Genomic DNA, 55,656 nt, shown 5'->3' with positions numbered 1-55,656 from the left:
CGACTGCTGCTGCGGGGCGTCGAGCCCGGCCGTTATCCGCGCGGCGGCAGCGTCCATCTGCGTCTGTGGACCGCCGAGCGGCTCGCCGAGTTCAGCGGGGCGACCTCACTGACCGGCTCCTGGCTGGAGCGGTATGCGCGGGCGCTGGGCGCCAAGGTCGGCCAGGACGTCGACCTGCACTCGCTGCCGCCGGTCACCGGCCTGCTGAAACTGGGCCGGGGCGCGGCCGTGGAGTCCGAGGTCGACCTGTCCGGCTGGTGGCTGGACGGCGACCGCCTGGAGATCGGCCAGGTCAAGGTGGGTGCACACGCCACCGTCGGCACCCGCAGCATCCTCTTCCCGGGCGCCCGCGTCGGCAAGCGGGCCGAGGTGGCGCCGGGCTCGGCCGTCACCGGCCAGATCCCGACCGGTCAGCGCTGGGCCGGTGCGCCCGCCGTCAAGCTCGGCAAGGCCAAGCGGAACTGGCCCAAGGAGCGCCCGCAGCGCGGCACGTACTGGCGCGTGATGTACGGCCTGACCGGCCTCGTGCTCTCCGCGCTGCCACTGCTGGCGGGCGGCGCCGCGTTCCTCGTGGCGTACGCCTTCATCGACGCCCAGACACCCCTGCGCGGTGCCGCGCTCGCCCTCGTCCCCGCCACGCTGGCGTTCGGGCTGGCGTACGCCCTGCTGATCCTCGTCGCCGTGCGGCTGCTGAGCCTGGGCCTGCGCGAGGGCACGCACCCCACGCACAGCAGAATCGGCTGGCAGGCCTGGACGGTCACACAGCTCATGGACCGCTCCCGGGAGACGCTGTTCCCGCTGTACGCCGGGCTGGTCACGCCGGTGTGGCTGCGGCTGCTCGGGATGCGCATCGGGCGGGGCGCCGAGGTGTCCACCGTGCTGGCCCTGCCCAGCCTCACGACCGTCGGCGAGGGCGCGTTCCTGGCCGACGACACCCTGACCGCGCCGTACGAGCTCGGTGGCGGCTGGATGCGGATCGGGCGCGCGGAGATCGGGCGGCGGGCCTTCCTCGGGAACTCCGGGATGACCGCGCCGGGCCGGAGCGTGCCGGACGGCGGGCTGGTCGGCGTGCTGTCGGCCACTCCGAAGAAGGCGAAGAAGGGCAGCTCCTACCTGGGGCTGCCGCCGGTGAAGCTGCCGCGGAACGCCGAGACGGGCGACCAGAGCCGCACCTACGACCCGCCGGCGCGGCTGCTGTGGGCGCGTGGCCTGGTGGAGCTGTGCCGGATCGTGCCGGTGTTCTGCTCGGCGGCGCTGGCGATCCTTACGGTGGCGGCGCTGTGCCTGCTCGGGCCCTGGGCTCCTGTGCTGTCGGGCCTGGTGCTGCTCACCACGGGCGCCGCGGCCGCCGTGGTGTCGTTCGTCGCCAAGTGGCTGCTCGTGGGGCGGCACCGGACCGGTGAGCACCCGCTGTGGAGCGGCTTCGTGTGGCGCAACGAGCTGGCGGACACGTTCGTCGAGGTCGTGGCGGTGCCCTGGCTGGCCGGTTCGGTGCCCGGTACGCCGCTGATGACCGCATGGCTGCGCGGCCTCGGCGCCAAGATCGGCAAGGGTGTCTGGGTCGAGAGCTACTGGCTGCCCGAGACCGACCTGGTGACCCTGGAGGACGCGGCCACCGTGAACCGCGGCTGCGTCCTGCAGACGCACCTCTTCCACGACCGGATCTTGCGGACGGATACTGTTGTACTCCGTGAGGGCGCCACGCTGGGCCCTGGCGGGATCGTGCTGCCCGGCAGCACGATCGGGGCCCGCACCACCCTGGGTCCCGCGTCGCTCGTCATGGCCGCGGAGTCCGTCCCGGACGACACCCGCTGGCTCGGCAACCCGATCGAGGCATGGCGTCCCTGAGCGCGGGCCACTCGGAGTCGGTGAGCGGTGTACCGGCGGACCGGAGTGGCACGACGGCGCAGGGAGCAGAAGCGGCAGTGGCAGTTCAGCAGTCGGCGGGGGCGGACCCGTACTTCCCGGAACACGGTGACCCCCGTTACCGGGTGCACCGGTACGAGCTCACGCTGGACTACCGCCCGGGCCCGAACCGGCTGGCGGGCGCGGCCCGGATCAACGCCATCGCGGGCCGCTCGCCGCTGGCCGAATTCACCCTCAACCTCTCCGACTTCAAGATCGGCCGGGTCCGGGTCGACGGCCGCCAGCCGCACTACACCCACCGCGGCGGCCGCCTGCGCGTCCGCCCCGCCAAGCCGGTCCGGCCCGGTGCCGCCTTCACCGTCGAGGTGCACTGGTCGGGCAATCCCAAGCCGGTCCCCAGCCCCTGGGGCGGGCTCGGCTGGGAGGAGCTGGAGGACGGGGCGCTGGTGGCGAGCCAGCCGATCGGGGCACCGTCCTGGTACCCGTGCAACGACCGGCCCGCCGACAAGGCCGCGTACCAGATCTCGATCACCACGCCGTCCGCGTACGCGGTGGTGGCGGGCGGCCGGCTGCTGACCCGTACCACGAAGGCCTCCACGACGACCTGGGTGTACGAGCAGTCGGCGCCCACGTCGAGCTATCTGGTGGGCCTCGCGATCGGCAAGTACCAGACGGTGCTGCTGGGCGACCCGGGGCCGGGCGGAGTGCCGCAGCACGGGCACATCCCGGCGCATCTGCTGCCGGAGTTCTCACGGGACTTCGCGCGGCAGCCGCAGATGATGGACCTGTTCCAGGAGCTGTTCGGGCCCTACCCGTTCGACGAGTACGCGGTCGTCGTGACCGACGAGGAACTCGATGTCCCCGTCGAGGCACAGGGGTTGTCGCTGTTCGGCGCCAACCATGTGGACGGGGCGCGGGGTTCGGAGCGGCTGGTCGCGCACGAGCTGGCGCACCAGTGGTTCGGCAACAGCGTGTCCATCGCGGACTGGCGGCACATATGGCTGAACGAGGGCTTCGCCAAGTACGCCGAGTGGCTGTGGTCGGAGCGCTCGGGCGGGCGCAGCGCCCAGCAACTCGCCGCCGCCGCACACCGGTTGCTGTCCGGGCAACCGCAGGACCTCCGACTGGCCGACCCCGGCCGCAAGTCGATGTTCGACGACCGGCTCTACGAACGCGGCGGCCTGACCGTGCACGCGGTGCGCTGCGCGATGGGCGACGACGCCTTCTTCCGGATGCTGCGCGGCTGGGCCGGGCTGCACCGCGGCGGGGCGGTGACGACCACGACGTTCACGGCCCATGTCGGCCGGTTCGCGGACGAGCCGCTGGACGACCTGTTCGAGGCCTGGGTGTACGGCACTGCGCTGCCGCCCCTGCCCACGCAGATCCCGGCGCGTCCGGCACACCCGCCCACCAACGCCGAGTCGGCGTAGGCGGACGGGTCACTGCTTCCGGCGAACTCACGGTCCGGGCCGCGCCCGGGATGCCCGCAGAATGGACCCATGTCCCGACGTACCTCGCAATCCCGGCGGCAGCACGGCTCCGCCCCAGTCCACAAGTCCCCCTGCCCCTGCGGTCTCGTGGAGACGTACGAAAGATGCTGTGGCCGATTCCTCCGGGGTGAGGCCGCGGCGCCGACCGCCGAAGCACTGATGCGTTCGCGCTACAGCGCCTTCGTGAAACGCGACGAGGCCTACCTGTTGCGGACCTGGCATCCGCGAACGCGCCCCGCGCGGGTCGACTTCGACCCGGGCATGCGCTGGACGGGTCTGGAGATCCTGGAGACGACCGACGGGACGGCCTTCCACACCACCGGCACGGTGACCTTCCGCGCCTCCTTCAAGGGCGGCTCGCTGCTGGAGCGCAGCCGCTTCGAGCGGGTCGACGGGGCGTGGGTGTACGTCGACGGGGACTTCCCCGCGGCCTAACGCGCAGGATCAGGGCGCGAGGATGTCCAGCTCCTGCAGCGCCCCCACGGTGATCTCCCGGGTCAGCTTCTCCGCGCGGGCCGCGTCGCCCTCGCGGACCGCCTCGGCGACCTGGACGTGCAGGGTGACGGCGGCCGGGTCGGGGTCCTCGAACATCACCTCGTGATGGGTGCGGCCCGCGAGGACCTCGGCCACGACGTCACCGAGCCGGGCGAACATCTCGTTGCCGGACGCCACCAGGATCACCCGGTGGAAGGCCATGTCGTGGACGAGGTACTCCTCCAGCTTGTGGCCGCGGGAGTTGGCGACCATGCCGATCGCGCACTCGGTGAGTTCGGCGCACTGCTCGGCGGAGGCGTTCCTGGCGGCGAGGCCCGCGGCTACCGGCTCGACGGCCGAGCGCAGCACGGTCAGCGAGCGCAGCTGGTGGGGGCGGTCGGCGCCGGCCAGCCGCCAGCGGATGACCTGCGGGTCGTAGACGTTCCACTCGGACTTCGGGCGCACGGTGACACCGACCCGCCGGCGCGACTCGACCAGATGCATGGATTCCAGCACCCGGACCGCCTCGCGCATCACCGAGCGTGACACGTCGAAGCGCTGGGCGAGCTCGTCGGTGCGCAGAACGCTGCCCGGCGGGTACTCGCCCGCAGTGATCGCGGGGCCGAGGGAGTCCAGTACATGGCCGTGCAGACCCCGGCCCGGAGTGGTCATGCACTCAGCGTACGGGGCGGGTCACGGGAACAAAAAGTCAGACTTATTTGTCACAGGGTCTTGAATTCGTCGTACCTAATCGGTTTCAGTGTCGTCGGCGTCGGTTGAACGGCCGGCGTCCAGATGTCGAAGAAGACAGTGAGAGCACCATGCAGCAGCTGCGCACCCCCCATGTCGTCGTGGTCATGGGCGTGGCGGGCACCGGCAAGACCACCATCGGTCCCCTCCTCGCGGCCCGGCTCGGCGTTCCGTACGCCGAGGGCGACGACTTCCACCCGCAGGCCAACATCGCCAAGATGTCGGCCGGCGTCCCGCTCGACGACGAGGACCGGTGGCCCTGGCTCGACGCCATCGGTGCCTGGGCGCACGGGCGGGCCGGGCTCGGCGGTGTGGTCAGCAGCTCGGCGCTGAAGCGGTCGTACCGCGACCGGCTCAGGGCCGCCGCCCCCGGTGTCGTCTTCGTGCACCTGACGGGCGACCGGGCCCTCATCGAGGACCGGATGGCGCACCGGCAGGGTCACTTCATGCCCACGGCGCTGCTCGACTCCCAGTTCGCCACGCTCCAGCCGCTCCAGCCGGACGAGGCGGGGGTCGCGGTGGACGTCGCCGGGAGCCCCGAGGAGATCACCGCCCGGGCCGTGAAGGCACTGGACGCCCTGCCCCACCCGGCCGCGTAGCACCCACCCCCCGCACTCCCTCCCCCATCCCCGTACCTGCAAGGGAACTCCCGTGACCAGACTCAGCGTTGAGATGCTGGCAGCGGACGCACCCGCGCCGATCACCTCGGCCGGCCACGCTCAGCTGGGCATCGCCGTACTGGCGGGCATCGCCGTCATCGTCCTGCTCATCACCCAGTTCAAGCTGCATGCCTTCCTGTCCCTAACCATCGGCTCGCTGGCGCTCGGCGCGATCGCCGGGGCGCCGCTCGACAAGGTGCTCACCAGCTTCACCACCGGTCTCGGCGCCACGGTCGCCGGCGTGGGAGTGCTGATCGCGCTCGGTGCGATCCTCGGCAAGATGCTCGCCGACTCCGGCGGTGCGGACCAGATCGTCGACACGATCCTCGCGAAGGCGGGCGGCCGGGCGATGCCCTGGGCGATGGTGCTGATCGCCTCGGTGATCGGGCTGCCGCTGTTCTTCGAGGTCGGCGTCGTGCTGCTGATCCCGGTCGTGCTGATGGTCGCCAAGCGCGGCAACTACTCCCTGATGCGCATCGGCATACCGGCCCTCGCGGGCCTCTCGGTGATGCACGGCCTGGTCCCGCCGCACCCCGGCCCGCTGGTCGCGATCGACGCGGTCAAGGCCAACCTGGGTGTCACGCTGGCCCTCGGCGTCCTGGTCGCCATCCCGACGGTGATCATCGCCGGCCCGCTGTTCTCCCGGTACGCGGCCCGCTGGGTGGACGTCCCCGCCCCGGACCGGATGATTCCGCAGCGCGCCTCGGAGGAGCTGGAGAACCGTCCCGGCTTCGGCGCGACGCTGGCCACGATCCTCCTCCCCGTCGTCCTGATGCTCTCCAAGGCGTTGGTCGACATCCTCATCGACGACCCCACGAACCTCACCCAGCGCGTCTTCGACGTCATCGGCTCCCCGCTGATCGCCCTGCTCGCCGCCGTGCTGGTCGGCATCTTCACGCTGCTGCGGCCGGCCGGCTTCGGCAGGGAGCGGCTGACTCCGCTGGTCGAGAAGGGCCTCGCGCCCATCGCCGGCATCCTGCTGATCGTCGGCGCGGGCGGCGGCTTCAAGCAGACGCTGATCGACACCGGTGTGGGCCGGATGATCCTGGACATCTCCAAGGACTGGTCGATCCCGGCGCTGCTGCTGGCCTGGCTGATCGCGGTGGGCATCCGCCTCGCGACCGGTTCGGCGACCGTGGCGACCGTCTCGGCGGCCGGCCTGGTGGCCCCGCTCGCGGCCGACATGTCGACCACGCACACGGCCCTGCTGGTCCTCGCCATCGGCGCGGGCTCGCTCTTCTTCAGCCATGTCAACGACGCCGGGTTCTGGCTGGTGAAGGAGTACTTCGGCCTGAGCGTCGGCCAGACCATCAAGACCTGGTCCGTCATGGAGACGATCATCTCGGTGGTCGCCGGCGGTCTGGTCCTCCTCCTCTCGCTGGTCATCTAGGGGTACGGGAATGAGTCACCCGCTCTTCGACATCACCGGCCGCACGGCCCTGGTCACCGGTTCCAGTCGCGGCATCGGGCTCGCCCTGGCCCGGGGCCTCGTGGAGGCCGGCTGCACGGTGGTCCTCAACGGCCGCGACGCGGACCGCCTCACCAAGGCGGCCGCGGAGCTGCCCGGCGACGTCCACACGGCCGCCTTCGACGTGACCGACGGCCCGTCGGTGGCCGCCGGGATGGCGGATGTCGAGGAGCGGGTCGGCCCGCTCGACATCCTGGTCAACAACGCCGGGATGCAACTGCGTGCCCCGCTCCTGCAGTTCACGGACAGCGACTGGCACCGCATCCTGAACACCAACCTCACCAGCGCGTTCCTGGTCGGCCGCGAGGCGGCCCGCCGGATGACGGAACGCGGCCACGGCAAGATCGTGAACATCTGCTCGCTGCAGAGCGAGGTGGTCCGCCCCGGCATCGCGCCCTACGCGGCCACCAAGGGCGCCCTGAAGATGCTCACCAAGGGCATGTGCGCCGACTGGGGCCCGTACGGCGTGCAGGTCAACGGCCTCGGCCCCGGCTACATCGAGACCGAGCTCACCCAGCCCCTCGTCGAGGACGAGGAGTTCAGCGCGTGGGTGCGCAGCCGTACCCCGGCCGGCCGCTGGGGCCGCACCGAGGACCTGGTGGGTGGCGTGCTGTTCCTCGCCTCGCCCGCCGCGGACTTCGTCAGCGGGCAGGTGCTGTACGTCGACGGCGGAATGACGAGCGTGCTGTGAAAGGGGCTGTCCCCATGCTCGGTTGTGTGATCCACGGCCAGGACGACCTGCGGGTCGACGAGCTGCCGGCCCCCGAACCCGGCCCCGGCCAGGCGCTGGTCGCCGTCCGCTACGGCGGAGTCTGCGGCTCCGACCTGCACTACTGGAAGCACGGCGGGGTCGGCGACTTCCGGCTGAAGGAGCCGATGCTGCTGGGGCACGAGGTGGTCGGCACGGTCGTCGCATACGGCTCCCCCGACGCGTCCGGCCCGGCCGTGGGTACGGCGGTTGCGGTGCACCCGGCGACGCCGTGCGACATGTGCCCGGAGTGCGTGGAGGGACGCCGCAACGTCTGCCGGGACACCCGCTACCTGGGCAGCGCGGCCCGCTTCCCGCACGTACAGGGCGGCTTCGCGGCCCAAGTCGCCGTACCGGCCGAGCAGTTGAGGGCGCTGCCGGAGGGTCTCGACCTGCGCCGGGCAGCTCTCGCCGAGCCGCTCTCCGTCGCCCTGCACGCGGTCCGCCGGGCCGAAGACGTGCGCGGCAGGCATGTCCTGGTCACCGGCGCCGGGCCCATCGGCTGCCTCGTGGTCGCGGCGGCGAAGGCGGCGGGCGCCGCACGGGTGACGGTCACCGACCTCCTCCCGGCGGCCCTGGAGTACGCACGTGCCGCGGGCGCCGACACCCTCGTACGGGCCGACGATCCGGAGGATGCCGGTTGGCCGTCCGAGGTGGACGTGGCGGTGGAGGCGTCCGGGGTGGCCGCGGGTCTCGACACCTGTCTGCGTCTGGTGCGGCGCGGCGGGGTCGTCGTGCAGTTGGGGATGCTGCCGCCGGGGCCCAGCCCCTTCGCGGGGAATCTGGTGGTGAGCCGGGAGATCGAGCTGCGGGGAGCGTTCCGCTTCGACACGGAGTTCGACGAGGCGCTGCGGCTGCTCGCCGCCGAGCCGGCCTTCGACGGGCTGGTCAGCGCGGTGGTTCCGGTCCTGGAGGCGGAGTCGGCGTTCGCTCTGGCCGCGGACCGCAGCCGTTCCTGCAAGGTGCTGCTCGACTTCGCATCCTGAATTTTCCCCAAGGATCAACCCAAGGCGGCTTCCCCGCCGCCGGGGCCGGCCCGATGATGAGGGGACCCCTGGACACAGCCTCCGGGGGCACTGGGGGTCGGGGGGCGGCATGGCGGTTTCCCTCGGGACGCGTATCTCGGGGCTGCTCGTGGTCGGCGCGGTGGCGGTGGCCGTCGCAGCCTTCACCGGTGACGGGAGGGGCACGCCGGACAGCCGGGGCGGGGGCAGCTCGATCGTGACCGCGGGGCCGTCGAGCGGCGCCACACAGGTCTCCCCCACACCTCGGCAGTCACCCGCCGGAGAAGCGAGCAGCACCGCACTGCCGAGCGGCCGGGGCCCCACCCGTACGCCCCCTCCGTCGCCGAGTCACGCCTCCCCGAGCGACAGGCCTCTCCTGAGCCCCACTTGGCTCCCGCCGGGCCCCGTCTCGCCCAACGCCGACACCGCACCGGACCCGTCGAGCGCCTACGACCGCCTCCGCGACCCCGGCCAGTGCCGGGCCGCCCTCAAGGTGATCCCCGTGGCCTCCACGGACCCGCAGTGGCGCCTGCTGCACGCCCTCGCGACCGCATGCCTGGCCGTCCAGGGCGAGGGCGGCGACTGGGCCACGGTGACCAAGGAGTACGCCGCCCTGGCGGGCAAGCCGGACACCTGCAAGGGCCACGCGGCCTACGCGGTGCTCGGCGGCCTGCTGGACTTCCACCGGCAGCACCCGCACACCACCGTGCAGTTGAAGCCCTCCTCGGACGGCACCCCCGCCTGCGCCTACCGGATCGCAGCCGTGGACACGGGTGGCGACGGCAAGGCCCAGCCGGGCGACACGATCACCATCGACCTCCGGGGCACCTTCTTCGACCCCGCCGAACTCCTGCGCTTCGGGACCGTGTTCATCGGCGGGCAGCAGACGGCCGGAGCACCCGCACTGCGCTCACAGACCGGCGACGAGCTGGTGCTGTCCGCCGTAGTGCCGTCCCTGTGCGATCCGGCAGCGCCCCAAAGGGGCGCGGGGCCGTATCGATTTGCGGCATCGCCGCCGCCGCGCGCGCCGCGGGGCGCGACCAGCCACGACGACGCCTCAGACGTCTGCACGGCAGACGTGATCGTCCGCTACGGAAACACGGAGGCAAGCCTCAAGAACGCCCTCACGGTGGTGACCCCCACCGCAGTCTCCTCACCACCGCCGGAGGCACCCTCAGGGACGCCACAGGGGATGCTCCCGCTCGGCCCACTCCCGGCTCACCCGGCCGGTCCGTAGGCCGCCCCGCGCCTCCGGATCCCCGATCGCCATTCCGATGTGTCCGGCGAGCACGATCCCGATCGTCAGGGCCAGCCAGTCATGGACGAACGTCGCGCTGGTACGCCACATCAGCGGGGTGAGATGGGTGAACCACATGATCAGCCCGGTGCCCAGCATCACCAGCGTGGCCCCGGCGATCCACGCCGCGTAGATCTTCTGCCCGGCGTTGAACTTCGCCGCCGGACGCGACGACCGCCGCTTGTCCCGGCGCAGAGCCGCCCGCAGCCAGATCCTGTCGTGCGGTCCGAAGCGGTTCAGATGCCCCAGGTCGGCACGGAAGTGCCGAGAGAGAAGACCGACCAGGACGGGCACCGGCAGGGCGAGCCCCGCGCACTCATGGACGCGGACCACCAGCTCCCGGCGGCCGACGAGTTCGGCGAACTGCGGGATGTAGAGGAAGGCCGCGGTCACCACGCACACACCCATCAGTGCCGCCGTCGTGCGGTGCACCCAGCGCTGCACGGGGCCGAACCGGCGGACTCCGGTGACCGGCGGTGTGTGCGCCTCAGCTCGTAGGCTCATCGTCCCGCCCGTTCGAGTGGCCGACCCAGGCGTCGACGTCGTAGCCGCGGTCCTCCCAGTATCCCGGCTTCACGTCCTCGGTGACGGTGATGCCGGACAGCCACTTGGCGGACTTGTAGAAGTACATGGGCGCCACGTAGAGGCGGACCGGGCCGCCGTGGTCGTGGCCGATGTTCTTGTCCTGCATGCGCAGCGCGACCAGGACGTCGGAGCGGCGGGCCTGGTCGAGGGTGAGGCTCTCGGTGTAAGTGCCGTCGAAGCAGGTGAACCGGACCGCCCCGGCCGTGGAGCGCACTCCCGCGGCGTCCAGCAGCCGGGACAGCCGCACCCCCTCGAAGGGCGTGCCCGGAACCCGCCAGCCGGTGACGCACTGGACGTCCTTGACCAGCCGGGTCTGCGGCAGGGCGCGCAGATCGTCGAGGGTGTAGGTCTTCGGGCGGTCGACGAGGCCGTCGACGGTGAGGCGGTAGTTCGTGGCGTTCCTGTGCGGTACGGAGGAGGCGACCGAGTAGTAGCGGAAGCCGCCGCCGTTGGGCAGCAGGCCGGTCAGGCCGGTGGGGTCCTTCTCGGCGGCCGCGCCCAGGAACCCCTCCAGGGCGTGCTGCAGCGCGGGCGCGGCGACCACGCCGAGGGCGCCCAGGCCGATGGTGCCGAGCAGGACACGGCGGCCGACCGGAGTGCCGCGCTCCGGCGGTGGCTGCGGTGTGCCCGGCTCCTCGGGTTGTTCGGAGTTCACGTATCCATTCGAACACCCGCGGCCCCGGCGGGACCAGGAAACGCGGGTGCTCGTCAGGGTTCCGTAATCACTTCTTACGGGCTTCTCAGAAAGCCACCCCGTACGGGAGGCGTCACGACGCGTCCCGCGCCGCCTTGTCCAGCTGGAACGCCTCGTTGCCGAGCCCGATGCGGGCGTGCGCCTCGGGCGAGCGGGAGCGCAGCAGCAGGCCCTGGACCAGGCCGACGACCAGGGCCAGGCCGATGATGCCGGGCAGCGCCCAGCTCAGGGCCGAGTCCGGGCCGGCGCCGACCAGGACGTCGAAGTCCTTGACCGTGTAGCCGGCGATCACCAGCAGGGCGACGGCCGCAAGGGCGGAGGTGACCAGCCGCCAGGCCTGGGCGCCCGCCGCGCCGCGCCGGGCGAAGAAGACGATCACCGATACGGAGGCCGCCGCCATCAGCAGGATCACGCCGAGCGCGCCGATGTTGCCGAGCCAGGTGAACAGGTGCAGCACGGGTGCGGTCGGGTCGCCGGTCGGCTTGTCGTCGGCGACCGCGAAGGCGATCACGACGAGGGCGGAGACGACGGTCTGCAGCAGGGAGCCGGTGCCGGGCGCGCCGCTCGTGCCCGTCGTACGGCCGAAGGTGCGCGGCAGCAGTCCCTCGCGGCCCATGGCGAAGGCGTACCGGGCGACGACGTTGTGGAAGCTGAGCAGGGCGGCGAACATGCCGGTCACGAACAGCACGTGCAGGACGTCGGTGAAGGTGGAGCCGAGCCGGGACTCGGTGAGGGAGAACAGCAGTCCGGCGCTCTCCTTCTGCGCGGCGCCGACGATCGCGGAGGGGCCGGTGGCGACGGTGTACGCCCAGGAGCTGACCGCGAAGAAGACGGTGACGAAGCCGACCGCGAGCAGCATCACGCGCGGGACGAGGAGGTGCGGCCTGCTGGTCTCCTCCGCGTACACCGGTGCCTGCTCGAAGCCGGTGAAGGCCGCGATGCAGAAGCAGAGCGCCGTGCCGACCCCGGCGCCGGTGAGGGTGTCCGGGTTGAAGGCGTGCAGCGACAGGCCCTGCTTGGCCGGGTCGGCGATCGAGGCGACGTCGAAGATGACGACGAGGATCACCTCGACGACCAGCAGAACGCCCAGCACGCGCGCGTTGACGTCGATCTTCAGCCAGCCCAGCAGCCCGACGACGGCCACGGCCGCCAGCGCCGGTATCCACCACGCCACCTGGACGTCGGCATAGGTGGCGAACAGGTTGGAGACCTCGAAGCCGAAGATGCCGTAGATGCCGACCTGGAGCGCGCTGTAGGCGGCGACGGCGACGAGGGCCGCGCTCGCTCCGGCGGTGCCGCCCAGGCCGCGGGAGATGTAGGCGTAGAAGGCGCCCGCGTTGTGGACGTGCCGGCTCATCTCGGCGTAGCCGACGCTGAAGAGGACCAGGACCACGCCGAGGACGACGAAGAGCAGGGGCTGTCCGACGATGCCCATCACCGCGAATGTGGTGGGCATGACACCCGCGACCACCATGAGGGGGGCGGTCGCGGCGAGCACGGAGAGCAGCAGGCCGCCCGCGCCCAGGCGGTCGGCGCGCAGGGCGCGCTCCTGCCCCAGATAGGTGCTGATGCCGCCCGCGGCGGCTCTGCTCGCGTTGGAACTGCCCGTGGTCATGGAGGGACCGTCCTTCTGTCTGTCGGGGTCGGGAGTGTCAGGCCGTGCCGAGCGCGGTGGCGCGCGCGGCACGGAAGGCGGAGTGCGGATCGCGGTCCGGGTACGACCAGGGGGCGGGGGTGGCGTGCTCGCCGATGCGGTGGAACAGGGCGGCGGCCTCGGCGCCGCGGCCCTCGCAGACCTTGGCGTGGGCGAGGAAGTTGAGGTCGACCAGGCGGCGCGGGTGACCTTCGTGCTCCCATTCCAGCCACCAGTCGAAAGCGGCCTTCATGACCTGCCGGGCCCGGCGTCCGCTCCAGTGGCCGGAGGCGGCGGCGTCCGCGGGCTCGTGTCCGGCGGCGGCCAGTACGCGGTAGCGCTCGGCGTGGGCGACGACCGGGAGGATCGCGAGGGGGGAGTCGGCGGGGGCGTGCAGGGCGGACCGGTTGGCGAAGTCGTAGACCTCGTGCAGCGGGTCCTGGCCGGCGTCGGCGTGCCGCTCGGCGAGGCGGGCGACCATCAGGTGGTGGGCGTGGTGGTGGTCGGCGTACCGCCCGCGGATCTCGGCGAAGAGCCGCTCACAGTCCGGGCCCGGGCCGCGCTCCAGCATGAGCAGGCCGAGCCACGGGGTGGGGTCGGCGGGTACGAGCGCGGCGGCGTCCCGGCAGGCCTCGCGGGCGCGCTCCGGTTTCTCCTTGCCCCGTAAGGCACGCTGGACGAGGGCGAGCGCGAGCAGCACGGCGGCGTCGGCGGAGTCGGGCTCGGCCAGCAGCCAGTCCCGCGCCCAGGCGGCGCTGTACGGCTCCAGCGCGAGCACGGTGACCCGGTGCCCGCGCAGATCCCAGTCGTCCCCCGTCTGAACGAGCAACGACCGCGCGGCCTGCCACCGGCCCTGCGCCAACGCGGCCCGGGCGGCGACGAGTTCGGCGTCGTCGAGGGCCGCGTCGAGGGTCTGGGCCGCGCGCTTGCGGCCCCGGCCGAAGGGGGGCGGGGGTGGGGACACCGCGGGATCTTCCTCACGCGACGCGGCTCGACGTCTGGTATCGGTCCGGCCTGATGTCGGTTTGCCGTCAGCTGGTCACGCACAGCAAACCCGCCGCCAATGCTTTGCGTCAAGGGAGTGGCCACTGTTACACGCGTCAACTTCCGTTACCAGTGGGGTATTTGTGAGCAGGTCGGCGGGTTGCGTTCCGCCGCACCACACCATGTGTGGCGCACGCCATGGCGCGGCCCGCGACGGCACCCCACCATGGCGGGACGACGCGGCACCCCTCTTGATCGTCGGGGAGACGTGACCGAGTCGACGGCCCGATCCGGGCACTCCCAGGGGCAAGCCGGGCCCTGGGACGCTACAGTCACCCACTACGCACCCCGTGGCCCGGCCCATCTGACTCGAGGTACGCAGCGTGTCCCTTCTGGTTCTGATTCTCGCCGTGAGCGCTGCCTGCTGCCTGGGCTTCGGATTCGTGCTCCAGCAGAACGCGGCCCAGCGGGCACCCCTGAGTGACTTCCTCTCGCCGCGCCTGCTGCTCGACCTGATGCAGGTGCCGCGCTGGTTGGGCGGCATCGCGCTGATGGTGGCCGGCATGGTCCTCGGTGCGATCGCGCTGAGCCAGGGCGAGATCTCCCTGGTCGAACCGCTCCTCGCCACCAACCTCCTGTTCGCCCTGGCCCTCTCCCGCAAGCAGACCAGACAGCCACTGGGCCGCCAGGGCTGGACCGGCCTCGCCCTGCTCGCAGGCGGCGTCACCGCCTTCATCGTCGCGGGCGAGCCACGCGGCGGCACCGCGGTCGCCAACCCCTTCCGGCACTGGCTGATCATCGGCGCCATGATCGGCCTGGCTCTTCTGCTGACGACGTACGCGAAGCGTTCCCGGCTGAGCGCCGCCCCCGTCCTCCTCGCCCTCGCCGCCGGCCTCCTCTACGGCGTCCAGGACGCCCTCACCCGGGTCAGCGGCGAGCGTTTCACCCAGGGCGGCCTCACCGAGCTGGTGACGGGCTGGCAGCCGTACGGCGTGGCGGCGCTGGGGGTCGCCGGCCTGATCCTGGTCCAGAGCGCCTTCGAGACCGCGCCCCTGCGGATGTCGCTGCCCGCCCTCACCGCCGCCCAGCCGCTGGCCGGCATCCTGTGCGGAGTGGGGTTCCTGGGCGACCGGCTGCGCACCGACACGGGCGCCCTCGCCTGGGAGGCGGCGGGCCTCGCGGCGATCGTCGGAGGCATCGTCCTGCTCGGTCTGCACCCCTGCATGCCGAGCGGCACGACGAAGCCGGAGCGGGCCCAGGCCCTGCAGCGCAGCTGACGCCCTCCTGCTTGGATGGCGGCATGACGAGCCCCGCAGACGAAATCCTCGACATCGTCGACGAGAACGACCAGGTCATCGGCCAGTCCCCCCGCGGCGAGGCCTACGCCAAGGGCCTGCGCCACCGCTGCGTCTTCATCCAGGCCCGGGACGCCGAGGGCCGCCTCTTCGTCCACCGCCGCACCCCCACCAAGCTGGTCTTCCCCTCCCTCTACGACATGTGGGTCGGCGGAGTGGTCGGCGCGGGCGAGTCCTACGACGAGGCCGCACTGCGCGAGGCCGAGGAGGAACTCGGCGTCTCCGGCCTCCCGAGCCCACGCTTCCTCTTCAAGTTCCTGTACGACGACGGCGCAGGCCGGACCTGGTGGTCGGCGGTCTACGAGGTCCGCTGCGAGCTGCCGGTGAGCCCACAGGTCGAGGAGGTGGCCTGGCACGCCTTCCTGCCGGAGGCGGAGGTGCGGCAGCGGCTGAGCGAGTGGGAGTGGGTGCCGGACGGTTTGGCGGCGTATCAGCGGCTCGTTTCAGCCCGTCCGGCGTTTGAGGACGAGGCCCCTTGAGGGCCGAAGCGGGGGTCCGGGGGCGGCAGCCCCCAGCGGACGGCGCCGACGGAAGCTGGATAGAGTCGTAAGCGTGATCGAATTCGGACGGAACGTCCGGCTCTGGTTCGCCCCGGAACAGGTCCGGAGCGAGGGCGGAACGCCGGACTACCGCTTCTCGCTGGCGAACGAACGCACCTTCCTGGCCTGGCTGCGCACCGCCCTCGCCCTGATCGGCGGCGGCTTCGCGGTGGACCAGTTCCTGCCGGACCTGCGCTGGGCCTGGCGCGTGGGCCTGGCGCTGGCGCTGCTCGGCGCGGGCGTGCTGTGCTCGCTGCGCGCCGTCAACCACTGGATGCGCTGCGAGCGGGCCATGCGCCGCGGCGAGGATCTGCCGGTCTCCCGGTTCCCGGCGCTGCTGAGCATCGTCGTCGCCGTCGTGGCCGTGGCGATGGTCGTCGTCGTACTCGTCGGGTGGGAGGGATGAGCTCCGACGCGGGCCACGAGCGCGACCCCGGCCTCCAGCCGGAGCGGACCCGGCTCGCCTGGCGGCGGACCACGCTGGCGAGCACCGTGGCGGCCGTCCTCGCCACGAAGACCGCGCTGCACGGCAGCCTCTCCGCGGCCGGGATCATCGCCTGCGCCCTGTGCTGCGTCCTCTGGCTGGGCTTCCTCTTCGTCGCCCACCGCCGCATCAGCGCCCTGGCATCGTCCGACAGCCCCCGGGCCCTGGCCCCGCGGCACGCCACCGCGGCGGTCCTGTGCACGGTGGCCCTGGCGGCGTGCGGGGCGGCCCTGGTCCTCTGACCAGGTCTTTCGCATCGGAGTGCGCTAACCGGCCGGTTCCACGTCCCACTCCACCGTCACCACGAGCTTCCCCCGCGTCCGCCCCTCCTGGTTGAGCCGGTGGGCGTCCGCCGCGCGCTCCAGCGGGAATGTCTCCGACACATGCACGGACACCGCCCCTTCCTCCACCAGTTCGGTCAGCCGCAGCAGGTCCTCGGCGTCCGGGCGCGCCCAGCAGTGGCGGCCGCCGTAGTCGACGACGTCGCCGTCGGCGATCGACGCGAGGCGCCCCTCGGGGGCCAGCAGATTGGCCGAAACCTTGAGGGTCTCGCCGCCGACGGTGTCGAACACGGCGTCCACGCCCTCGGGTACCAGCCCGCGCACCCGCTCGCCCAGCCCTTCGCCGTACTCCACGGGCTCGCCGCCAAGACTGCGGACGAAGTCGTGGTTGTGCTCGCTCGCCGTACCGATCACGCGGGCGCCGAGATGCCGGGCGAGCTGCACGGCGATGGACCCGACACCACCCGCCGCCGCGTGCACCAGGACGGTCTCGCCGCGTTTGACCTGGAGCGCCTTGACGAGCACCTGGTAGGCGGTGAGGCCCGCGAGGGGCAGCCCGGCCGCCTCCTCGAAGGAGAGGTTGCGCGGTTTGCGGGCGAGGGTGCGCACGGGAGCGGCGACGTACTCGGCGAAGGTGCCGCGCGACAGGAAGTCCTCCCGGACATACCCGATGACCTCGTCCCCGGCGGTGAACTCCGTGACGGACACGCCCGGTTGGACCACGACACCGGAGACGTCCCAGCCGGGCACCACCGGGAAGACGGCATCGAGCATTCCGTCGAGGCGGCCCTCGCGGCACTTCCAGTCGACGGGGTTGACGGCGGCCGCACGGACCTTGACGAGGACCGCGTCGGGGCCGATCTTCGGGTCGGGCAGCTCGCCGTACTCGAGCACCTCGGGTCCGCCGTACCGTGCGTAGCTGATGGCCTTCATGGGCTCGACCCTCCGGTGTACGCGAACGCCACGCAAGCCGAATGGTCCGATATGCGCCGTTCGCGTGGCACCCTGTCCGACGTCATCACCACCACTCCCCCGAAGGCGAACCCCCATGACCACCCTTCACCTGGAACACGCGTCCCACACCCACGCCCACGGCCCCGACTGCGGACACACACAGGTGCCGCACGGGGATCACGTCGACTACGCCCACGACGGACATCTGCACCGCGAGCACGGCGGCCACTGGGACGAGTGCGAGCCCGACGGGCACGCACCGCACGAGGACCACGAGCACCGGCACGGCGAGGGCTGCGGACACGAAAGCGTCCTGCACGGCGACCACGTCGACTATCTGCACGACGGCCATCGGCACGCCCCGCACGAAGGCCACTGGGACGACCACTGAAACCGGCCGGAACCGGTCGGCCGACAGCTCCCCGCGCCACCGCGCCGGGAGCTGTCGGCCTATCGTGGCTCAGATCACGTTCGGCGCACACACTGGACGACATACCGACCGGTCGGCATCATGGTGGGGAACCTTTCTGACGCTTCTGAAGGAGCACCGATGAGCCCCGACCACCCGCCAGGTCTCGATCTCGACCGGCTGCGCGGCCTGCTCGACCAGGAGCGGCCCGGCCTGGTGCACGGCCCCCTGACCGGCCGGCTGATCGAGGGCGGACGGTCGAACCTCACCTATGCGGTCTCGGACGGCACCTCGAAGTGGGTCGTACGCCGGCCCCCGCTCGGCCATGTCCTGGCCACCGCGCACGACATGAAGCGCGAGCACCGGGTGATCAGCGCCCTGCACCCGACGAACGTACCGGTCCCGCGCCCCGTGCTCCTGTGCGAGGACGAGCAGGTGCTCGGGTCGCCTTTCTACGTCATGGAGTTCGTGGAGGGCACCCCGTACCGCACGGCCGACCAGCTCGCCCCGCTCGGCCCGGACCGCACCCGGCGCGCGGTGCTGTCCCTGGTGGACACGCTCGTCGAGCTGCACGCGGTGGAGCCCGCCGAGGTGGGCCTCGCCGACTTCGGCCGCCCCGAGGGCTTCCTGGACCGGCAGCTGCGCCGCTGGGGCAAGCAGCTGGACGCCTCCCGCAACCGCGAGCTGGCCGGCATCGACGAGCTGCACGCCTCGCTGGGCCGGCAGCTGCCCACCTCCCCCGCACCGGCCGTGGTCCACGGTGACTACCGGCTCGACAACGTGCTCATCGGTGAGGACGACCGCATCAAGGCGATCCTCGACTGGGAGATGTCCACGCTCGGCGACCCGCTCACCGACCTGGGCCTGCTGGTGATGTACAGCATGCCGCTGGGCATGCCCGACTCCCCGGTCTCCACGACCGCCGAGGCTCCCGGCCATCCCTCCCCCGCCGAGCTGATCGAGCGATACGCGGCCCGCTCGGGACGGGACGTCTCCTCGGTCTCCTGGTACACGGCGTTCGCCTGGTTCAAGCTCGCCGTGATCCTCGAGGGCATCCACTACCGCTACACGCTGGGCCAGACGGTCGGCCGCGGCTTCGACCGCATCGGCGACCTGGTGCCCGTGTTCATCGAGCACGGCCTGACCACTCTTCAGGAAGGCTGACAGACCATGGACTTCGCGTTCGACGCGCGCACCGAGGAACTGCGCGCCAAGCTGCTCGCCTTCATGGACGAGTACGTCTACCCGGCCGAGGTGGTGGCGGAGGAGCAGCGGGCCGCGCTGGCCTCCCCCTGGGACACCCCGGCGGTGGTCGAGGAGCTGAAGGCGGAGGCGCGCAGGCAGGGCCTGTGGAACCTCTTCCTGCCGGACGCCGAGCACGGCGCCGGTCTGACCAACCTCCAGTACGCGCCGCTGGCCGAGATCACCGGCCGCAGCCCGCAGTTGGCGCCGACGGCCACGAACTGCGCGGCTCCCGACACCGGCAACATGGAGGTGCTCGCGCAGTTCGGCGACGAGCAGCAGAAGAAGCAGTGGCTGGAGCCGCTGCTGGCGGGCGAGATCCGCTCGGCGTTCGCGATGACCGAGCCGGAGGTGGCCTCGTCCGACGCCACCAACATCACCACGCACATCGAGCGGGACGGCGACGACTACGTCATCACGGGCCGCAAGTGGTACATCTCCGGGGCGATGAACCCGGACTGCAAGATCTTCATCGTGATGGGCAAGACGAACCCGGACGGCGCGGACATCCGCCGCCAGCAGTCCATGGTCCTGGTCCCCCGCGACACCCCGGGCGTCACCGTCAAGCGGGCGATGCAGGTCTTCGGCTACGAGGACCACTACCACGGCGGCCACGCCGAGGTGATCTTCGACCACGCGCGCGTGCCGGTGACCAACCTGATCGGCGAGGAGGGCGGCGGCTTCGCCATCGCCCAGGCCCGCCTGGGCCCCGGCCGTATCCACCACTGCATGCGACTGATCGGCATGGCGGAGCGGGCGATCGAGCTGATGTGCCGCCGGGCGGTGTCCCGTACGGCCTTCGGCAAGGCGCTGGCCCAGCAGGGCGTGGTCCACAACTGGATCGCCGACGCGCGCGTGACCGTCGAGCAGCTGCGACTGCTGGTGCTGAAGACGGCCTGGCTGATGGACACCGTGGGCAACAGGGGGGCCCACGCGGAGATCCAGGCCATCAAGATCGCCACACCCCGCGCGGTCGTCGACGTCATCGACCGGGCGATCCAGCTGCACGGCGCGGGCGGAGTCAGCCAGGACTTCCCGCTGGCCGAGCTGTACGCCGGAGCCCGGACGCTGATGATCGCTGACGGCCCCGACGAGGTGCACCAGCGCTCGCTGGCGCGCCGGGAGCTGAAGAAGTACCTGTGACACCAGGTAGGTAAGGGGCGGCCGCAACAGCGGCCGCCCCTTACGCATGTTCGTTCCACGGGCTACGGGCGCAGCGCCCGCAGCAGCAGGTCGGCCAGATGGTCGGCGACCTCCTGCGGGCTCATCGGCCCGTCCGGGCGGTACCACGTCGACAGGTGGTGCACCGAGCCGAAGTGGTAGTCCACCACCAGGTCGGCAGGCGTCGCCTTCGAGAAGACACCCGCCTGCTGCCCCTCCTCCACCAGCGCCCGGAAGCGCTCGTGGTACTTCCGCCGCTCGGCGCGCACCTGCTTGTTCTTCTCCGGGCTCAGGTGGTGCATCGACCGGAAGAAGATCATCGCGTCGTCGAGGTTCTCGATCGTCGTGACGACGACATCGGCCGCCGCGCCCCGCAGGCGCTTCTCGATCGGCTCGTCCGCGTCCGCGAACGCATCGAGGCGCTCCTGCTGGAGCCGCAGCACGCGCGAGTACACCTCGTGCAGAAGGTCGTCCTTGGAGCCGAAGTAGTGGTACAGCGCCCCCTTGGTGACGCCGGCCGCCTCGACGATCTCCTGCACGGAGGTGCGGTCGTAGCCCTGCTCGGCGAAGAGCCGAGTGGCGGCGGCCAACAGCCGCTGCGGGACGGGAGTACCGTCACCGTCCGTCGTTCTGGGCACTGTGCCGCCACCTGCCTTCCAAGCTCTCTGCCTGCGTCTGTTCGCTGTTTATTCGCTGTCCTGCGGCCGGGAACGAAGCTCCCGACGGAGGATCTTCCCACTCGCCGTCTTCGGCAAGTCGGGCAGGATCTCCACCTGCCGCGGGTACTTGTAGGCGGCCAGTCTCTCCTTGCAGTACATCGCGAGTTCACCCGGGTCCGTGTCGGCGCCCGGACGCAGGCTGATGTACGCCTTGACGGTCTCGCCACGATATCCGTCGGGCACCCCGACGACCGCCGCCTCACGGACCGCGGGATGCGTGTACAGGACGTCCTCGACCTCGCGCGGCCACACCTTGAAACCGGACGCGTTGATCATGTCCTTCTTGCGGTCGACGACGTACAGCCAGCCCTGCTCGTCCATGAAGCCGATGTCGCCGGTGCGCAGCTCACCGTCCGGGAAGGTCTCGGCGGTCGCCTCCGGCCGCCGCCAGTAGCCGGGCACGACCTGCGGCCCGCGGACGACGATCTCGCCCTGCTCGCCGAAGGGCACCTCCTTGCCCTGGTCGTCGACGATGCGTACGACGGTGTCCGGACCCGGCAGGCCCACGGCCAGCGTGCCGGAGGCCGGGTCGACGGGCGCCTCGAGTCCCGGCGGGACGGAGGCGCAGGGCGCGGTGCACTCGGTCAGCCCGTAGCCGTTGCGGATGTACGGCCCGAAGCCCGCCCGGAACTTCTCCACCAGGGCGGGCGGCACGGGCGCACCGCCACTGGAGATGTTCACGAACGACGAGAAGTGGTCCCGGGTGGCGTCCGGGTGGGCGCCCAGCGCCATGAAGGCGGTCGACGGGCCGACCGTGTAGTGCGGCCGGTGTTCGGCGAACGCCTCCAGCACGACACCCGGCTCGAAGCGGTACGTCAGCACGAGCGTGCCCGCGCTGTTCAGACAGGCGCCGAGCTGGCAGACCATCCCGGTGATGTGGAACAGGGGCGCCAGCGCGTAGTACACGGGTGCGTCGGGCAGGGCGAGCCCCGTGCGCTGCCGCTCGGCGTTGTACATGATGTTGCCGTGCGTGTTGGTGGCGCCCTTGGGAGTGCCGCTGGTGCCCGAGGTGTAGCTGATCAACGCGATGTCGGACGGCCTGAGCCGGCGGCCCTCGGGCGCCTCGTACCCGGCGCGGGCCACGGTCGTCAGGTCGGCGGCGTCCGCGGCCTGCGGCAGCCGCTCGAAGCCGAGCACCCGCGCGTCGCCACGCGTCTGGAAGTCCAGCTCGCAGGCGGTCAGCACGATCTGCACGGGCGAGTCGGCGGCCGTGTCCCGCAGATACGTCTCCCAGGCGCGGTCGGAGCAGATCAGCGCCGTGACCTCGCCGTCCCGCAGGACGTGCCCGACCTCCCCCGACTTGTACATGGGGTTGACGGGCACGACGATAGCCCCCGCCTTCCAGGCGCCCAGCAGCGCCAGCACGAAGAGCGGGGAGTTCTGCAGCAGGATCGCCACCCGGTCGCCGCGCTCCAGGCCGCGGGCGGCCAGATGCCCGGCGACCGAGTCGCTCAGCTCGTCGACCTCGCGGTAGCTCAGCCGCCCGTCGAAGTAGGTGAGGAAGGTGCGGTCCGGGGCCGCGGCGACGGACCGGCGCAGCGCGTGGACCAGGGAGTCGGCGGGTTCCACGGGGCCGCGCTGGGCCTCGTTCAGCAGGGCCACCCAGGGCCGGGCGGCGTAACGGGAGTCGGTCACCGTGCCTCCTCCCACTTCTGCTGCAGGTGGTTCATGTTCGTCAGCCAGCGGTCGGGGTGGGTGGCCCTGGCCTGGTAGTACTGGGCGACCTCGGGGTGCGGCAGGATCAGGAACCGGTCCTCCTCGATCCCCTTGAACAGGGCGTCGGCGACGTCTGCCGGCTCGATCGCGGTGGGCTGCAGCACCAGGTCGCCCGCGGTGCCGGTGGCGGCCAGCATGTCGGTGCGCACTCCCTGCGGACAGATGGCATGCACCTTGAGCCCCCGGTGCCGGTACGTGAGCGACAGCCACTCGGCGAAGGCGTAGGCACCGTGCTTGGTGACGCTGTACGAAGGCGCCCCGATCATGGTCAGCAGCCCGGCTGCGGACACGGTGGACACGAAACGACCGCCACCCCGCTCCAGCCACTCGGGAAGCAGCTCATGGGCGGCCCGGACATGAGCCATCAGATTGACGTCCCAGGACACGGCCCAGGCCTTCTCGTCGAGCGGCTCCCCCGGGCCCGCGTCCTCGAAGGCGACACCGGCGTTGGCGCAGTAGACGTCGATGCTCCCCCCGAGCGCGTCCCGGGCATCACCGACGATCCCGGAGGCATCACCGGGCACGGCAATACCGCCGATCTCGTCGGCCACCGCCTTGGCCCGCTCGCCATCCAGGTCATTCACGACGACCCGGGCCCCTTCGGCGGCGAACCGCCGGGCCAGCGCGGCCCCGATCCCACCCCCGGCCCCCGTGACAACCACACCAGCACCCTGAACGGCTTCCACCATCGGTCTCCTTCGACTGCGGCTCTGCTGTCCGCCAGACTAACCGGTCGGTATGTAACTGGAAAGGGTTGACCGCACCCCCTCAGGGACGCGGGCTGAATCGATGTGCGGCTCCGCCGCGTGGGCGCGAGCAAACACAAACCAGCCGCACCTTCCCCACAGCCTGCGGCAGCAATACCGTGCACCCCATGCGCCTATCCAGACGAGCCCTGCTCGCAGCGACGACGGCAGCAACATCCTTCTCCGCGGCACCGTCGGCCACCGCAGCCACCCCGCAAAAAAGACTCCGCACCGGCTTCGAACGCCTCTCCGCCGAAGGCTACGCACTCCTCGACGGCGACCGAGTCGGAATCGTCACCAACCCCACCGGGGTGACCCGAGACGTCCACCACATCGTCGACGTGATGCACGCCGACGACAAAGTGAACCTGGTGGCCGTCTTCGGCCCCGAACACGGCTTCCGCGGCACCGCCCAGGCAGGCGGCTCCGAGGGCCGCTACGACGACCCCGCCACCGGCCTCCCCGTCTACGACACATACCTCAAGAGCGGCCGCCCCCTCGCCGACGTCTTCACGGCGTCCGGCGTCGACACCGTCGTCTTCGACATCCAGGACGTCGGCGCCCGCTTCTACACGTACATCTGGACGCTGTACGACTGCATGGAGGCCGCCCAGCTCGCCGGCAAACGCTTCGTCGTCCTCGACCGGCCCAACCCGGTGACAGGCCGCGCGGCCCAGGGCCCGGTCCTGCACAAGGAGTTCGCGACCTTCGTCGGACGGCAGCCGATCTCCCAGGCGCACGGCATGACGGTCGCCGAGCTGGCCCACCTGTTCAACGAGGAGTTCCTGACCACCCCCGTGCCCCTGCAGACCGTCCTGATGACGGGATGGAAACGCTCGGAGTTCTACGACGCCTGGTCGCTGCCCTGGGTGCCGCCGAGCCCGAACATGCCGACGCCCGACACGGCGCTCGTGTACTCGGGGACGTGCCTGTTCGAGGGCACCAACCTGTCGGAGGGCCGCGGCACCACCCGCCCCTTCGAGCTGCTCGGCGCGGAGGGCATCGACGGAAGGTGGGCAGCCGCGGCGAACGAACTCGGGCTGCCCGGCGTCCACTTCCGGGAGGCCTACTTCGCGCCGACCTTCTCCAAGTTCCAGGGCAGGACCATCGGCGGCGTACAGATCCACGTACACGACCGGGCCGCGTACGACCCGGTCCGTACCGGGATCGCGCTGCTGGTGACCGCCAAGAAGGTGTGGAGCGGCTTCGGCTGGCGCTCGGACGACTGGATCGACAAGCTCACGGGCTCCACGAGCGTGCGTACGGCGATCGACGCGGGCGCGAGCACCGACGAGGTGGTGGCGGGCTGGCAGGAGGAACTGGAGGCGTTCCGGCGGATTCGAAAGGAATACCTCCTCTACAAGTGAGTCGGGACGTATGGCCATCCTCGGCCGGTAGCAGGACGATGCGCCCACATCGCACCGCTCCGGGGGACGAGGGGGCCTGTCATGGCACAGCCGGCAATGAGTGTGACTCCTTACTGGGAGCTGACCTTCGACGCGGACGGGGACGTCGACGGGCAGGAGCGGGACCGGCTGCTCGCCGAGGTCGCGAAGGGCGGAGTCCGTGACCTGATCGTCTTCGCACACGGCTGGAACAACGACCGTTCGGGCGCGACCGCCCTCTACAGCAGTTTCTTCGCGCCGATCCCGGAGCTCGCGGCCCAGGCGAAGATCGGGTACGTGGGCGTCATCTGGCCGTCGATGCGGTTCTGCGACGAGCCGATCCCCGACTTCCCGAGGTCCGTGGTGGCCATGGAGGCGGAGGCGTCCCCGGCGCCCGCGCTGGACAAGGACACCCGGCACGCGCTGCTGGAGACGTTCCCCGGGCGGGCCACCGTGATCGACCAGATCGCACGGATGCTGGACCAGCGGCCCGAGAACGAACTGGAGGAGTTCGGACGGCTGGTCCGGCTGCTGGTGGAGCTCGTACCGGGCGGTCCGCAGCCGCTGTTCGCGGCGGACACCCTCGCGGAGGGTGTCCCGCAGAGCGAGCCGGTGCTGTTCACCGAGGACACGGCGACGCTCTGCGACGAGTTCGCGCAGGCACTGGCCGACGTACGCTCCGGTGGCGACCCGGAGGGCTTCTCGTTGCCGAACCCCTGGGACGGCGCGAAGGAACTGCTGCGGCAGGCGACGTACTACGCGATGAAGCGGCGCGCGGGCACGGTCGGCGAGCGCGGGCTCGGCCCTCTCGTCGGGCAGCTCGCCGCCTCCGCTCCCGGCGTGCGTGTGCACCTCGTGGGGCACAGCTTCGGCGGCCGGCTGGTGTCGTTCGCGCTGCGCGGGCTGCCCGAGGGTGTGCACACGGTGAAGTCGGTGACGCTGCTGCAAGGGGCGTTCTCGCACTACGCGTTCGCGGCGCGGCTGCCGTACGACGCGCATGCGGGGGGTGTGCTGCAGGGCCAGCAGAACCGTGTCGACGGCCCTCTGGTGTGCTGCTACTCCCATTTCGACTCGGCGCTCGGCGCGATCTACCCGCTCGCCTCGCGCATGGCGGACGACGCACAGGGCGTCGTCGAGGGGGCCGCCGAGGGCTTCGGCATCGGGGATTTGCTGGGCGCCAAGTGGGGCGCGATGGGGCACGACGGTGTGCAGGCGGTGCCGGGCACGCGCGCGTACACGCTCGCGGAGGCCCTCACGAGCACCCTTCCGACCTCGGGTTGCGTCAACATCGACGCGGCGGCCGTGGTGAAGAACGGCGGGCCGCCCGCCGGCGCACACAGCGACATCGTGCACCGGGAGCTGGCCCAGGTGGTGCTGGCGGCGGGCCGCATCCGCTGACCCGCCGCCGCTGGTCCGTCACCGGTGCGAGGTGTACTCCACCACCTGCTGGAAGGTGGGCCGGTTCTGCCAGCTGATGTTGTAGTGCTTGATGCCGCCGAGCGTCCGCTGGACGATCGAGTCGGCGCACCACTGGTCGCCCGCCGAGCACAGGGAGTCGCCGGGGTAGACGGTCGACGCGGACGTGCCCGCCGCCGTCTTCAGGGTGCTGATCAGGATGTCCCGGCAGGAACTGAGGCTGCCGCCGCCGCAGTACTTCTCCGCCAGCGGCCCCTGCACCGTCTCACCGAGCACCGCCCGGATGTCCTTGTCGACGTAGCTCCACCAGCCGTACTGGAAGGAGCTGCCGGCGTGTGAGCCGGTCGGTCCGTGTGCGGCCGACGGGGACTCGTCGACGGGCAGGTTGTTGCTGAAGGCGGTGTACAGATCGCTGCCGAGGCCCGGTTGGAACTCGGCCTTCACCAGCAGCGGCCACCAGGCGTCCAGGATGCGGATCGCGTCGGCGTCGGCGTAGGTCTTCGAACCCGCCGAGGTCTCCGTGCGCTTGGCGCCCGCGGTCACCCAGGCCTGCAGCTTGCCGACCGCGGCCGCGGCCGTGGAGTCGGTCACCGTGCTGCTGTTGATGACCTTGAGCAGCTTCGGCAGCACGTCCTCGGCCCGGAGGTCCTCCAATGCGGCGTCCGCCATGGCCCGCACCAGCTTGGTACGGGTCACCCCGCCGGCCGCGACGAGCTTCTTCACCCGGTCCTCCAGCAGGTTGCCGCGGTGCACGGACCCGTCGCCCCAGGGCGCGGTCGTGTAGTCCTTGGCCTGCTTGTTGTTCCAGGAGATGTAGTAGTCCTGGTCGATGGAGTTGGGGTGCGCGGAGGCCGGCGTGTAGTCGGCGGTGTTGGTCGTCGGATCCCAGTTCTTCCACTCGTACGCCGCCTGCCCCCACACCGGGAACTCGGCGTCGACGCCGCTCGCCCGCACCGGGTTGTTGCCGCTGTTGTAGTACGCGGTGTGCTGGGAGTCGGCGTAGAACCAGTTGAAGGTGTAGTTGATGTGCTGCGCCGCGCTCTGGAAGTCCTGCGGGCCCTTGACGTAGTCGGGGTCGTTCAGCATCTGGAAGCCGATGATCGAGTCGGCCTCGTGCATGTAGGACGAGCGCAGGGTGGTGTAGGCGACCTTCTTGCCGCCGACGGTGGCCCGGTACTCGACCGGCCCGTACTTGGTCTTCCAGACTCTCATCGTGTACGACCCCGCCGCCGTGCCGTCGGCCGTGGTCGGCTTCCAGGAGTTGGTCTGCTCGACCTTGTCCATGGCCGTGCAGGTGCCGTGGTACAGGTAGTGGTAGTCGTCCTGGCACAGTTCGACGGCGTAGGTGTCGATGATGTCCTGGCCGGAGGTGGTCGCGCTCCAGGAGTAGTCCTGACCGCGGCCGAGTTCGACGTACATGCTCAAGCCGGCGAAGGAGGCGCCGCGGGCGCTGATGCCCGGGCCCTGGATCTCCTGGAGCATGAGCAGTTGGGGGGCGAAGTAGCCGGTCTGCGGGCCGAAGACGGCGATCGGATGCCCGCTGGCGGTGTACTTGCCGCTCACCACCAGGGCGTTGGACATGCCGCGCCTCGCCGAGCTGAGGGCCGTCGCCGTCGCCGTCCTGGAGGCGGCGGTGGCGCTCTGGCTCGCCCCGGTGCCGGTGGCGTCGTAGACCAGCGGTTCGGTCGTCACCGAGCCGGCGTCGGGCAGCGCCTCGCCCTGGGCGGTGTCGGGCCTGGTGGCGTACGGGAAGCTCTCGCCGTTGTGGACGGTGAGCACGGCCTCGGGGTCGTTGCGCTCCCGGAAGGACTCCCAGACCTTGGTGCCCTCCGTCACGCCGTACTTGGACTGGGCGGCCAGGAGTGAGATCGCGTTGTTGACCTCGCCGCCACCGCCGGCGCCGAACAGGGAGCCGACGACGGAGCCGAGCGCCACCAGGTCGGTGATCTTGAAGTGGTCGATGGTGCCGGCGTTGGTGATCGAGTCCTTGTGCCCGGTGAGGACGTACTCGCCGGGGAAGTAGCGGCCCGAGTCGGAGGCGTCGATGTAGGCGTTGATGCCGGCCAGGTAGGCGTTGGCGTCGGCGAGGGCCTGCTGGCCGCGGGCGCCGTTGTTGGCGACGGCGTTGTCGATCTGGGCCTGCAGATCGGCCTCGGAGTAGGGGGCGTTGCGGTAGAACTCCTGCTCTAGGCCCTGGTTGGAGGCCGCGCCGCCCGCGAACGACGTCAGCTGGCCGCGTCCCACGTGCCGGAAGACGTCCATCAGCCACAGCCGGTCCTCAGCCGCGGCATACCCGGCGCCGAACTCCGTGCCGTATCTGGTGGTACCGGTGATGTGCGGAATGCCCGCCTTCTTGTCGCGGACGATCGTCACGTCGGTGCGGCCCGCAGGCTTCTCGGTGGAGGCGACTTGATCGGAGGAGACCCCGAACGACGCGTCGTTGAAGAAGGTGTTGATCGTCGAGTCGGTGAGCGAGGAGTACCCCTTGGCCAGGTTTGCGTACGGGCCGAGCTGGTCCTCCGCATGGTCGGGCTGGGTGCCGAACGCCTGGTTGAGGAGGATCTGCGCGAGGGTCGCGTTGCCGTTCTCACCCGGCGGCAGGATGTCGGAACACTGGCCGCCGCAGTAGTCGTTCGAGGCGGCGGCCGCCGCCGTCGCCTGGGTGAGCGGGGACAAAAGACCAGCAACCAGGACGCATATGGATGCGGTCTTCAGGAACCCGGCGAGTCTGCCGGGAGTTCTCAGTCTGACTGGGGCGCTACGAGAGGTACGCCAGGGCATGGCAGCTCCTACCGACGGGGGTGAGCCGGGACGTTACCGCCGGTATCCCCGGGAGTGAAGATGAACATGCGTCAAGTTTTGGAGTGGGCGGGACGGCTTATGGAGGGCATCGGAAATCGGATGGAGCCGAATCGCTTGTCGATACGTCTATTCGGCGACGTCCGTACGACGACGCCGAAGTGACCGAAGTACAGGTGCAGGTGTGACGGAGGTGCAGGGCGATGGCCGGTTTTCGGAGTCTGGCGAGACAGGTCCGCGACCCGCGGTGCGATCTGGCACTGCGGCGCTACTCACTGCGCAAGTGCCTTGAGAGGTTTGCTCCTTACGGGCACAGGGCGACCTGGGACCATTTGTGCTCCCGGGCAGGGTTCGGTCCCGAGGATCGCTCTCCCGACCCGGCGCGGCTCGTGGCCGCACTGGAGGAGTTGGAGGAAGCGCGCTCGGTCTGGCTGGCCTACGAGGTCGAGTTCGCCGAGCGGCGCAAGAAGGAGAAGCACGACGGGCTGCGCCGGCCGGGCACGGTGGACGACTGGCATCGGCTCACCTGGGGCGGTTTCGGTGTCGCCTGGTGCGACGACCCGAGGGTGCACCCCCGCGAACCGCTTGCGGAGGTGCTGCGCCGGCTGATCTCCGGCCTGGAGCGCGAGCCGGGCTCCGGTTGCCCGGTGTGCGGCGCGGAGCGCCTGATCTGGAAGTACGACCTGGACCACGAACCGTCTGCGGGTCCGGTCTGCACTCACTGTGGAATTCTCGTGCCAAGGCCCGTACTCAGCCCCGAGGCCCTGGCGGACGCAAGGCGCGGAAGGCTGCTGGTGTCGGCCTAGCAAGGCGGGGGTGCGCCGGGGATGCCGCACCCCCTGTATGTCCCTCTTTGTCGGCTTGTTCTCTTTGTCAGTGGTGGCTCCTCGTTGTCGGTGGTGGCTGGCACCATCGAGACATGATGCAGGTGTGTCTCAACGGGCCCCGCGGGACCGCCGACGGTGCGATGGTGCCGCTGACTCCAAAAGCGATGGCCGAGTCCGCGGCGCAAGCAGTCGCGGCCGGGGCCACGGACGTCCATGTCCACCCCAAGACACCCTGCGGGCGCGACTCGTTGTCGCCCCGCGTGATCGGCCCGGTGCTCGAGGCGATACGGGCGCGCGTGTCGGTCCCGGTCGGTGTCACCACGGGCGTCTGGGCGGAACCGGATCCTGCGGCACGGCTGGAGAGGGTCCGGAGCTGGGCCACGCTCTCCGAACTTCCCGACCACGCCTCGGTCAACTGGCATGAGGAGGGAGCCGAGGAGATCGCCGGCGTGCTGCTCGACCTGGGCGTGGAGGTCGAGGCCGGTATCTGGTCCGGGACGGACGCGGCGATACGGTTCGCGGCCTCACCGCTGGCCCCGAGAGTGCTCCGCGTACTCGCCGAGGTGACGGACGCCTCGCCGGACACCGCGGAGGAGTCCGCGCGTGCGCTGCTGACCGGCCTGGGCCCGGCGCCCGGCCGCCCCGTGCTGCTGCACGGCGAGGACGGCGGGGCCTGGCCGGTGCTGCGGCTGGCGGGCCGGCTCGGGCTCGCGACCCGGGTGGGCCTGGAGGACACCTTGTTCCTGCCGGACGGGGAACGGGCCTTGTCCAACGCTCAGTTGGTCGCCGAAGCACTGGCCCAGTACGGGTGTGCCCAACGCTCGTCATAGGGCAGGGCGAGGAGCTCGGCACGGACCGCCAGGTCGGGCTCACCCTGGGCCCGTAGACGGACGGCGCCGGGACCGGCCAGCCAACTGCGCAGATCGGCGAGGCCGGCGTCCTCGCTGTCGTCCTGCCACCAGGAGAAGGGGGAGCGGTCGGACAGCAGGTCGTAGAGCCAGCCGTCGGTGCAGTGGACGAGGTGTGCGTCGGCGGCGGGGCTGCGGCCCCAGCCGTCCAGGAACGGGGTCACGGTTCTGGCGATCGTGGCGCAGGTGTCGAAGATCTCGTCGATGCCGTAGGGCGGATCGGGCCGGGTGAGGGCGTCCTGCCACCAGGCGTGCAGGAACGCCTCGATCGCGGCGGCCTGCTCGGCGGGCCAGGAGCGCCAGTCCACCCGGCTCAGCCCATGGGCGCCGCAGCCGATCGCGTCGAGGGAGCCGTCGGCCATCGCACGTGCGGCCTGCGGAAGCAGGCGCCGCATGGCGGCCGGATGGTCGTCGAAGTGGTCTGGTACCTCGAAGAGGTAGTACTGCACCACGTCCAGCGGTATCCGCACATGCGGCGTGCGCAGATATGCGGTCTCCTCGGGCACGTGGCAGAAGCCGCAGCCGGTCTCGTCCAAGCTGGCGAAGCCGTCGAAGACGGTGTCGATGTCCGCGAGGGCGGCGTCAAGTGCTGCTGAAAATATGGGAGTTGATCCCGTCAGGACTCCGTGCGCGACATCTCGGCCAGCCGAAGATCGTGACGTTACCAGCCGCTAATCCACTCGCTCCACTCCTTTCCCGTCCGGACAGTTGGGAGGTGATGAAACCGAGCTGAGCGACCCCAGGAAACCGAGGAGTCCCATGTCGACGCTGCGCGTCACCGCCGAAGTGCTGACCGTCCACGAGCATCCGAACGCCGATGCGCTCGAACTGGCCCAGGTGGGCCTGTACCGGGCCGTCGTCGCCAAGGGCGCGTACCGCACCGGCGACGTCGCCGTGTACATCCCCGAGCAGTCCGTCCTGCCCACCGGGCTGATCGAGGAGCTGGGGCTGACCGGGCGGCTGGCGGGGAGCAACTCGGACCGGGTCAAGGCGGTACGGCTGCGCGGTGAGCTGTCGCAGGGCATCGTGTGCCGGCCGAAGGCGCTGGCCGGCGTCGACCTGGCACGGGCGGCGCTGGACGGGACGGACTTCGCTCAGCGGCTCGGCATCACCAAGTGGGTGCCGCCGATCCCGCCCACGATGGACGGCGAGGTCGAGTCCGCGCCGGAACTGCTGCCCTGGGTCGACATCGAGAACATCCAGCGGTTTCCGGACATCTTCACACCGGGCGAGGCTGTGGTCCTGACCGAGAAGCTGCACGGCTCGGCCTGCCTGCTGACCTATCTCGCGGACGAGGAGCGCGTGCACGTCTCCTCCAAGGGCTTCGGCGCCAAGTCCTTGGCCCTGAAGCAGGATCCGCGCAACCTGTACTGGCGGGCCGTGCACGGCCACGGCGTCGCCGAGGTCGCCGCCCGGCTCGCGGAACGGCTGGGGGCGCGCCGGGTCGGGATCTTCGGCGAGGTGTACGGCGCGGGGGTCCAGGACCTGACGTACGGCGCGGACGGGCGGCGCGAGAGCCTCGGGTACGCCGTGTTCGACGTCTCCGCGGAGATCGACGGAGCGGTGCGGTGGCTGGACGCGGCCGAACTGCTGGGCGGCGAGCTGCCGTTGGTGCCGCGGCTGTACGAGGGGGCGTACGACATCGAGCGGGTGCTGGAGGTTGCCGACGGGCGGGAGACCGTGTCGGGGCGGGGGCTGCATCTGCGGGAGGGGGTCGTGATCCGGCCTGCGGTGGAGCGGTACAGCCCCGTGACCGGGGGGCGGGCGATCGCGAAAGCGGTGAGCCCGGCGTATCTGACGCGGAAGGGCGGGACCGAGTACGAGTGAGCGGGGGGCCGGTGCAGGCCCGGGGGGGGTCGCCTGCCCGCGCTTGTGGCGCGGGCAGCGCGGGCAGCGCGGGCGGCGCGCCGCAGACTAAGCCCGCTTCCCCCGGCGTTCCACCATCAGCCGCGACCCCGTCAGTCGTTCGCCGAACACGTCGTCCGGGTTGGACAGGACGCAGCCGTCCAGCGAGAGGCAGCCACAGCCGATGCAGTCGGTCAGGTGGTCGCGGAGGCGGTTGAGCTGGCTGATGCGTTCGTCGAGTTCGGAACGCCAGGCCTCGGAGAGCCGGGCCCAGTCCTCCCGAGTGGGGGTGCGTTCCTCGGGGAGTTCGGCGAGCGCCTCGCGGATGGTGGCCAGGGGGATGCCGACGCGCTGCGCGGCGCGTACGAAGGCGACCCGGCGCAGGGTGTCGCGGTGGTAGCGGCGCTGGTTGCCCGTGGTCCGCCGACTGCTGATCAGGCCCTTGGACTCGTAGAAGTGCAAGGCGGAGACGGCGGCGCCGCTGCGCGCGGCGAGCTGGCCGACCGTGAGCTCGTGGATCTTCTCTGGAATCTGGGGCACCCCTCGGAGCCTACCCATCCGTACCCGGCCGTTGTCCGTTGACATTGGTTTCCCGGAGGACCATGCTAAGCAGTTGCTTAGACATAGTGTTCACGATGTTCAGGACATGAGCGAGGCATGGGAGGCCGGGACATGGCAGAGCCGAGGATCTTCACATCCGCCGACGAGCTGAAGGCGGCGGTGGGCGAGCAGCTGGGGTACACCGACTGGCTGGAGATCGACCAGAAGCGCATCGATCTCTTCGCGGAGGCCACCGGCGACCACCAGTGGATCCACGTCGACCCGGAGAAGGCCGCCACGGGGCCCTTCAAGACGACGATCGCGCACGGCTATCTCACCCTGTCGCTGCTGCCGCTCTTCGGCCCTCAGCTGATCAGCGTCGAGGGCGTGAAGATGGGCGTCAACTACGGCACCAACAAGGTCCGTTTCCCGGCCCCCGTGCCGGTCGGCTCACGCCTGCGCGCCACCGGGAGGATCAGCAGCGTCGAGGACGTCCCGGGCGGGGTCCAGCTGGCCGTCGCCTACACCGTGGAGCGCGAGGGCGGGGACAAGCCGGTCTGCGTGGCCGAGTCGGTGGCCCGCTTCTACGTCTGAGCCGTGGCCCGACGGGCTACTTGACCCCCACCATGCGCAGCACGAGGTCGGCGTCGAGCGCGCCGACCTCGTCGGGCGTCCAGGGGCCGTCGACGTTGAACCAGCGGGCGACGTCGATGCAGAGCGACATGACGGCGAGGGTGGTGCCCTTGACGTCCAGCACGTCGAACTCGCCGGAGGCGATGCCGTCCTCGATGATCCCGCGCACCTCGGCGTCGCACTGCCGGCGCAGCGCGAGGATCTCCTCGCGGGCGTCCGGACCGAGCGAGTCCAGCTCGTACTGCACGACCCGGGCGGTGGTGCGGCCGCCCGCGTGCCAGCGGACGAAGGAGCTCACCGCGTCGGCGAGCCGCTCAGCCGCGGTGCCCTCGCGCCGGGCCGCCGTCTGCAGGATCTCCAGGGCCTTCTCGTGACCGATCCGGCTGATCCGGTGGAGCAGCTCTTCCTTGGTCTTGTAGTGGATGTAGAGCGCGGCGGGGCTCATGCCCGCACGGCCCGCGATGTCACGGGTCGTCGTGGCGTGGTACCCGCGCTCGGCGAAGGCCTCCACCGCGGCGATCAGCAGCCGTCGGGCCGCGTCGGGCGTGACCTCGCCCCACGCGGACGTCTCGCCACCGGCCGTCTCCTTCGCCGTACTCATCGCTCGCTCGCCCCTCTCGCAGACAGACACCCCACCATACCGCCGAAGGTGAGCGAGCGCTTAGCGTCCCCGCTCAGAGCTTTCAGGAGGGCTCAGAGCTTCTCGAAGGGGTGGTACGCGCGCTCCGCCGCCTCCTGCCGGTCACGGATCACCTTGGCGAGGGTGAAGGCGGAGGTGACGAGGTACAGGACCGCGATCCCGAGGAACGCCCGCACCCAGGCGTCGGCGTTCAGCCGGAAGATGCCGATGGCGGTCGCGGCCATGGCGATCGCGAAGGAGGCGACGGCCTGGCCGTAGAAGGCGGCGGTGTTCTGCTGCTTGCCGGATGTGTCACTCATGGGGACAAGCGTCGGCGGATGTGGCCGGCACCACATCCGCCGAGCTACTCAGCTCGGGTACTCAGAACGCCGAAACCCCCGTCAGGGCACGCCCGATGAGCAGTTTCTGGATCTGGCTGGTGCCCTCGTAGAGGGTCATCACGCGGGCGTCGCGCAGCAGCTTGCCCGCCGGGTACTCGTCGATGTAGCCGTAGCCGCCGAAGACCTGGAGGGCGTTGTTGGCGGCGCGGACGGCGGCCTCCGAGGCGAAGAGCTTGGCCTTGGAGGACTCGACGGCGAAGGGCTGCCCGCGGTCGATCAGGTCGGCGACCCGCCAGGCCAGCAGGCGGGCCGCGTCCACGTCCACGGCGATGTCGCTGATCAGCTCCTGTACGAGCTGGTGGTGCGCGATGGACCTGCCGAACTGCTCGCGCTCGCCCGCGTACCTCACCGCCGCGTCCAACGCGGCCTGGGCTATGCCCACACAGCCCGCCGCGACCGACATCCGCCCCTTGGCCAGGGCCGACATGGCGACCGAGAAGCCCTTGCCCTCCTCCCCCAGCATCGCGGAGGCGGGCACGCGGACGTCCTCCAGGGCCAGCTCGGCGGTCGCCTGGCCGCGCAGGCCGAGCTTGCCGTGGATGGTGCGGCGGGTGAGGCCGGGAGTGTCGGCCGGGACGAGGAAGGCGGAGACGCCCTTGTGGCCGGGGGCGTCGGTGGAGCGGGCGAACAGCAGCACCACATCGGCCCAGGTGCCGTTGGTGATGAACATCTTGGCGCCGTTGATGACGTAGTCGTCGCCGTCGCGCACTGCGCGCGTGGCGAGGTTGCCGGCGTCGGAGCCGGTGCCGGGCTCGGTGAGGCCGAAGCAGCCGACGTACTCGCCGGAGGTGAGCCCGGGCAGCCACTGCCGCTTCTGGTCCTCGCTCCCCCAGGCGGCGATCGTCTTGGCGACCAGCCCGAGCGATACGGACACGATGCCGCGCACGGAGGAGTCGCCGCGCCCGAGCTCCTCCGTGACCAGGCAGTACGCGAGGTGGTCGCCGCCGGAGCCGCCGTACTCCTCGTCGACGGTCAGACCGAGGAAGCCGACCTCGCCGAGCTTCTTCACGATCGACCGGTCGACGTCCTCGGCCCGGTCCCAAGCGATGACGTTCGGGGCGATCTCGCGGTCGACGAAGTCCTTGGCGAGCCGCCGGACGGCTTCCTGCTCGTCACTGAGCCCCAGATTCATGACCGGTCACCCCACTCGAGATCCTGCACATTTAAATTAGCACTGCTAGTTTCGGTTCCGCAGCCCTACTATGTGCGCCATGGCCCGACCGCGCAAGCCCTTGCTCAGCACCGACCGCATCGTCGAGACGGCCCGTGCGCTGGTGGACGCGGAGGGCCTCGCGGCCGTCTCCACGCGTCGGCTCGCCGCGGAACTGGGGGTGAGCGGGCCCTCCCTCTACAACCACTTCCGCACCAAGGACGAGATCCTGGAGGCGGTCGCCGACTCGGTGAGCGCGCAGGTCGACCTGTCGATGTTCGAGGACGGCCGCGAGTGGCGGACCGCGCTGCACGACTGGGCCGTCTCCTACCGGGCCGCACTGCGCGACCACCCCAACATCGTCCCGGTACTCGCCCAGGGGCCGGGGCGCCGACCGGCCGGACTGCGCCTCGCGGACGCCGTCTACGGCGCGATGGTCGACGCGGGCTGGCCGCCCGCCCAGGCCACGTCCATCGGCGCGCTGATGCGGTACTTCATCATGGGCTCCGCGCTCGGCTCCTTCGCCGGGGGTTTCGTGGACGACCAGAGCGCGTACGACCCCGCCGACTATCCACACCTGGGCCAGGCCCACCTGCTCGCCGAGCAGCAGGAGAAGATCGACGAGCGGGCCTTCGAGACGGGGCTCACGGCGCTGCTGGACGGTCTTGTGCAGCAGTTCGAGCAGGTCAAGCGGACTGTTTAGCAACCGTTCGGCGGCCGCCGAAGTGTCCGTGTCCCATGCTGGGGTGCATGACCACCAGGGAACCCCAGGCACCGCGGCTGGCCCGGCTCGCCGGGCTGATCGCCGACGAGACGCGGGCCACGTGTCTGCTGGCGCTGCTGGACGGGCGGGCCTGGACCGCAAGTGAGCTGGCGCGACATGCGGGAGTCGCCGCGTCGACGCTGAGCGAGCATCTGGGCAAGCTCGTCGCGGGCGGCCTGCTCGCCGAGGAACGGCAGGGACGGCACCGGTACGTGCGGCTCGCCGACGCGGCGGTTGCGCAGCTGGTGGAGGATCTGGCCGCGCAGGTGGGGCCGGGGGATGCCGTACGGCCTCGGGGGCTGCGGGAGTCGAGTGCCGGGTCGGCGATGGCACGGGGACGGACCTGTTACGACCACCTTGCTGGGCGGCTCGGGATCGCGGTCACGGATGCGATGACTCTGCGGGGGCTTTTGCGGCAGGACACGGGGTTTGCTCTGACCGACGCGGGGGTTCGGTGGTTCGACGCGACGGGGATCGCCCTCGACCGCAAGGGCCGACGTCCACTGGCCCGGGCATGCCTCGACTGGACCGAACGGCGACCTCATCTCGCGGGAGTGGCAGGAGCGGCCCTGTGCCGGCATGCCCTCGCGGCCGGCTGGTGCGTACGCATCGGCTCCGAGCGGGCGGTGAAGGTGACGACGGCAGGTCAAAAGGCGCTGGCCGAACATCTGGGAATTGACACAACGGCGTTGCGCTGAGCGCCCCTTCAGGGGCGCGGAGCTGTATCCGGCGCATCCGCACGTACACCGTCCGAAACCCGCGAGCTTTCACCCCTCCCCCTGCCTAACCTCGGGACCATGATGAACCTCCGCCGTACCGACCTGCTCGCCCCCGCTGCCGCAGCGGTCACCGTGGTGTTGTGGGCCTCCGCCTTCGTTGCGATCCGCAGTGCGGGTGCCGCGTACTCGCCCGGGGCACTGGCGCTCGGTCGGTTGCTGTCCGGGGCGCTGGTGCTCGGGGTGATGCTGGTCGTGCGCGGGGAAGGGTTGCCGCCGAGAGGCGCCTGGCGGGGGATCGCGATATCCGGCGCCCTGTGGTTCGGGTTCTACATGGTCGTCCTGAACTGGGGGGAGCAGCAGGTCGACGCCGGCACGGCCGCGCTGGTGGTGAACATCGGACCCATCCTGATCGCCCTGCTCGGTGCGCGGCTGCTCGGGGATCCGATGCCGCCGCGGCTGCTGGCGGGGATGGCGGTGTCGTTCGCGGGGGCGGTGGCCGTCGGGCTGTCGATGTCGGGGGGCGGCGGGTCGTCGGTGCTCGGGGTGGTGCTGTGTCTGCTCGCGGCGGTCGGCTACGCGGGGGGAGTCGTCGCGCAGAAGCCCGCTCTGGCGAAGGCCAGTGCGCTGCAGGTGACGACGTTCGGGTGTCTCATCGGCGCGGCGGGGTGTCTGCCGTTCGCCGGGCAACTGGTGAGCGAGGCGGCCCACGCGCCGGTGTCGTCGACGCTCAACATGGTGTACCTGGGAGTGTTTCCGACCGCGCTCGCCTTCACCACCTGGGCGTACGCCCTGGCCCGTACGACCGCCAGCCGGATGGGGGCGACCACGTACGCGGTGCCCGCGCTGGTCGTGCTGATGTCGTGGCTGGCGCTCGGTGAGGTGCCGGGGCTGCTCACGCTGGGCGGCGGGGCGCTGTGCCTGGCGGGTGTGGCGGTGTCGCGGTCGCGGCCGCGGGCTGCGGCCGTGCCGGCTGCGGCGCCGGAGAGCACTCCGGAGCCGCAGCCCGAGGGCGCCTAGAAGACCACGAGCGCCCGGCCGCCCTTGCCCGCCAGCATGTTCTCGAAGGCCGCCGGGATGCCGTCCAGGCCGATCCGTTCCGTCACCAGCGCGCCCAGGTCCAGGCGGCCCGCCCGTACGTGTTCGGCCAGTACGGGGAGGTCCTTCGCCGGGTCCGAGTTGCCGTACACGCAGCCCGCCAGCGTCCTGCCCCAGTGAAAGATCTCCAGGGCGTTGAAGGTGACCTGCTGGTCCTTGCCGCCGATGCCGACGACCGTCGTGCGGCCGCCGCGGCGGGTGGAGTCCCAGGCCGTGCGGATCGTCGACGCGCGGCCCACGCATTCGATCGCCACGTCCACGCCCTGCTTGTCCGTCAGTCCGCGGATCTCGCGGGCCGTCGCGTCGGAGGCGATGACGTAGTCCGTGGCGCCCGCACCGCGGGCCAGCTCCTCCTTCTCGGGGGAGACGTCGACGGCGACGATGCGTGCGGCGCCCGCGATCCGGGCCGCCTGAAGCGCGGCCAGGCCCACTCCCCCGACGCCGTACACAGCCACCGTCTCGCCCTCCCGGACCTGCGCCGAGTGGTGGACCGCGCCGTATCCGGTGAGGACCGCGCAGCCCAGGAGGGCCGCGTCCGTGAGGGGGATGCCCTCCGGGAGGGGCAGGACACAGCCGGCCGAGACGACCGTCTCCTCGGCGAACGCGGCGACGTTCAGTCCGGGGTGGAGGTCGGAGCCGTCGCAGGAGCGGTGGGCGTAGACGTCCGCGGCGCCGTTCAGGGCGTTGGCGCACAGCCACACCTCCCCGAGCGTGCAGGCGTGGCAACCGCCGCAGGACGGAGCCCAGTTGAGGACGACCTGATCGCCCGGCGAGACGTGCGTGACGCCTTCACCGACGGCGACGACCGTGCCGGCGCCCTCGTGGCCGAGGACCGCGGGGACCGGCACCCGCATGGTGCCGTTGGACAGGGACAGGTCGGAGTGGCACACCCCGGCGGCGGCGAGACGGACGCGGACCTGGCCGGGGCCGGGCTCCGGGAGGTCGATGCCGGTGATCTCCAGGGGGGCGCCCACGGCGGGAAGGACTGCTGCGCGAACCATGGATGCGCTCCTCAGAACTGCAGGGACTTGGTCTGGAGGTACTCGGCGAGACCGTGCGTGCCGAGTTCGCGGCCGACGCCCGACTGCTTGTAACCGCCGAAGGGGGCAAGGGGGTTGAAGCGGCCGCCGTTGATGTCGACCTGGCCGGTCTCCAGGCGGCGCGCGAAGGCGACCGCCTCGCCCTCGTCGCCCGCCCAGACGGCGCCCGCGAGGCCGTAGACCGTGCCGTTGGCGATGCGCAGGGCGTCCTCCTCGTCCTCGTAGCGGAGGATGGACAGGACCGGGCCGAAGATCTCCTCCTGCGCGATCGTCATCTCGGGGGTGACATCGGCGAAGACCGTCGGGGAGACGAAGTAGCCCTGCTCACGCGGGGGTTCGGCGCCTCCGGCGACCAGCCGCGCGCCCTCCGCCACGCCCTTCTCGATGTAACCGCGCACCCGCGCCTGCTGCTTGGCGTTGACCACCGGGCCGATGCGGTCGCCGTATTTGGCGGCGGCAGTGGCGGCGAGCCCGACCGCCTCCTCGTACTGGTCCCGGTGGACGAGCATGCGCGTCCAGGCGCTGCAGGTCTGGCCTGAGTTGGACATGACGTTGGCGACGCCGACGTTGACCGCCTTGGCGAGGTCGGCGCTCGGCAGGATGACGTTGGCGGACTTACCGCCCAGCTCCAGGGCGACCTTCTTGACCGCGGCGCCCGCCGTCGCGCCGATCTGCCGGCCGACGGCGGTGGAGCCGGTGAAGGAGACCAGGTCGACGCCCGGGTGTTCGGCGAGCGCCTGGCCCGCGACCGGGCCGCGGCCGGTGACCAGGTTGAAGACGCCCGCGGGGACGCCCGCCTCGTGGACCGCCTCCGCGAAGAGCTGGGCGGTGAGCGGGGTGTCCTCGGCGGGCTTCAGGACCACCGTGCAGCCCGCCGCGAGGGCCGGGGCGACCTTGGCCACGATCTGGTGCAGGGGGTAGTTCCAGGGCGTGATCGCGCCGACCACGCCGACCGGCTCCAGATAGACGGTCGAGTTCCCGGCCTTCTCCTCGAAGGCGTACGTCGCCGCCAGCTCGGCGTACGAGCCCGCGACCGCGATCGGCACGGCCGCGTGCACATTCTGCGAGAACGGCAGCGGCGAACCCAGCTCGGCGGTCACCGTCTCGGCGATCTCGTCCTTGCGGGCCACGAGGACGTCCCTCAACGCCCCCAGCCGTGCGGCCCGCTCGGCGGGCGGGGTCGCGGCCCAGGCGGGGAAGGCGGCACGGGCGGCCCGTACGGCGGTGTCCACGTCCACTACCGTCCCCGCGGGGACCCGGCCGATGACCTGCTCGTCGACGGGATTCACGACATCGATCACGTCCTGACCTGCGGCGGGCCGCCAGGCGCCGTCGATGTACAGGCCGTCGTGTGCCTTCATGGTGCTCCTCCGGGGCGGGGTGCGTCGTCCGCGTCAAAACCTACCGACAGGAACACAAACTAGCGGCGATAGTTTTCCGGTGCCAGAGACTCCCGGTGGAGCAGCGCCCCTATGGGGGCGCGGGGCTGTATCGATATGCGGCTCCGCCGCGGGGGCGCGACCAGCCACAACGACGCCGCAGACTCCGAACAACCGAACCCGGCACCCCCTACGGAGCCTCAGTTCTCCAAATCCGGCAACCGCGCCGGCGCCGGACAAATCCGCTCCCCATGCTGGTCGAACACAAACAGATGGGCGATGTCGACGAGCAGCGGCACCTGCATCCCGTGCCGCAGCTCGATGTCGGGCGTGGTGCGGACCACCAGGTCACCGGGGAGGCGAGCCTCGGCGAACGAGGGTTCGGCGGGGTCGGCGTCCGCCGGGTCGTCCATGACCACCACCGGCCCGGCGCGCAAGGCCTCCGCCCGCTCCCGCAACCGCCCCAGCACCGTGCCGCCGCCCTCCCTGCGCCGCCGCCTGGAAGGCCTTGAGGGCCGCGGCGCCTCCAGATCCGGCACGACGGCGGGCTGGGAGCCGGTGTTGAAGTGCACGAGGATCTCGTGGCCCTGGAACTCCACATGCTCCACCAGGCCGGTGAGCGGCACCTCGCCCGGCCGGGCGGAGGAGTGCTTGGCGATCCGTACGGCCTCCGAGCGCAGCCCGACGATCACCTCCCGGCCCTGTTGCACCCGCAGCAACTGGTGGTCCTGACAGAGCGGTTCGGGCAGCCGCAGATACTGCTTGCCGAGGCTGATGGTCATCGCGCCGTCGAGCGGGGCGCGGACCAGGCCGCGCAGCAGGTTGATGCGCGGGGTGCCGATGAAGGCGGCGACGAAGACGTTGCGGGGCAGGGCGTACACCATGCGCGGGGTGTCCAGCTGCTGGAGCACTCCGCCGCGCAGTACGGCGACCCGGTCGCCGAGCGACATGGCCTCGGCCTGGTCGTGGGTGACGTAGACCGTGGTGACGCCCAGCTCCCGGGTGAGCTTGGAGATCTCGGCCCGCAGGTGGTTGCGGAGCTTGGCGTCGAGGTTGGACAGCGGCTCGTCCATCAGGAAGGCCGAGGGGTGGCGGGCGATGGCGCGGCCCATGGCGACGCGCTGGCGTTCGCCGCCGGAGAGCTGGCTGGGGAAGCGGTCGAGGAGGTCCTCGATGCCGAGCATCCGGGCGGTGGCGTCGACGCGCGGGCGGGGGTCCTCGCCGGGGTTCTCGACGCGCAGCGGGAAGCCGATGTTGCCGCGGCTGGTCATGTTCGGGTACAGGGCGAAGTTCTGGAACACCATCGCCATGTTCCGCTCGGACGGGAGGAGTTCGTTGGCGTGCTCGCCGTCCAGCAGCAGCCGGCCCTCCGTGATCTCCTCCAGCCCGGCGATCATGCGGAGCACGGTGGACTTGCCGCAGCCGGACGGCCCGAGCAGCACGAGGAATTCACCGGGGCGGATGTCCAGCGACAGCCGGTCCACCACCCGAACGCCTCGCGTATAGGTCTTGCTCACGTCGTGCAGAGAGATGGCGCGTGTCATGGCACTGCCCCCGAGGGCGTACTGAGCGAGTCCTGAGGCTCCGCGGTCGAACGGCCCGTACGGGTCGCACGGGCTGTGAGTCACGGAAGTTAACGGACCGTACGCGCTCCAGGGAAGACACCTGACGGAATCCGGTGCTTCGTTCCGCCCAGTGAGAAAGCGGTCGCAGCGGTGCGCAGGGCGCCCTCCCGGGTCAGCGGGTCGCCGTCAGATGCGCGAACACGACGACGTTGCTGCTGTAGCCGGTCCTGCGGGTGAACAGGCCGCCGCAGGTCAGCACCCGCAGCTCGGGGCGTGAACTCGGGCCGTACACCTCCTTGTCGGGGAAGCGGTCCTTGTCGAAGATCCGGACGCGGTCCACGGCGTAGACGGCGATACGGCCGTCGACGCGCCGGACCTCGATCCGGGCCCCGGGGCGCACCTGCGCGAGGGCGGCGAAGACCGCGGCGCCGGTCCTCGTGTCGCGGTGGCCGACGGCGATGGCGGTGCCGGTCTCGCCCGGTGAGGGCCCGTCCTGGTACCAGCCGACGAGCCGGGGCCGGTCGAGCGGCGGAGTCTCCAGCTGCCGGTCGGCGCCCACCCGCACCCCGATGACCGGCGCGTCGATGCCCAGGGACGGTACGCGCAGGGCGGCCGCCGGTGACCGGGGCAGCGGCGGAGGGGGTGTGGCGGGTCGTGCGGGCGCGGCCGGCTCGGAGACCCGGGGGCGCCCGTCGGCGGGACCTGGGGCCGGTGCGGCGGGCGCCTCGGCGGGCGCCGGGGCGCCGGCCCGGACGGACTCGGTGGGGTGGTGGTGATGCCCCCCGCACCGGAAGACCGTCACCAGGGCGGCCACGATCATGGCCGTCCTGGTGAGGCGGTAGGCGCGGGTCCGGTGCCAGGGCCTGCGTCGCCTGCGCGTGGGAGCCGCCCGGCGGACCGTGCCGGCGCCGTGTGGTCTGGCACGCGTTCCCCCGGCGGGGGGCGCCGGACAGGTCCTACTCGGCACCGTGGGAGCGGCGGCGCAGCAGCGTCCGGACGTAGACGGCTCCGCCGACGGCGACCAGCCCGACGCCTCCGGCCGCGCTCAGCGGGGTGTATGCCTGCATGGTGTCGACGAGGCCGCCACCGCCGGCGTGGACGCCGCCCTTCGGCCCGTGGTCCTCGATCGTGTGGCTCGGGCCCGCCTGCCCCCGGTCGTGCCTGCCGTGGCAGTCGACGGAGAAGACCTTCTCCTTGGGCGCGACGGGCGGCGTGGGCGGCGTGGTCGGCGGAATGGTCCACTGGAGGGTGTATCTGCCGTCGGCCAGCCCCAGGATGTCGGTGTGCCCGGCACCGCCGGCCAGGGAGATCGTGCCGCTCACGGTGGCCGCGGTGGGCAGTGGGGGCTGAGCCGTGATGGTGTAGGACACGGACGTCAGGTCGCCGAAATTCACGGCGTCGAGGTAGAACCTGCAGACAACGGGGTCGTCCTTGGAGACGCCGTAGGGCACTCGCTCACTGTGGATCCTGATGTCGGCACCGTCACCGGGGGCGGCAAGAGCGGCGGAGGTCGCGGACCAGGAGGCCCAGGCCGCGGTGAGTACGGTGAGGGCCGCGGCTCCCAGACGGGCGCCTGCGGACGGGGGCAGCAAGGTGGGCATGGACGTTCCTCCGAGTCAGACGATTTTCATACAAATCGCTCTTTCATCTGACTCTCTTTCACATCCGCCCGGCGTGTTGCGGCAGCACCACCCGACTCGCCGTCAGATATCCCTCGACCGGCGCAAGGGAGCGCGGGCCGGGCGCCCGTCCTGAGCTCCCTGGGCCACCTGACCGCCGCCCGGAGCGGCCGGTGCGCGCAGGGCACTGCCCGCGGAGAACAACAGCAGCGCCCCGAGCATCACGAAGGGTGCCGCCACGCCCGCGACCCCCGCGACCAGACCCGCGGCGGCGGGCGCGGCGACCTGGCCGAGGCGGTTGCCGGTCAGACGCAGGGCGAGGGCCGTGGAGCGGGCACCGTCCGGGGCCGCCTGGACGACGGTCGTCATGGACAGCGGCTGCCCGACGCCGAGACAGAACCCGAGGGCGGCCAGCACCAGGCCGAGCGCCCACACCGGCATCGGCAGCGCGATCCCGGCGCACAGCACGGCCGCCAGCAGGCAGGTCACCGTGAGCAGCAGCGGCCGGCCGAGCAGCCGCAGCAGCGGGGTGAGGACGAGCCGGCAGGCGATCGTGGCGCCCGCCCGCAGGCTCAGCAGCACACCGATCACCGAGGGCGCGATGCCCCGGTGTTCGCCGACCACAGGAAGATAGGCGGTGAGAATGTCGGTGGCGGACAGCACGGAGAGGCTGATGAGCATGCCCGCCGGTACGCCCCGGGCCCGCAGGATGCTGCCGACGGGGACCTGCTCGCCTTCTGCGGTACGGCACTTGACGGCCGTACGGTCCTCGATGCGCCACAGCGAGGTGAACGCGACCGCGGCTCCCGCACCGGCCACCACGAGGGCCAGCGCGCTGGTGCCCGCCCTGTCCGGGCCTCCGATCAGTGCGCCCGCCGCGATCGGGCCGACCAGCTGGCCGAGCGAGGCGCCGATGGTGAAGTGGCCGAAGTTGCGGTCCTGTTCGTGCGGGGCGGACTGGCGGGCGACGAGCGACTGGGCCCCGATCACGAAGCAGAGGTGGCCGAGGCCCATCACCCCGCTCCAGACCGCCATCGCCCAGAGGGAGCCGGCGAGTCCGCTGAGCGCGCAGCCGCCCGCTATCAGGACCACGCCGACCGGCAGCAGGGGTGCGCAGCGGCCGTGGTCGGTGCGGCGGCCCAGCGGCACCGCGGCGAAGAGCGGCAACAGGGCGTACACGCCCGCGATGACGCCGACCGCCCGCTCGTCGGCGCCCAGCGCTAGGGCCCGGTAGGAGACGGCGGGCCGGGCCATCGACACCGCCCCCTGCGCGAAGCCGAAGGCGATGACGAGGCGGAGCAGCCAGCCGCGGTTCCTACCGGGCCCCATGTGCGGATCCTCCTGAATTCCCTTGTAGGGAAGCCGAATTCCGTTGTCCGGACGGTCAGATGATGCCGAAGAGGATCCCTGCCCCGAGGACCACGAGTGAGGTGAGCGCGGCCCACTTGACCACGAACCTGGTGTGGTCGCCGAACTCCACCTTGGCCATGCCGACCAGGACGTACACGGCCGGGACGAGCGGGCTCGACATGTGCAGCGGCTGCCCGATGAGCGAGGCGCGGGCGATCTCCAGGGACGAGACACCGTGGGCCTGACCGGCCTCGGCGAGCACCGGGAGGATGCCGAAGTAGAAGCCGTCGTTGGACATGAAGTACGTCAGCGGGATGCTGAGGATGCCCGTGACGAAGGCCATGTGCGGTCCCATCCCGTCGGGGATGTTGTCCACCAGCCACTTGGCCATGCTGCCCACCATGCCGGTGCCCTGCAGGACGCCGGTGAAGACGGCGGCGGCGAAGACCATGCCGGAGACGTTGAGGACGTTCTCCGCGTGGGCACCGAGACGGGCCTTCTGGTCGGGCATGTGGGGGAAGTTGACGGTGAGCGCGAGGGCCGCACCGAGCAGGAACAGCACCGGGATCGGCAGCCACTCCATGATCATGGCGGTGAGCAGGGCCACCGTGAGCAGCGCGTTGAACCAGTACAGCTTGGGGCGCAGGGTGGGCCGGTGGGGATCGAGGCCCTGGAGGCCGTCGTCCTCGGGCGCGTCGGGCAGGCCCGCGCCGGCGCTCGAACCGCCGCCGCTCTTCGGGCCCTTGCCGGTGCCCGCACCGACCAGCACCGTCTCCTGCTCGGCGGGCTCCTCCACCAGCACCTCGTCCAGCGTCAGCACACCGAGCCGCCCCCGCTCGCGGCGCCCGAGGACGTACGAGAGACCGAAGACGAACAGCAGGCCCATGGCGAGCGCCGGGATCATCGGGACGAAGATGTCGCTCGCGTCGAGCTTCAACGCGGTGGCGGCGCGGGCGGTGGGGCCGCCCCACGGCAGGGTGTTCATCACGCCGTTGGCCATGGCGGCGACACCGGTCATCACGACCAGGCTCATCTTCAGGCGCTTGTACAGCGGGTACATCGCCGAGACGGTGATCATGAAGGTGGTCGAGCCGTCGCCGTCGAGCGACACGATCGCGGCGAGGACGGCCGTACCGACGACGATCCTGAGCGGGTCGGCCTTGCAGAACTTCAGGATTCCCCGAACGATCGGGTCGAAGAGGCCGACATCGATCATCACACCGAAGTAGACGATCGCGAACATGAGCATCGCCGCGGTGGGCGCGAGGCTGGTGACGCCGTCGATGACGTAGTCGCCCAGCCCCGCGCCCTTACCGACGAAGACACAGAACAGTGCCGGGATCAGCACGAGCGCCGCGATCGGCGACATCTTCTTCAGCATGATCAGGACCAGGAAGGTCGCGATCATGGCGAAGCCGAGGATGGTCAGCATGAGTGGATACCTAACGTTCGCCCTTGAACATCCCACCGGGCAGGCGGTGCGACGACGTTAGGTCCGTTCAAACGGCGTTAACAAGACGTTGACCTGCGAGCAATAAGCGCAAAATCCCAGGTCACGGCTTTGCTCAGGTCACAGGGCTGAGCTTTTCGGACACGGCGGCGACTGCGGCGACCTCGATGGGCACTCCGTTGAGGACCGCGTTGCCCGACAGCGGATCGAGCAGGCTGCCGTCGAGGAGCTGGTTGACGTTGACGCCGGGGTCGGTGGCGGCATGGCTCATCCGGGTGCCGGGCCGGTCGTGGCCCCAGCCGTGCGGCAGGCTCACCACGCCGGGACGTACGGCGTCGGTGACCTCGGCGGGAGCGGTGACCTCTCCCCCGGCGCCCTTCACGCGTACGGCCGCCCCGTCCCGCACACCGAGCCGCTCGGCGTCCTCGGGGTGGATGTGCAGCGTGCAGCGGTTCGTGCCGCCGGTGAGGGCGGGGACGTTGTGCATCCAGCTGTTGTTGGAGCGCAGATGCCGGCGGCCGACGAGGACGAGTTCGTCCGGGAGCCGGTCCAGGGCCGCCCGCAGCCGCGGCAGATCGTCCGCGATGGGCTGCGGCAGCAGCTCGACCTTGCCGCTCCTGGTCTTCAGCGGCTGCGGCAGACGAGACCGCAGCGGGCCGAGGTCGATGCCGTGCGGATGCGCGAGCAGCCGCTCCAGGCTCAGCCCGTCCGGTCGTACGCCGAAGCCGTCGCCGTAGGGGCCGAGGCGCAGCATCATGTCGAGCCGCCGCTCGGGGCCGCTGACCCCGGTGAGCTGGGCGGCGAGTTCCTTGGGGTCGCGGCCGTGCACGGGCGACCAGGGCTCATTGACCGCCTTGCCCAGGGTCTGCCCGATGACCAGTTCGTCGACGGCGGTCGGGTCGGCGCCGTGCATGCCGGTGGCGGCCAGGATCAGCCGGGCGAAGATCTCGGTCTCGGGCAGGCGGCCGGGCTCCAGGGGGACGGCGGGGCGGGTGTAGCGGACCTGGTTGCGTACGGCGAGGGTGTTGAACGCGAAGTCGTGGTGCGGGCTCTGCGAGGGCGGGGGCGGCGGCAGGACGACGGTGGCGTGGCGCGTGGTCTCGTTCAGGTACGGGTCGATGCTGACCATGAAGTCCAGCGAGTCCAGGGCCTTGTCGAGGCGGTCGCCGTCGGGCGCCGAGAGCACGGGGTTGGCGGCGGAGGTGATGAGGGCGCGGATCGGCTCGCCCTCGTCGGTCGCGGTGTCGATCTCCTCGGCGAGCGCCGAGAGCGGCAACTCGCCCTTCGCCTCGGGGTGTCGGCTCACCCGTGAGTGCCAGCGGGCGAGCGTGAACCCGTGGCTCGGTCCGGCGGGGCGGGGCGTGCGGTCGGTGGCCGCCTGCGGGAAGAGTGCGCCGCCGGGACGGTCGAGGTTGCCGGTGAGGACATTGAGGACGTCGACGAGCCAGCTGGCCAGGGTGCCGTGCGGGACGGTGCAGCTGCCGATGCGGCCGTACACGGCGGCGGTGGGGGCGGCGGCGAGTTCGCGGGCGAGGGTGCGGATCGTCGGGGCGTCCACGTCGCAGGCGCCGGTGACGGCTTCGGGGCTGAAGTCCCGTATCGCCGCGCGCAGTTCGTCGAGGCCCTGGAGGTGCGGGGTCAACTCCCCGGTGTCGGCCAGGCCTTCCTCGAACAGGACGTGGGCCATCGCCGCGAGGAGCAGCGCGTCGGTGCCTGGACGGATCGCGATGTGGCGGTCGGCGAGCTTTGCGGTGCGGGTTCGGCGCGGGTCGATGACGGTGAGGGTGCCGCCACGCGCCTTGAGGGCCTTGAGCTTGCCGGGGAAGTCGGCGGCCGTGCACAGACTCCCGTTGGACTCCAGGGGGTTGGCGCCGATCAGGAGCAGATGGTCGGTGTGGTCCAGGTCCGGCACCGGGATGGCGTTGGCGTCGCCGTAGAGCAGTCCGCTGGAGACGTGCTTGGGCATCTGGTCGACCGTGGACGCGGTGAAGACACTGCGGGTGCCGAGACCGGCGAGCAGCACCGGTGGGTAGAGGGCGCCCGCCATGGTGTGCACGTTCGGGTTGCCGAGGACGACGCCGACGGAGTTCGGGCCGTACCGCTCGACGACCGTGCGGACCCCGGCGGCGACCGCGTCGAAGGCCTCCTCCCAGGTGGCCTCGCGCAGCTCGCCGTCCTTGCGCACGAGGGGGGTGCGCAACCGGTCCGGGTCGCCGTCGACGGCGCCGAAGGAGGCGCCCTTGGGGCAGATGAACCCCTTGCTGAACACGTCCTCGCGGTCACCGCGGGCTCCGGTGACACGGGTGCCCTCGATGGTGAGGGTCAGCCCGCAGGTGGCCTCGCACAGGGGGCAGATTCGCAGGGCGGTGCGGGACACGGGTCCTCCCGGTGGCGGCGACGGTGACGCTCGTACTGTGCGCCGAGCATACCGACCGGTATGCACGGAGGGGAGACCCCTTCCGGGACGAGGGCGGAAATCCGCGGGCCGCGGCCCTGCGGGATCTCAGTCCAGCACGCGCGCCAGATACGCCCGCAGCAGCTCCCGCGCCTCCTCGATGATCTTCTCGTCGCCCTCCGGGGCCACCCGGAAGGCCAGGTGGACCAGGGTGTCAGCGGTCTCCACGGCGATCAGGAAGGTACGGCGCAGATCGTCGTCCGGCTCCCGGTCGAGGTAGCCGGAGAGCAGGTCGGTGAGGCGGTCGGCGACCCGGGTGTTGGGTTCGGCACTGCGGGCGCCGACCGGGATCTGGTTGCCGAAGTCGACGAGCGAGAAGCCGGGCGCGGTGCGCTTCATGGCCAGGTACTCGTCGAGGACGGCGTCCATCGCCGAGCGCCAGCCGCCGTCGCGGGCCGACTTCAGCCGCTCCGTGACCTGCTCGGTGAAGCGCTCCAGGTTGCGTTGGGCGAGGGCGTCGGCCATCTGCCGCTTGTTGCCGAAGAAGCGGTAGACCGAGCCGATGGGGACCCCGGCGCGCAGGGCCACGGCCCGGGTGCTCAGGTCGTCGTAGCCGACCTCGTCGAGGAGGTCGGCGCAGGCGTCGAGGATCCTGGTGAGGCGTTCGGCACTGCGCCGCTGCACAGGCGCTCGGCGTAGCGATGTCGCATGGGGCACAGGCTTCATGATGCCGTTCCGGAGCGCTCCGGTGAACCTCGCCCCCCGGCCTGCACATAGGTGCCGGGTACACCGAGTGCGGTCGCCCCCACAGTGGCGCTCGGTGCGCCCGCCGCCTCCGAGGCCGTGATGTCGGCCGTGCTCTCCACCGGGCGGCCCTGCACGGCCCATACGGTGCCGTCGTCGGCGTACAGCCGAGCGGTGACGTGATGCGTGCCATGCGGCACGAACCTGGCCGGGAGGCGGCAGGTGAGGCCGCGGAGCCGGGTGACCAGCCGGTCGTCGACGAAGACGTATGCGAGACCGCGGCCGGCCGTCGCGCGCGACTTCGCACCGGGGGGCGAGAAGCGGAAGTTGTGGACGGTCAGATACACGTCCCAGGTGTTGCCGGAGTCCGGCTGCACCTCGATCCCGACCTCGGGCGCGCCCTTCTTCTTCACTTCCCGGTAGTGCCGCCCCTGCTTGTCCGTGTTGTCCAGGAGCTTGCCGACCGGCGAGATCGAATCGCCGTTCTTCCCCTCGTGCGTATCACTGGAGCCGCAGCTCACGGATCCGGTCAACAACAGGACACAGACCGCGAGCGCGGCTGGAAGACTCCGCGTCCACGACATGCCCGGGAGACTAGAACACCGGTCCGACAGTCGGATCCCCCTGGAGTCTGGTTCTCGTTCCTCCCTGATGAGGAGGCCCCCGGGACCCCCTTGCGCACGCGAAACCGCAATCCTACGGTGATGCATAGGAATCAGAAGGCAGTCAGTCGCAAGGGAGCGATGATGAGCGGGGACGCGCGCAAGACGGCCGAGGGGCTGGCCTACCTCTCCGGTTTCGGCAACGAGCACGCCTCGGAGGCGGTGCCCGGTGCCCTGCCCGAGGGCCGCAACGCGCCACAGCGCGCGCCGCTCGGGCTGTACGCGGAACAGCTCAGCGGTACGGCCTTCACGGAGCCGCGGGCTCACAACCGCCGTTCCTGGCTCTACCGCATCCGCCCGTCGGCCGCACACCCGGCGTTCACGCGCACGGACAACGGCGCGATCCGTACGGCCCCGTTCACCGAGTCGGTGCCCGACCCGAACCGCCTGCGCTGGAACCCGCTGCCCGAGCCCCCGGCCGGGACGGACTTCCTGGCCGGCCTGTGGACCCTGGGCGGCAACGGTGACGCCACCCAGCGCACCGGCATGGCCGTGCACCTGTATCACGCCAACTCCTCGATGGAGCGCGTCTTCAGCGACGCGGACGGCGAGCTGCTGATCGTGCCGGAGCGCGGCGGGCTGCTGCTGCGCACCGAGTTCGGGCTGCTGCATGTGGAGCCGGGACATGTGGCGCTGGTTCCACGTGGAGTGCGCTTCCGTGTGGAGCTGCTGGATGCCTCCGCCCGGGGTTATGTGTGCGAGAACTACGGCGCGCCCTTCCACCTCCCCGACCTGGGCCCGATCGGCGCCAACGGCCTCGCCAACGCCCGCGACTTCCGTGCCCCCGTCGCGGCCTACGAGGACGTGGAGGGCCCGGTGGAGGTGGTGAACAAGTTCTGCGGCAACCTCTGGACGGCCGTCTACGACCACTCGCCGCTCGACGTGGTCGCCTGGCACGGCAACCACGTGCCCTACGTCTACGACCTGCGCCGCTTCAACGTCATCGGCAGCATCTCCTACGACCACCCCGACCCGTCGATCTTCACGGTGCTGACGTCCCCGTCCGACACCCCGGGCCTGGCCGGAGTCGACTTCGTCGTCTTCGCGCCGCGCTGGCTGGTGGGCGAGGACACCTTCCGGCCGCCGTACTTCCACCGCAATGTGATGAGCGAGTACATGGGCCTGATCGAGGGCGCCTACGACGCCAAGACTGCCGGTCCAGGGGGCTTTGTGCCGGGCGGCGGCTCGCTGCACAACATGATGTCGGCGCACGGTCCGGACCGGGAGACCTTCGACCGGGCGAGCGCGGCCGAGCTGAAGCCGCAGAAGGTGGACGACGGGCTGGCGTTCATGTTCGAGACCCGCTGGCCGGTGACGCTGACCCCGCACGCGGCGGGCGCGGAGCACCTGCAGCAGCGCTACGACGACGTGTGGCAGGGCCTCGAGCGGCATTTCCGCCCGTTGCACTGATCGCGTACGACCGGTACGGATAGGCCCGTGACCTCCTTCGCCCCGGACTCGATCGTCCTGAACCGCAAGCTGCCGCTCTGGTACCAGGTGTCGCAGTCCCTGCGCGCCTCGATACTCGGCCGCTCGCCCCAGGACCCGCTGCGGCTGCCCACCGAGGAGCAGCTGGCGGGGCACTACGGGGTGAGCGTGCTGACCATGCGGCAGGCGCTGAAGGAGCTGGAGGACGAGGGCCTGATCACGCGCCACCGCCGCCGGGGCACGTTCATCGAGCCCGACGCGCTGAGGGGTGCCCCGGTCCGGCTGCTCGGCTCGGTGGACGCGATCGTGGCCCAGCAGTCCGGGATGGTGACGGAGCTGCTGGACCACGGCAGCGCGCCCGTGCCGCCCGAACTCGCCGAGTACTTCCCGGAGAGCGGCGAGGTGGCCACGTACCACCGGCTGCGCAGCGAGGAGAAGACGGGCGAGCCGACCAACCACGCCCGCAACTACGTCCGTCCCGAACTGGCCGCCCGCTTCGACCCCGCCGACCTGGTGCGCCGGCCGATGACCAAGGTGCTGCGGGACATCGTCCGAGCGGACATCAGCCGTATCACGGACACCGTGGAGGCCCGCCTGGCCGACCCGGAGACGGCCCGTCTGCTCCAAGTCCCGCTGCTCAGCCCGATCCTGCACTACACGGGCGTGACGTACGACGGCGACGGACGCGTCCTGGACGTGGCCGTCATCCACTACCGCGGCGACCGCTTCTCCTTCACGGTGACCCTGGACGCCACATGACGACCCCACCGGAACCAGACCGCACGACCACGACGCAGGCCGGCCCACCGATCCCGCCACACACAGACACGACATACGACGACACCGGACACACCCGCGACGTGACGGCCACCCACCACCGCGGCGACCGCCTCTCCTTCACGGTGACCCTGGACGCCACATGACGACCCCACCGGAACCAGACCGCACGACCACGACGCAGGCCGACCCACCGATCCCGCCACACACAGACACGACATACGACGACACCGGACACACCCGCGACGTGACGGCCACCCACCACCGCGGCGACCGCCTCTCCTTCACGGTGACCCTGGACGCCACATGACGACCCCACCGGAACCAGACCGCACGACCACGACGCAGGCCGGCCCACCGATCCCGCCACACACAGACGCGACATACGACGGCACCGGACACACCCGCGACGTGACGGCCACCCACCACCGCGGCGACCGCCTCTCCTTCACGGTGACCCTGGAGGGCACTGGCCACGGATGCCTGTCGGCGGAAGGTCGTACGATGCCCAGCGTGACGCACGACGACGCTCCGCTGCTCGCGGACCTCATGCCGTGGTCCGTCGCACCGCCGCGGCTCGGCCGGGGGTGGCCGGCGGGCCCCGACGCCGCATCCCTCAAAGCCCGCTGGGACGCCCTGATGAAGGCCGAGGGCCCGGACCGTGAGGCCCTGTTCGAGCCGACCCGCTCGCGCACCCTGCGCTCGGCGGTCGGCCAACTGCCGGGCCAGTCGAGCGGCACGGAGAAACTGATCCACGCGTCGGGCCCCTGTCCCGAGCCGGTACGCGTCCTGCTCGCCCCCTTCGACGAACAGTGGCTGATCCCCGACCACCGCCTGATCGACACGGCCCGCCCCGAGCTGTGGCGGGTGGCGGACGAACAGCAGGTCTTCGTCGCCGAGACGGCCACGGCCGGCACCGGCCCGCACCTCCTGGCCACGTCCCACCTCCCCCTCCTGCGCCCCGGCCGCATCCGCCCCCTTTACCGCCGCCCGGGCGGCACGGAACCCAACCTGACCCCGGGCCTGCTGGACCACCTGAGCACCCGCCTCGGCCACTCCCCCACCCCGCCGGACTTCCTCGCCTGGACCCTGGCGACGATCCGCCCGGACCTGACGGTCCCGCTCACCGAGGACACCGAACTCTGGTCCAGGGGCGTGGAGTTGGGCCGCCGCATCCTCTGGCTGATGCGCCGCAACGGCGACCGCCCCAAACTCCCGGGCGGCCGCCGCCCCTACGTCCGCGCCCCACTTCCGTCCCGCCCCCTCACGATCACCTACGACCGCGACGAGGAAACCCTGCTGCTGGACGAGGGCCGCATCTCCCCGGTACCCCCGGAGGCCTGGGACTTCGAGGCGTCCGGAGTGCGGGTCCTGGAGCACTGGTTCACGACACGGACGGCAGAGGCCGAGCCCGGAACGCTGGCCGCGATCCGTCCACCGGCATGGCCGCAGACCTGGACGTCGGAGCTGCTGGAGCTGGTCACGGTATTGGCTTTGTCGGCCGAACTGCGGCCGCAGCAGGATGAGTTGACGGTGACAGCACCCATCACGGCATCCGACCTGCACAAGGCGGGGGTGCTCCCGGCCCCGGAGGCGGCGCGGAGGCCGGCCTCGGTCTTCGACCACCACGAGGAAGGCCCGGAAGGCCAGTTCGCGCTGCTGTGACGGCCAAGGCTCACGCCCGCGGCGCAAACGCATCCAACATCCGCTCCACCATAAGCTCAAAGGCCCCCTCAAGATCGATCGGCCCCGAGTCCTCGGTGAACGCGGCAGCCATCCGCGGATACTCCCCGCCGGCCAGCGCAGTGCCCAGATACGCGATCCGTACCGCGTTCTCCTCCTCCGCCGACCACGGCAACGACCGCGTCCGCTCGGCGGCAGCCAACTCCGTGGCGACATACGAGGTCACACACCCGTTCAGCATCCCGACGAGCTGCATCTTCATGCCGTAGCGCGCTTCGAGCGGATCCAGGCAGGCCAGACAGTGCTCCAGATACCGCAGTGCATTCGGGCTGAACCCGTACACCGGTGACATCAGCCGTGTCAGCCACGGATGCCGGTGCATCAGCGCCCGCGTCTGCTGGGCGACCCGGCGCATGTCGGCCCGCCAGTCCCCCGACGGCTCCCACACCTCGTGCTCGCCGCTGATGGCGTCCACCATCAGCTCGTACAGGTCCTCCTTGCGGGGGACGTAGTTGTACAGCGACATGGTCCCGCATCCCAGCTCGGCCGCGACGTGCCGCATCGACACCGCGTCCAGTCCGCCCTCGTCGGCGACCTTCACCGCCGCCGCCGCGATGTCGGCACGCGTATGGGCCGGCCTCGGCCCCCGGCCCGTCCGCTCGGGACGCGCCCAGATCACTTCGGGTACCGCCGCTCGGCCCGCCATCGATCATCACCTCACCCCCATCCTAGTTACGTACACCGTACGTAGTGCGCTATGGTCAAGCCATGACTTCTACGTACGCTGTACTTAGTGAAGGCCTGGAGAAGAGGTTCGGCGAGGTGCACGCGGTGCGCGGGCTGGATCTCGCGGTCGCCCAGGGCACGGTCTGCGGTGTCCTCGGGCCGAACGGGGCGGGCAAGACGACGGCCGTACGGCTGCTGACGACCCTGCTGCGGCCGGACGCGGGCTCGGCCCGGATCGCGGGGCACGACCTCGTCCGGGAGCCCGCAGCCGTCCGGAGCAGGATCGGCGTCACCGGGCAGTACGCGTCGGTCGACGGCGACCTCACGGGCCGCCAGAACCTGCAGCTGTTCGCGCGGCTGCACCGGGTGCGGGCGCCGGGGCAGCGCGCCGACGAGCTCCTGGAGCGGTTCGGGCTGACCGAGGCCGCCGCCCGTACGGCGTCGACGTACTCCGGCGGGATGCGCCGCCGGCTGGACCTG

The 55,656-nt window shown here is 71.2% G+C and carries 56 protein-coding genes (2 of these 56 cut by a window edge); 30 read left to right on the top strand and 26 right to left on the bottom strand.

Annotation, left to right across the window (positions count from 1 at the left end; translation table 11 throughout):
• The 3 genes from ABD355_RS31570 to ABD355_RS31560 form a co-directional block, all read left to right on the top strand.
• Positions 1–1,848 carry the end of a Pls/PosA family non-ribosomal peptide synthetase gene (locus ABD355_RS31570; RefSeq protein ID WP_344404252.1) on the top strand. The gene continues 2,019 nt to the left of window position 1, outside the view, so the window shows 1,848 of its 3,867 coding nt (coding positions 2,020–3,867); the start codon falls outside the window, past its left edge; its stop codon occupies positions 1,846–1,848.
• A gap of 77 nt (positions 1,849–1,925) precedes the next feature.
• Entirely contained in the window at positions 1,926–3,296 is a 1,371-nt protein-coding gene (locus tag ABD355_RS31565; protein WP_344404251.1) for a M1 family metallopeptidase, read from the top strand.
• A 69-nt stretch (positions 3,297–3,365) separates the two neighbouring features.
• Positions 3,366–3,791 (top strand): YchJ family protein, encoded by a 426-nt coding sequence (locus ABD355_RS31560; protein WP_344404250.1) that lies wholly within the window; start codon positions 3,366–3,368, stop codon positions 3,789–3,791.
• 9 nt (positions 3,792–3,800) lie between these two features.
• Here ABD355_RS31560 and ABD355_RS31555 read toward each other — a convergent pair whose 3' ends face one another.
• Positions 3,801–4,502 carry a FadR/GntR family transcriptional regulator gene (locus tag ABD355_RS31555; protein ID WP_344404249.1) on the bottom strand — a complete coding sequence of 234 codons (702 nt, stop codon included), beginning with the start codon at positions 4,500–4,502 and terminating at the stop codon, positions 3,801–3,803.
• Positions 4,503–4,660: 158 nt separating this feature from the next.
• Between ABD355_RS31555 and ABD355_RS31550 the strand changes: the two genes are divergently transcribed.
• The 5 genes from ABD355_RS31550 to ABD355_RS31530 all read left to right on the top strand — a co-directional run bounded on the left by ABD355_RS31550 (position 4,661) and on the right by ABD355_RS31530 (position 9,696).
• Entirely contained in the window at positions 4,661–5,179 is a 519-nt protein-coding gene (locus ABD355_RS31550) for a gluconokinase (protein ID WP_344404344.1), read from the top strand.
• Positions 5,180–5,231: 52 nt separating this feature from the next.
• A complete protein-coding gene (locus ABD355_RS31545) occupies positions 5,232–6,629 on the top strand; it encodes a GntP family permease (protein WP_344404247.1) in 1,398 nt (465 codons plus the stop codon).
• A 10-nt stretch (positions 6,630–6,639) separates the two neighbouring features.
• Positions 6,640–7,398 carry an SDR family oxidoreductase gene (locus tag ABD355_RS31540; RefSeq protein WP_344404246.1) on the top strand — a complete coding sequence of 253 codons (759 nt, stop codon included), beginning with the start codon at positions 6,640–6,642 and terminating at the stop codon, positions 7,396–7,398.
• Between the two features lie 14 nt (positions 7,399–7,412).
• Positions 7,413–8,441, top strand: a complete 1,029-nt coding sequence (locus ABD355_RS31535; protein WP_344404245.1) for an L-idonate 5-dehydrogenase — start codon at positions 7,413–7,415, stop codon at positions 8,439–8,441.
• A gap of 109 nt (positions 8,442–8,550) precedes the next feature.
• On the top strand, positions 8,551–9,696 hold the full coding sequence (locus ABD355_RS31530; protein WP_344404243.1) for a hypothetical protein: 1,146 nt from the start codon (positions 8,551–8,553) through the stop codon (positions 9,694–9,696).
• Here the strand turns inward: ABD355_RS31530 and ABD355_RS31525 are convergent.
• The 4 genes from ABD355_RS31525 to ABD355_RS31510 form a co-directional block, all read right to left on the bottom strand.
• Complete coding sequence (locus ABD355_RS31525) at positions 9,634–10,260, bottom strand: cytochrome b/b6 domain-containing protein (protein WP_344404242.1); 627 nt, start codon at positions 10,258–10,260, stop codon at positions 9,634–9,636. The two genes, ABD355_RS31530 and ABD355_RS31525, sit on opposite strands and share 63 nt — an antisense overlap.
• Positions 10,244–10,996: a molybdopterin-dependent oxidoreductase gene (locus ABD355_RS31520; protein WP_344404241.1), complete on the bottom strand. Its 753-nt coding sequence runs from the start codon at positions 10,994–10,996 to the stop codon at positions 10,244–10,246. The genes ABD355_RS31525 and ABD355_RS31520 overlap by 17 nt, the downstream gene beginning before the upstream one ends.
• 112 nt (positions 10,997–11,108) lie before the next feature.
• The gene (locus tag ABD355_RS31515) at positions 11,109–12,650 is read right to left on the bottom strand and encodes an APC family permease (protein WP_344404240.1); all 1,542 of its coding nucleotides are present in this window, start codon (positions 12,648–12,650) and stop codon (positions 11,109–11,111) included.
• Positions 12,651–12,687: 37 nt separating this feature from the next.
• A complete protein-coding gene (locus ABD355_RS31510; RefSeq protein ID WP_344404239.1) occupies positions 12,688–13,632 on the bottom strand; it encodes a hypothetical protein in 945 nt (314 codons plus the stop codon).
• A gap of 403 nt (positions 13,633–14,035) precedes the next feature.
• On the opposite strand from ABD355_RS31510, the gene ABD355_RS31505 reads away from it, so the two are divergent.
• The 4 genes from ABD355_RS31505 (at position 14,036) to ABD355_RS31490 (ending at position 16,272) form a co-directional block, all read left to right on the top strand.
• Positions 14,036–14,929: a DMT family transporter gene (locus tag ABD355_RS31505; RefSeq protein ID WP_344404238.1), complete on the top strand. Its 894-nt coding sequence runs from the start codon at positions 14,036–14,038 to the stop codon at positions 14,927–14,929.
• Positions 14,930–14,952: 23 nt separating this feature from the next.
• Positions 14,953–15,486, top strand: coding sequence for an NUDIX hydrolase (locus tag ABD355_RS31500; protein WP_344404237.1), 534 nt, complete (start codon positions 14,953–14,955; stop codon positions 15,484–15,486).
• 73 nt (positions 15,487–15,559) lie between these two features.
• Positions 15,560–15,952, top strand: a complete 393-nt coding sequence (locus ABD355_RS31495; RefSeq protein WP_344404236.1) for a YidH family protein — start codon at positions 15,560–15,562, stop codon at positions 15,950–15,952.
• On the top strand, positions 15,949–16,272 hold the full coding sequence (locus ABD355_RS31490; protein WP_344404235.1) for a DUF202 domain-containing protein: 324 nt from the start codon (positions 15,949–15,951) through the stop codon (positions 16,270–16,272). The genes ABD355_RS31495 and ABD355_RS31490 overlap by 4 nt, the downstream gene beginning before the upstream one ends.
• A 24-nt stretch (positions 16,273–16,296) precedes the next feature.
• Here the strand turns inward: ABD355_RS31490 and ABD355_RS31485 are convergent, their stop codons facing one another.
• Positions 16,297–17,244 (bottom strand): NADP-dependent oxidoreductase, encoded by a 948-nt coding sequence (locus tag ABD355_RS31485; RefSeq protein ID WP_344404234.1) that lies wholly within the window; start codon positions 17,242–17,244, stop codon positions 16,297–16,299.
• A gap of 115 nt (positions 17,245–17,359) precedes the next feature.
• Here ABD355_RS31485 and ABD355_RS31480 point away from each other — a divergent pair, with 115 nt between their 5' ends.
• The 3 genes from ABD355_RS31480 (at position 17,360) to ABD355_RS31470 (ending at position 20,059) form a co-directional block, all read left to right on the top strand.
• A complete protein-coding gene (locus ABD355_RS31480; RefSeq protein ID WP_344404233.1) occupies positions 17,360–17,656 on the top strand; it encodes a hypothetical protein in 297 nt (98 codons plus the stop codon).
• 159 nt (positions 17,657–17,815) lie between these two features.
• The gene (locus ABD355_RS31475) at positions 17,816–18,838 is read left to right on the top strand and encodes a phosphotransferase family protein (protein ID WP_344404232.1); all 1,023 of its coding nucleotides are present in this window, start codon (positions 17,816–17,818) and stop codon (positions 18,836–18,838) included.
• Between the two features lie 6 nt (positions 18,839–18,844).
• A complete protein-coding gene (locus ABD355_RS31470; protein WP_344404231.1) occupies positions 18,845–20,059 on the top strand; it encodes an acyl-CoA dehydrogenase in 1,215 nt (404 codons plus the stop codon).
• A gap of 62 nt (positions 20,060–20,121) precedes the next feature.
• On the opposite strand, the gene ABD355_RS31465 is transcribed toward ABD355_RS31470, so the two are convergent.
• From ABD355_RS31465 to ABD355_RS31455, 3 genes are read right to left on the bottom strand one after another with little or no spacing between them, the layout of a single operon-like run.
• Complete coding sequence (locus ABD355_RS31465) at positions 20,122–20,715, bottom strand: TetR/AcrR family transcriptional regulator (RefSeq protein ID WP_344404230.1); 594 nt, start codon at positions 20,713–20,715, stop codon at positions 20,122–20,124.
• Between the two features lie 48 nt (positions 20,716–20,763).
• Complete coding sequence (locus ABD355_RS31460) at positions 20,764–22,431, bottom strand: class I adenylate-forming enzyme family protein (protein ID WP_344404229.1); 1,668 nt, start codon at positions 22,429–22,431, stop codon at positions 20,764–20,766.
• The gene (locus tag ABD355_RS31455; RefSeq protein WP_344404228.1) at positions 22,428–23,201 is read right to left on the bottom strand and encodes an SDR family oxidoreductase; all 774 of its coding nucleotides are present in this window, start codon (positions 23,199–23,201) and stop codon (positions 22,428–22,430) included. The genes ABD355_RS31460 and ABD355_RS31455 overlap by 4 nt, the downstream gene beginning before the upstream one ends.
• A 185-nt stretch (positions 23,202–23,386) precedes the next feature.
• On the opposite strand from ABD355_RS31455, the gene ABD355_RS31450 reads away from it, so the two are divergent.
• Together ABD355_RS31450 and ABD355_RS31445 are read left to right on the top strand one after the other, a co-directional pair.
• Positions 23,387–24,625, top strand: a complete 1,239-nt coding sequence (locus ABD355_RS31450) for an exo-beta-N-acetylmuramidase NamZ family protein (RefSeq protein ID WP_344404227.1) — start codon at positions 23,387–23,389, stop codon at positions 24,623–24,625.
• A gap of 81 nt (positions 24,626–24,706) precedes the next feature.
• On the top strand, positions 24,707–26,041 hold the full coding sequence (locus tag ABD355_RS31445; protein ID WP_344404226.1) for a serine-threonine protein kinase: 1,335 nt from the start codon (positions 24,707–24,709) through the stop codon (positions 26,039–26,041).
• 18 nt (positions 26,042–26,059) lie between these two features.
• Here the strand turns inward: ABD355_RS31445 and ABD355_RS31440 are convergent, their stop codons facing one another.
• On the bottom strand, positions 26,060–28,840 hold the full coding sequence (locus ABD355_RS31440; protein ID WP_344404224.1) for a penicillin acylase family protein: 2,781 nt from the start codon (positions 28,838–28,840) through the stop codon (positions 26,060–26,062).
• Positions 28,841–29,061: 221 nt separating this feature from the next.
• On the opposite strand from ABD355_RS31440, the gene ABD355_RS31435 reads away from it, so the two are divergent.
• The gene (locus ABD355_RS31435; RefSeq protein WP_344404222.1) at positions 29,062–29,664 is read left to right on the top strand and encodes a hypothetical protein; all 603 of its coding nucleotides are present in this window, start codon (positions 29,062–29,064) and stop codon (positions 29,662–29,664) included.
• Between the two features lie 113 nt (positions 29,665–29,777).
• Positions 29,778–30,515, top strand: coding sequence for a 3-keto-5-aminohexanoate cleavage protein (locus ABD355_RS31430; protein ID WP_344404221.1), 738 nt, complete (start codon positions 29,778–29,780; stop codon positions 30,513–30,515).
• Here the strand turns inward: ABD355_RS31430 and ABD355_RS31425 are convergent.
• Positions 30,461–31,129: a hypothetical protein gene (locus ABD355_RS31425; protein WP_344404220.1), complete on the bottom strand. Its 669-nt coding sequence runs from the start codon at positions 31,127–31,129 to the stop codon at positions 30,461–30,463. The two genes, ABD355_RS31430 and ABD355_RS31425, sit on opposite strands and share 55 nt — an antisense overlap.
• A gap of 223 nt (positions 31,130–31,352) precedes the next feature.
• Between ABD355_RS31425 and ABD355_RS31420 the strand changes: the two genes are divergently transcribed.
• Positions 31,353–32,420, top strand: coding sequence for an RNA ligase (ATP) (locus tag ABD355_RS31420; protein WP_344404219.1), 1,068 nt, complete (start codon positions 31,353–31,355; stop codon positions 32,418–32,420).
• A gap of 87 nt (positions 32,421–32,507) precedes the next feature.
• Here the strand turns inward: ABD355_RS31420 and soxR are convergent, their stop codons facing one another.
• Entirely contained in the window at positions 32,508–32,978 is a 471-nt protein-coding gene (gene soxR / locus ABD355_RS31415; protein ID WP_344404218.1) for a redox-sensitive transcriptional activator SoxR, read from the bottom strand.
• 132 nt (positions 32,979–33,110) lie between these two features.
• Between soxR and ABD355_RS31410 the strand changes: the two genes are divergently transcribed.
• A complete protein-coding gene (locus ABD355_RS31410) occupies positions 33,111–33,572 on the top strand; it encodes a MaoC family dehydratase (RefSeq protein ID WP_344404216.1) in 462 nt (153 codons plus the stop codon).
• Between the two features lie 16 nt (positions 33,573–33,588).
• Here ABD355_RS31410 and ABD355_RS31405 read toward each other — a convergent pair whose 3' ends face one another.
• From ABD355_RS31405 to ABD355_RS31395, 3 genes are all read right to left on the bottom strand, one after another.
• Complete coding sequence (locus tag ABD355_RS31405) at positions 33,589–34,212, bottom strand: TetR/AcrR family transcriptional regulator (RefSeq protein WP_344404215.1); 624 nt, start codon at positions 34,210–34,212, stop codon at positions 33,589–33,591.
• Between the two features lie 92 nt (positions 34,213–34,304).
• Positions 34,305–34,550 (bottom strand): YiaA/YiaB family inner membrane protein, encoded by a 246-nt coding sequence (locus ABD355_RS31400; protein ID WP_099927742.1) that lies wholly within the window; start codon positions 34,548–34,550, stop codon positions 34,305–34,307.
• A 61-nt stretch (positions 34,551–34,611) separates the two neighbouring features.
• Positions 34,612–35,763, bottom strand: a complete 1,152-nt coding sequence (locus ABD355_RS31395) for an acyl-CoA dehydrogenase family protein (RefSeq protein ID WP_344404214.1) — start codon at positions 35,761–35,763, stop codon at positions 34,612–34,614.
• Between the two features lie 79 nt (positions 35,764–35,842).
• Between ABD355_RS31395 and ABD355_RS31390 the strand changes: the two genes are divergently transcribed.
• From ABD355_RS31390 to ABD355_RS31380, 3 genes are all read left to right on the top strand, one after another.
• Entirely contained in the window at positions 35,843–36,484 is a 642-nt protein-coding gene (locus tag ABD355_RS31390; RefSeq protein WP_344404213.1) for a TetR/AcrR family transcriptional regulator, read from the top strand.
• A gap of 35 nt (positions 36,485–36,519) precedes the next feature.
• Positions 36,520–37,242, top strand: coding sequence for an ArsR/SmtB family transcription factor (locus tag ABD355_RS31385; protein WP_425585814.1), 723 nt, complete (start codon positions 36,520–36,522; stop codon positions 37,240–37,242).
• A 102-nt stretch (positions 37,243–37,344) separates the two neighbouring features.
• Positions 37,345–38,280, top strand: coding sequence for a DMT family transporter (locus ABD355_RS31380; protein WP_344404343.1), 936 nt, complete (start codon positions 37,345–37,347; stop codon positions 38,278–38,280).
• Here the strand turns inward: ABD355_RS31380 and ABD355_RS31375 are convergent.
• The 10 genes from ABD355_RS31375 to ABD355_RS31330 form a co-directional block, all read right to left on the bottom strand.
• The gene (locus ABD355_RS31375) at positions 38,277–39,359 is read right to left on the bottom strand and encodes a zinc-binding dehydrogenase (protein ID WP_344404211.1); all 1,083 of its coding nucleotides are present in this window, start codon (positions 39,357–39,359) and stop codon (positions 38,277–38,279) included. The genes ABD355_RS31380 and ABD355_RS31375 overlap by 4 nt on opposite strands.
• 11 nt (positions 39,360–39,370) lie before the next feature.
• Positions 39,371–40,759: an aldehyde dehydrogenase family protein gene (locus tag ABD355_RS31370; RefSeq protein WP_344404210.1), complete on the bottom strand. Its 1,389-nt coding sequence runs from the start codon at positions 40,757–40,759 to the stop codon at positions 39,371–39,373.
• A 218-nt stretch (positions 40,760–40,977) separates the two neighbouring features.
• Positions 40,978–42,321 (bottom strand): ABC transporter ATP-binding protein, encoded by a 1,344-nt coding sequence (locus ABD355_RS31365; RefSeq protein WP_344404209.1) that lies wholly within the window; start codon positions 42,319–42,321, stop codon positions 40,978–40,980.
• Between the two features lie 193 nt (positions 42,322–42,514).
• The gene (locus tag ABD355_RS31360; protein WP_425585816.1) at positions 42,515–43,156 is read right to left on the bottom strand and encodes a class F sortase; all 642 of its coding nucleotides are present in this window, start codon (positions 43,154–43,156) and stop codon (positions 42,515–42,517) included.
• 142 nt (positions 43,157–43,298) lie between these two features.
• Positions 43,299–43,943, bottom strand: coding sequence for a hypothetical protein (locus tag ABD355_RS31355; protein WP_344404207.1), 645 nt, complete (start codon positions 43,941–43,943; stop codon positions 43,299–43,301).
• 102 nt (positions 43,944–44,045) lie between these two features.
• Positions 44,046–45,290, bottom strand: a complete 1,245-nt coding sequence (locus tag ABD355_RS31350) for an MFS transporter (RefSeq protein WP_344404206.1) — start codon at positions 45,288–45,290, stop codon at positions 44,046–44,048.
• A gap of 55 nt (positions 45,291–45,345) precedes the next feature.
• Positions 45,346–46,743 (bottom strand): CitMHS family transporter, encoded by a 1,398-nt coding sequence (locus ABD355_RS31345; RefSeq protein WP_344404205.1) that lies wholly within the window; start codon positions 46,741–46,743, stop codon positions 45,346–45,348.
• Between the two features lie 133 nt (positions 46,744–46,876).
• Positions 46,877–49,138: a molybdopterin oxidoreductase family protein gene (locus ABD355_RS31340; protein WP_344404203.1), complete on the bottom strand. Its 2,262-nt coding sequence runs from the start codon at positions 49,136–49,138 to the stop codon at positions 46,877–46,879.
• Between the two features lie 126 nt (positions 49,139–49,264).
• Positions 49,265–49,882: a TetR/AcrR family transcriptional regulator gene (locus ABD355_RS31335; RefSeq protein WP_344404201.1), complete on the bottom strand. Its 618-nt coding sequence runs from the start codon at positions 49,880–49,882 to the stop codon at positions 49,265–49,267.
• Positions 49,879–50,484, bottom strand: a complete 606-nt coding sequence (locus ABD355_RS31330; protein WP_344404200.1) for a hypothetical protein — start codon at positions 50,482–50,484, stop codon at positions 49,879–49,881. The genes ABD355_RS31335 and ABD355_RS31330 overlap by 4 nt, the downstream gene beginning before the upstream one ends.
• Positions 50,485–50,646: 162 nt before the next feature.
• On the opposite strand from ABD355_RS31330, the gene hmgA reads away from it, so the two are divergent.
• The 5 genes from hmgA (at position 50,647) to ABD355_RS31305 (ending at position 54,432) form a co-directional block, all read left to right on the top strand.
• Positions 50,647–51,972: a homogentisate 1,2-dioxygenase gene (gene hmgA / locus ABD355_RS31325; protein WP_344404199.1), complete on the top strand. Its 1,326-nt coding sequence runs from the start codon at positions 50,647–50,649 to the stop codon at positions 51,970–51,972.
• Between the two features lie 27 nt (positions 51,973–51,999).
• Positions 52,000–52,749, top strand: a complete 750-nt coding sequence (locus ABD355_RS31320) for a GntR family transcriptional regulator (RefSeq protein WP_344404198.1) — start codon at positions 52,000–52,002, stop codon at positions 52,747–52,749.
• The gene (locus ABD355_RS31315) at positions 52,746–52,913 is read left to right on the top strand and encodes a hypothetical protein (RefSeq protein WP_344404197.1); all 168 of its coding nucleotides are present in this window, start codon (positions 52,746–52,748) and stop codon (positions 52,911–52,913) included. The genes ABD355_RS31320 and ABD355_RS31315 overlap by 4 nt, the downstream gene beginning before the upstream one ends.
• Positions 52,910–53,077, top strand: coding sequence for a hypothetical protein (locus ABD355_RS31310; RefSeq protein ID WP_344404195.1), 168 nt, complete (start codon positions 52,910–52,912; stop codon positions 53,075–53,077). The genes ABD355_RS31315 and ABD355_RS31310 overlap by 4 nt, the downstream gene beginning before the upstream one ends.
• 194 nt (positions 53,078–53,271) lie before the next feature.
• Positions 53,272–54,432 (top strand): type ISP restriction/modification enzyme, encoded by a 1,161-nt coding sequence (locus ABD355_RS31305; protein WP_344404194.1) that lies wholly within the window; start codon positions 53,272–53,274, stop codon positions 54,430–54,432.
• 10 nt (positions 54,433–54,442) lie between these two features.
• On the opposite strand, the gene ABD355_RS31300 is transcribed toward ABD355_RS31305, so the two are convergent.
• Positions 54,443–55,156 carry a TetR/AcrR family transcriptional regulator gene (locus tag ABD355_RS31300; RefSeq protein ID WP_344404192.1) on the bottom strand — a complete coding sequence of 238 codons (714 nt, stop codon included), beginning with the start codon at positions 55,154–55,156 and terminating at the stop codon, positions 54,443–54,445.
• 62 nt (positions 55,157–55,218) lie between these two features.
• On the opposite strand from ABD355_RS31300, the gene ABD355_RS31295 reads away from it, so the two are divergent.
• Positions 55,219–55,656, top strand: the 5' end (the start) of a protein-coding gene (locus tag ABD355_RS31295; protein ID WP_344404191.1) for an ATP-binding cassette domain-containing protein. It continues 510 nt past the right edge of the window; only the first 438 of its 948 coding nucleotides appear in the window; its start codon is at positions 55,219–55,221; its stop codon lies off the right edge, out of view.

It is taken from the genome of Streptomyces longisporus (assembly GCF_039532765.1).
Lineage (GTDB): Bacteria > Actinomycetota > Actinomycetes > Streptomycetales > Streptomycetaceae > Streptomyces > Streptomyces longisporus.
Note: the sequence above shows the minus strand (reverse complement) of the source record. Positions and strands in the feature narration are given on the sequence as shown.

What these genes read in the sequence shown, in the direction of transcription:
- ABD355_RS31560 (WP_344404250.1), top strand. Translation starts at nt 3,366, where the DNA reads ATGTCCCGACGTACCTCGCAATCCCGGCGGCAGCACGGCTCCGCCCCA.
- ABD355_RS31555 (WP_344404249.1), bottom strand. Translation starts at nt 4,502, where the DNA reads ATGACCACTCCGGGCCGGGGTCTGCACGGCCATGTACTGGACTCCCTC.
- ABD355_RS31540 (WP_344404246.1), top strand. Translation starts at nt 6,640, where the DNA reads ATGAGTCACCCGCTCTTCGACATCACCGGCCGCACGGCCCTGGTCACC.
- ABD355_RS31535 (WP_344404245.1), top strand. Translation starts at nt 7,413, where the DNA reads ATGCTCGGTTGTGTGATCCACGGCCAGGACGACCTGCGGGTCGACGAG.
- ABD355_RS31530 (WP_344404243.1), top strand. Translation starts at nt 8,551, where the DNA reads ATGGCGGTTTCCCTCGGGACGCGTATCTCGGGGCTGCTCGTGGTCGGC.
- ABD355_RS31525 (WP_344404242.1), bottom strand. Translation starts at nt 10,260, where the DNA reads ATGAGCCTACGAGCTGAGGCGCACACACCGCCGGTCACCGGAGTCCGC.
- ABD355_RS31515 (WP_344404240.1), bottom strand. Translation starts at nt 12,650, where the DNA reads ATGACCACGGGCAGTTCCAACGCGAGCAGAGCCGCCGCGGGCGGCATC.
- ABD355_RS31500 (WP_344404237.1), top strand. Translation starts at nt 14,953, where the DNA reads ATGACGAGCCCCGCAGACGAAATCCTCGACATCGTCGACGAGAACGAC.
- ABD355_RS31490 (WP_344404235.1), top strand. Translation starts at nt 15,949, where the DNA reads ATGAGCTCCGACGCGGGCCACGAGCGCGACCCCGGCCTCCAGCCGGAG.
- ABD355_RS31485 (WP_344404234.1), bottom strand. Translation starts at nt 17,244, where the DNA reads ATGAAGGCCATCAGCTACGCACGGTACGGCGGACCCGAGGTGCTCGAG.
- ABD355_RS31480 (WP_344404233.1), top strand. Translation starts at nt 17,360, where the DNA reads ATGACCACCCTTCACCTGGAACACGCGTCCCACACCCACGCCCACGGC.
- ABD355_RS31475 (WP_344404232.1), top strand. Translation starts at nt 17,816, where the DNA reads ATGAGCCCCGACCACCCGCCAGGTCTCGATCTCGACCGGCTGCGCGGC.
- ABD355_RS31470 (WP_344404231.1), top strand. Translation starts at nt 18,845, where the DNA reads ATGGACTTCGCGTTCGACGCGCGCACCGAGGAACTGCGCGCCAAGCTG.
- ABD355_RS31455 (WP_344404228.1), bottom strand. Translation starts at nt 23,201, where the DNA reads ATGGTGGAAGCCGTTCAGGGTGCTGGTGTGGTTGTCACGGGGGCCGGG.
- ABD355_RS31450 (WP_344404227.1), top strand. Translation starts at nt 23,387, where the DNA reads ATGCGCCTATCCAGACGAGCCCTGCTCGCAGCGACGACGGCAGCAACA.
- ABD355_RS31445 (WP_344404226.1), top strand. Translation starts at nt 24,707, where the DNA reads ATGGCACAGCCGGCAATGAGTGTGACTCCTTACTGGGAGCTGACCTTC.
- ABD355_RS31440 (WP_344404224.1), bottom strand. Translation starts at nt 28,840, where the DNA reads ATGCCCTGGCGTACCTCTCGTAGCGCCCCAGTCAGACTGAGAACTCCC.
- ABD355_RS31435 (WP_344404222.1), top strand. Translation starts at nt 29,062, where the DNA reads ATGGCCGGTTTTCGGAGTCTGGCGAGACAGGTCCGCGACCCGCGGTGC.
- ABD355_RS31430 (WP_344404221.1), top strand. Translation starts at nt 29,778, where the DNA reads ATGATGCAGGTGTGTCTCAACGGGCCCCGCGGGACCGCCGACGGTGCG.
- ABD355_RS31420 (WP_344404219.1), top strand. Translation starts at nt 31,353, where the DNA reads ATGTCGACGCTGCGCGTCACCGCCGAAGTGCTGACCGTCCACGAGCAT.
- ABD355_RS31410 (WP_344404216.1), top strand. Translation starts at nt 33,111, where the DNA reads ATGGCAGAGCCGAGGATCTTCACATCCGCCGACGAGCTGAAGGCGGCG.
- ABD355_RS31405 (WP_344404215.1), bottom strand. Translation starts at nt 34,212, where the DNA reads ATGAGTACGGCGAAGGAGACGGCCGGTGGCGAGACGTCCGCGTGGGGC.
- ABD355_RS31400 (WP_099927742.1), bottom strand. Translation starts at nt 34,550, where the DNA reads ATGAGTGACACATCCGGCAAGCAGCAGAACACCGCCGCCTTCTACGGC.
- ABD355_RS31395 (WP_344404214.1), bottom strand. Translation starts at nt 35,763, where the DNA reads ATGAATCTGGGGCTCAGTGACGAGCAGGAAGCCGTCCGGCGGCTCGCC.
- ABD355_RS31390 (WP_344404213.1), top strand. Translation starts at nt 35,843, where the DNA reads ATGGCCCGACCGCGCAAGCCCTTGCTCAGCACCGACCGCATCGTCGAG.
- ABD355_RS31385 (WP_425585814.1), top strand. Translation starts at nt 36,520, where the DNA reads ATGCTGGGGTGCATGACCACCAGGGAACCCCAGGCACCGCGGCTGGCC.
- ABD355_RS31380 (WP_344404343.1), top strand. Translation starts at nt 37,345, where the DNA reads ATGAACCTCCGCCGTACCGACCTGCTCGCCCCCGCTGCCGCAGCGGTC.
- ABD355_RS31375 (WP_344404211.1), bottom strand. Translation starts at nt 39,359, where the DNA reads ATGGTTCGCGCAGCAGTCCTTCCCGCCGTGGGCGCCCCCCTGGAGATC.
- ABD355_RS31370 (WP_344404210.1), bottom strand. Translation starts at nt 40,759, where the DNA reads ATGAAGGCACACGACGGCCTGTACATCGACGGCGCCTGGCGGCCCGCC.
- ABD355_RS31365 (WP_344404209.1), bottom strand. Translation starts at nt 42,321, where the DNA reads ATGACACGCGCCATCTCTCTGCACGACGTGAGCAAGACCTATACGCGA.
- ABD355_RS31355 (WP_344404207.1), bottom strand. Translation starts at nt 43,943, where the DNA reads ATGCCCACCTTGCTGCCCCCGTCCGCAGGCGCCCGTCTGGGAGCCGCG.
- ABD355_RS31350 (WP_344404206.1), bottom strand. Translation starts at nt 45,290, where the DNA reads ATGGGGCCCGGTAGGAACCGCGGCTGGCTGCTCCGCCTCGTCATCGCC.
- ABD355_RS31345 (WP_344404205.1), bottom strand. Translation starts at nt 46,743, where the DNA reads ATGCTGACCATCCTCGGCTTCGCCATGATCGCGACCTTCCTGGTCCTG.
- ABD355_RS31335 (WP_344404201.1), bottom strand. Translation starts at nt 49,882, where the DNA reads ATGAAGCCTGTGCCCCATGCGACATCGCTACGCCGAGCGCCTGTGCAG.
- ABD355_RS31330 (WP_344404200.1), bottom strand. Translation starts at nt 50,484, where the DNA reads ATGTCGTGGACGCGGAGTCTTCCAGCCGCGCTCGCGGTCTGTGTCCTG.
- hmgA (WP_344404199.1), top strand. Translation starts at nt 50,647, where the DNA reads ATGAGCGGGGACGCGCGCAAGACGGCCGAGGGGCTGGCCTACCTCTCC.
- ABD355_RS31315 (WP_344404197.1), top strand. Translation starts at nt 52,746, where the DNA reads ATGACGACCCCACCGGAACCAGACCGCACGACCACGACGCAGGCCGGC.
- ABD355_RS31310 (WP_344404195.1), top strand. Translation starts at nt 52,910, where the DNA reads ATGACGACCCCACCGGAACCAGACCGCACGACCACGACGCAGGCCGAC.
- ABD355_RS31305 (WP_344404194.1), top strand. Translation starts at nt 53,272, where the DNA reads ATGCCCAGCGTGACGCACGACGACGCTCCGCTGCTCGCGGACCTCATG.
- ABD355_RS31300 (WP_344404192.1), bottom strand. Translation starts at nt 55,156, where the DNA reads ATGGCGGGCCGAGCGGCGGTACCCGAAGTGATCTGGGCGCGTCCCGAG.